Genomic DNA, 50,892 nt, shown 5'->3' with positions numbered 1-50,892 from the left:
CCGCGTGGTGCACCCTGATCGCGGTACTGATCGTGACGATCCCGGGGACCGGCCGCCGGTCGGCTTCTCGACACGAAACCGGAAACGACCGGCGACGCTCAGCGGGTGGCGGCGCGTTCCAGGCGGATGGTGAGCAGGATCGGGACCAGGGTTGCCCAGAAGAGGACTTGGGGCACGAGTCGGCCGGTCCACGGGATCGTCACGATCAGTACCGCGATCAGGGTGCACCACGCGGTCTGGCCCAGGACCAGACGCGCCCAGCCGACCCGCCGGATCAGCGACCACATGCTCAGCCTGACCCCGGTGCGCAACCGCCGGTAGCGGCGCCACGCACCCAGGCCCCACGCGATGCCCATCAGGGTCAGCGCCCAGAGCCGGATGCCGAGCGGAGCGGGCAGCGCGGTGGGGTCGTCCCCGGTCGGGAAGACCCGGCCGGCCAGCGCCGCGATCACCAGGCACGACAAGGCGATCCAGCGGGTGCCGCGCAACATCCGGAAGACGGCCGCGTCCACGTCCGCGCGCAGCCGTTCGGAGGTGGGATCGGCGGCGAGCGCGGTCGCGGCGGCATCGGCGGCGGCCGGCAGTTTGGCCCCGGCGCCGAGCAGGGACGGTTGCGCGGCGGCATACGCGGCCTGGTCGGCGAGTTCGTTCAGGGCCCAGGCGTTGTGCGGGTCGATCCGCAGAACCTCGCGAACCGCCTGCGCGCGTACGTCGTTTCGACCGACCAGCAGGGACGCCTTCCACAGCGCCCGATGCGCCCCGACCGCCTCCGGCCCCAGCCGCACCGCGGTACCGGCCGCCTCGAACGCCTCGGGCCAGCGCGGCTGCCACGAGTTCAGCGCCTCGGACAGCGCCGCGTACGCCTGCCACAGGTCGGGCGCGATGGCGATCGCGGCCCGCGCCGCGGCCTCCGCCTCCTCGCCGCGGCACAACTTGCGCAGACCGTACACGCGCACCAGGAGCGCCTCGTAGTCGTCCGGCGCGACCGCCAACGCGGCGTCGCTCGCGGCCACGACCTCCTCGTCGTGCCCGAGATTGAGGTGTACGTAGGCGAGTCGGACCCAGGCCCGGGCGTCGGCGGGGTCCTCGGCGACACGCCGGGCGAGGAGTTCGCCCGCCTCCTCGTGCCGATCCAACTGCATCAGCGCGTGCGCCCGCGCGGACAACGGATGTTCGCTCACAACTTTCCGGTCTTCCTCAGGTAGGTGAGCAGGTCGTCGTATGTGCCGCCCTCGTTGGCGAACATCGCGACGTTGCGCGCGGTCGCGAACCACGCCTCGGTGGACGGGCGGATCGCCTTCGCCGCCGCCAGCAGATCACGAGTGTCGATCATCCGGACCGAACCGGTGCGCACGGAGTCCAACAGCGCGGCCTCGGCAGCGCTTTCGCACACGTGCGCCAGATCCGCGCCGGAGAACCCGTCGGTGATCCGGACCAGTTTGCCCAGGTCGATCGAGGCGATGGGCCGCTCGCGCAGGTGGTAGCGCAGGATCGCCTCGCGGGCCGGACGGTCCGGCGGCAACACGAGCAGGGTGCGGTCCAGTCGGCCCGGGCGGCGCAGCGCCAGATCCACGTCCCAGGGCACGTTGGTCGCGGCGAGCACGAACACGCCCTCGTTGTCGTCGCCGACCCCGTCCAACTCGGTGAGCAGTTGATTGACGGTGGTACGCATCCCGCCGTGCGCGGTACGGCTGCGCTTGGCGCCGAGTGCGTCCAACTCGTCGAGGAAGACCACGCACGGCGCCCGGCGGCGGGCGGTGGCGAACACCTCGTGCATGTTGCGCTCGGAGTTGCCCAGCCACATGTCCAGCACGTCGTTGACGGACACCGAGACGAAGTCGGCGCCGAGTTCGCCGGCCACGGCGCGGGCGATGAAGGTCTTCCCGCAGCCGGGCGGCCCGTACAGCAGCAGCCCCCCGCGCAGGCTCTTCCCGTACAGCCTGCGCAACTCGGGATTGCGCATCGGGGCCAGGAACGCGGCCTCCAGCCGATCCTTGACCTCCTGCATCCCGCCGACGTCGGCAAGGCGCAGCGACCCCGGCGTCTGCACGTCCCACGCGCCCGCCGCGCCCGGATCGCCGCCGTCGGCCGCCACGGGCGCTTCGGGCCCGTCGCGGCCCTCGTCCGATCGTGCGACGAACCGGGGTGGCAGCACCCCCTCCACCTCGTGCTCGGCCGCGGCCCAGTCGAACCCGCCCGCCCGGGGGCCCGGTTCGGCGACCGGCGGCGACGCGGGGGCGGCCATCGCCCGAGCCATCAGTGCCCGCGCCTGCGGATCGCCCGGCGCCCGCCCGAGGACGGCGGCCACCTCCGCGACGGCGGCGTCCGGGTTGCCGGCCTCGATCAACAACTGCGCGAGGTGCAGGCGCAGCGGCAGTTCGTGCGGCGCCGCCTCGACGGCCGTGCGCAGACTGCGGATCAGCGGAGAGTCCGCCGCCGCCGATGGTTCCGGGGAGTGGGGACGCTCTTCGGGCATGGGCGCAAGATTACGATCACCCGGCGCCCTCCCCGCCGGCGGGTACCGGCGGGGAGCCCGGGGGGACCGGCCCGGGGCCATGCCGCCTTCCGCGCGGTGATGCGGGCATGGCACTCGGCGATCTCGTCGCTCGTCGCGAGCCACCCCCGGGTGGTCGGCGACGTACGCCGGCGCCCGGTCCGGGTACTTGTGCCGGAACGCCCGACCGCTGACGAACGGGTGCTGCGTCGCCTCGCGGTACACCGGGACGGCCGCACGTTGGAGGCGACCGAGCCGGTCGGCACCGGGCGGGGGCGCGGCCGGACGAGGTCCCCCGTCCGCTGACGCGTGCCCGGTGCGCGATCGGCCCGGGTGCGGCCGGGCCGGCGACGCGGGTTCACCCGCGCGGCCCCATGGTCGGGGCCGGGTTCTTCGGCTGTCGGGTGGGCGTGGCGGCGCGCCGGGCCGGTTCCCGGGCATGCGCGAAGTGTTGCCGGCGGTTTTCCTGGTGAAGGCGACGGATCATTTCGGATGGAGCGAACATGCGCAGGACGACAACGGCCGCGAACACGCCGAGTGCCGGCGGGCCGGCCCCGGGCCGCAGACGGCCGGTGCGGCACGGTGCCGAGCCGGACCACGGACTCGACGACATCGGCGAAGGCCGACGGCGGCGTGAGATGTTCTGCCCACGATGCATGGGCGTGACCGAACGCTGCACCCACGCGATCGGCGAACTCTCGGGCGTGGCACCGGACTTGCCGTTCGCGGGTCGACGCTCCGCCCGGCGTGGCGGGCCGCCGCGGGGATGACCGGACCGGGCGATCACGGCCCGATGAGGATTCGCGTCGACGCCGTCGGCCTTCCCGGGCCGAGTTGTCCGCCCGGGAAGGCCGAGCCCGAATACCGCAACGTGCACGTCGCCGTGCGGCGGCGCGGCCGACCCGGCTCACCCGGACGGCGGATAACGCGGAGGATCAGCGTTTGACCGCGACGAAACCCCACTGATCGACCGGTTCGGTGGTGAGCGGCTCGTCAGGGCGCCACAGGCTGATCGAACCGAAGCCCGGTTCGAGCAGTTCCAGGCCGTCGGCGAAGGAGCGCAGCACCTCGGCGGGACGCGAGACGTACGGGAGGGCGCCGCCCTCGGCGTACTCGTCCGACGCGGCGCGGGTCAGCGGCGTTTCGATGGTGTCGCACAGGACCAGGTGGCTGCCTGCGGGGAACGCGTCCAGGTAACCGCGCAACAGGGCGGCGGCCCGGGCGTCGTCGGTGACGTGGCCCAGGGTGGAGAGCAGCATCAGCGCGACCGGTCGATCCAGGTCGAGCGTCCGGGCGGCCTCGCGCAACACGGTCTCGGTGTCGGTGAGGTCGGCCGGCACGTACGCGGTGGCCCCCTCGGGTCGACCGCCCAACAGCGCGCGGGCGTGGGCGAGCACGATCGGGTCGTTGTCCACGTAGACGATGCGTGCCTGCGGAGCGACCTGCTGGGCCACCTCGTGGGTGGCGTCCGCGGTGGGCAACCCCGTGCCCAGGTCCAGGAATTGCCGGATTCCGGCGGTCCCCGCCAGATGGCGCACGGCGCGCGCCTGGAAGCGCCGGGAGGCGCGGGCGATGTCGACGATCTGCGGGAACGATTCCTGTAACTGCCCACCCAGGGCCCGGTCGATCGGGTAGTTGTCCTTGCCGCCGAGCCAGAAGTTCCACATCCGCGCCGAGTGCGGCGTGGTCGTGTCGATCACGAACTCCGGTTCGCCGGACCCCTTCGACCCGCCCGGGCCGGTCGATTCGCTCGGCTCGATCGGCGCAGGCGTGGGCCGGTTCGCGTCCATGTCACTCTCATCCCGTCGCGTCACACGATTCTCACAGAAACATGTGCTGTGCATCCTCGCACCACCCGCTACACGCGACACGATCGGGCACCGCGAGCCGGCTCGGACGGCCGGGAGCGGCGCGAACTCGCCGCGGTGGAGCATGAGCGCGGCAGCGGCGGGGATCTCCGGTTCCCCGTCGGCACGTCGGCGGAACGCGAGATCGAGCGCGATCGGCCCGGAGGGTGGTCGCGAGCCGGGCGCGTCGACGGGACGGCGGTGTCCGCAAGGCTGATTGCCACAACCGTCGGGGAGTGGCCACACAGCCGTCCCGGCGACGGTTCCGCGCTACGGCTCGGACGGGTCGGGCGGGTCGGGTGGCGCCGCGTCGTCGGGGTGCGGGTAGTGACAGGTCGCGGAACAGCGGCAGCGGGGTTCTTCGGGGAAGGCGAGCATCGACGGGGGAGTCCCGTGGTGGACCCGGGAGCCCCGGATCAGCCGGGTGCCGTGCGGGTCGACCCGGTACACGGTCACGGTCAGTCGGGAATCCCGGGTCGCCGGCGGGGCATCGACATCGGGACGGATGGTGTCGGACATGAATCCTCCTTCTCCGACCGGAAAGGCCGTTCCAGAGGTATCACGGGCGCGGGCGGCGAGTCGGCCGGCCGACCGCCGATCACTCGAACGGCGGTGTCGCCCGGGCGCCGCCCACCTCGGGTTTCGCCGGACCCGCAGGGGGTGAACCGCTGCGCGGGGGCTCGGCGATGGAGGCCGCTCAGGGCCGGCACCTGCGGGTTCGCGGTCGGCGGCGGCGTCCCGGCCGACCCGGATCGGTCGCGCTGTGCCAATCGGGTCGAGTTCGGCGACGTCGGGCGCGGCCGTGCCGATTTCAGTAGGTGAGGTGGGCGACCACGGGTGCGTGGTCGGAGCCGGGCTTGTCCCGGCGTTCGCCGGGGTGGTCGGTGACGGAGGGCAGCGGTCGGCCGGTTCCGGTGCCGACGCTGTCGACGCGCGCCAGGAGCGCGTGGCTGACCAGGAGGTGGTCGATGAGCTCGCCCTGGCCCTCGAAGACGCGGGAGAAGCGCTGGTCTTCGGGGATCAGCGGGGCCAGGTTCCACAGTCGGGATGCGTCGCCTTGGTCCGGGTGGTCGAAGCCGCCGGTGCCGATCTGCGATCCGGGCGGGCCGAGGAGGATCTGGGTGGTGGCGGCCTGCGGTTGGTCGTTGAGGTCACCCATCAGGACGACGTCGTGCGTGCGGCCGTCGTCGGCGAGCAGTCGATCGGCGAGGGCGCGCATCGTGACGGCCTCGGCGCCGCGACGCCACAACGCGTAGGCGGCGTAACGGGCGCGCTCTCCCTCGTTGCGCGGCGCGTGCCGTTCGCCGGGATAGGTGAGCAGCTTGGACTTCAGGTGGCAGACGGCGGCGGTGAGGGTGTGGCCGGGTACCGGTTCGAGGGTGACGGCGAGGCCGCCGCGCCCCATGACGCTGATCGGCACGCCGGTGTCCTGGCTCTGGAGGGGTTCGAACTGGGCCGGGAACGCGGTGACGTCGGCGATGGTGGTGAGCGGCTTGCGCGCGAGGAAGCCGACCCGGATGCCGCGCACGTCCGGGTGGGCGGACAGCGCGGTGTGCCACTGGCCGTCGAGCAACGCCACCAGGTCGGCGAGGGCGTCGGGATTGCCGACCTCCTGGATGCCGAGCAGATCGGGCTCCAGTTCGGTGATCGTCGCGGCCAACGCGGCCAACTTCACCCGGTAGGCGGGATCGTCCTTGGGTCCGCCCGGCTCGCCGGGGCGAAAGAGGTTCTCCAGATTCCACGTGCCGATGGTCACCCTCACGAGCTGCTCCTGACGATGTCTGGGAGTGGACCCGTCCAGTGTTTCGGCCCATACCGCATGTGCGTAAGCGCGCGGCGGCATTCGGCCTAAGCCTCGGGGACGTCCGCACCCGTCGGCGCGGTCGGGGACGGGTGGGCGGTGGCCTCGGATGCGGGCCGGGGCAACAGGCCCACCGCCCGGCCGCGTTGCGGGCATCCGCCCGGTCCGGACATCCCCGCCGCGACCCACTGCGTGCGCGCTCCGGAGCGCAGCCGGTGGATCGCGCGCCGCCGGACGCACGCGGGGTGGGGTGTGTCGTTCCCGCCGACAAGTTGTCGGCGGGAACGACACCGAGGGCGGCGCCACGGCCGGGGGCCATGGCCGGCCGCCCGGTCCGGGCCGGCTACTTCACCCACAGTTCGTAGTTCTCGAACTGGCCGCCGCCCGTGCACTGGTAGGCGGACCAGCGGTGGGCGTTGATGCCCTGGTTGCCGGTGTCGTTGCAGGCGCTGGCCCAGTAGTAGTCGGTGATGTAGGTGTAGCCCGGGCTGGCCGGCGGGTGGCACGGATGCGTGCAGGCGACCGTCGCCGGAGCCGCCTGGGCGGGCGCCGCGCCCAGCACGGTGCCGGCCAGGACGGCGCTGCCGGTGGCAAGACCGAGGACGAAGTTGCGGAGGCGCATGATGGAGTCCCTTCGGTGTGCGAAATGCGGACATCCCGTACACGTTCGGTGACGACCTTCGGTATGACACGGATTGTGTGACCCGGGTCACACTCCGTGCCTTCCGGTGCCGGTGCTCCGCCCCCGACCGCGCCCCCGGTCCCGCCCTCGGGTGTCGGCGAGACGGGACTGCGGCGGCGATCCATGCCGAGAGAGCCGATCTATCTTCCGGCGGTATGGCCGCTATCGGCGTATTTCCCGGAGGGCACCCTTGTCACGGGCGCCAGAACCAGGAATATTGATCCTACCTTTCCCGGCTGCTCCGTCCCTGCCCAAGGATTCGCATGTCTGCATCGACCCCCGGTCACGACGATCCCGTTCGCCCGCTCCCCGGTTGGTTCGACGATGCCAAGCTCGGCGTGATGATCACGTGGGGGTTGTACTCGGTGCCGGCGTGGGCGCCGCTGGACGATCGGCTGGTCCGGTTGCTCGCCGAGCACGGCGAGGGGGCGGACCGGGATCGCTCCTACCACGCCGAGGCGGACGCGGACGGGTTCGATCCGATCGTGACCACGAGCTACAGCGAGTGGTACCAGAACTCGGTGTCCGTGCCGGGCAGTCCCACCTGGCACCACCACCGGGAGACCTACGGCGACCGGACCTACGCCGACTTCCGCGACGACTTCGCCGCGGCCGTCGAGCAGTGGTCGCCCGAGCCGTGGGCGCAGTTGTGTGCGGCGGCCGGCGCCCGATACGTCGTCCCGCTCGCCAAGCACCACGACGGTTTCCTGATGTGGCCCAGCCGCACCCCCAACCCGCACCGACCCGACTGGGCCCTGGAGCGGGACGTGCTCGGCGAGTTCCGGGACGCCGCCGAGGCCCGCGGGATGCGCTTCGGGATCTACTACTCCGGCGGCATCGACTGGACCTTCGCCAACCTGCCGATCCTGCGCGCCGACGACGTGGCCCGCGCCGTACCGGACTCGCCGGAGTACGCCGGCTACGCCGACGCGCACTGGCGCGAACTGATCGAGCGCTACCGGCCGGCCGTGTTGTGGAACGACATCGGCTATCCGTCGGCCGCCGAGCCGGAGAAGCTCTTCGCGCACTACCGCGAGGCCGTCCCGGACGGCGTGGTCAACGAGCGCTTCTACGCGGGCACCCCCGACTTCCTGACGCCCGAGTACGCGACCCGCGCCACGTCGGGCGGCGGCAAGTGGGAGACCGTGCGCGGCGTCGGACTGTCCTTCGGCTACAACCGCCAGGAGGACGCGTCGTGGACCACGTCGGGGCCGGACCTGGTCGAACTGTTGATGGACGTGGTGAGCAAGGGCGGAAACCTGCTCCTGGGCATCGGTCCGGACGCGACCGGTCGAATCTCGCCGGAACAGGACGCGGCGCTGCGCGAGTTGGGGGCCTGGCTCGCGGTCAACGGTGACGCGGTGTACGGGAGCCGCTCCTGGCGGGTGGCGGAAGATCGGACGGCTGAGGGTCTGCGGGTGCGCTACACCGAGCGGGACGGCGACCTGTACGCGACCTTCCTGGACCGCCCGAGTGCCGGTGTCTCGGCGCCCCCGCGGCTTGCCGGCGCCACGCACGCCGAGTGTGTGTGGCTCGGTGGGGACGGCACCGTGGGCACCGTGACGGGCCTGGCAGGCTTGCCGGTGCCGCCCGTTCGGCCCGGCGTGCCGGAGCCGACGGTGCTCCGGATCAGCCCGGCGCCCGACCCGCGGTGACCGCGGTCGGAACGGACGAGCGGACCGGCCGGCGGGCGGCGACCCGACCGGCCTGTCTTCTTGTTGGCCGGCCCGTCATACTGGAAGTCATCGGACCTCTGGAAGGATCATCGGCATGGCTGTGACGGACGAGGCCATCGACAGGATCAAGGAGATGATCGTCTCCGGGGAGCTTCGGCCCGGCGACAAGCTTCCCAAAGAGGCGGATCTGGCCACCAAGCTGGGACTTTCGCGCAATTCGCTGCGCGAGGCGGTCAAGGCGTTGTCGCTGATCCAGATCCTGGACGTCCGGCAGGGCGACGGCACCTACGTGACGAGTCTGGAGCCGGGTCTGCTGATGGGCGCGATCGCCTTCGTCGTGGACTTCCACCACGACAAGAGCGTGCTCGACTTCCTCCAGGTGCGACGCATCCTGGAGCCGGCCGCCACCGCGCTGGCCGCGGCCCGGATCGACGCGGCCGGGATCGCCGAGCTGCGCGGCCTTGCGCAGGTCGACGAGCCGCAACCGACGCCCGAGCAGCTCATCGAGCAGGATCTGCGCTTCCATCAGGCGATCGCGGGCTTCAGCGGCAATCTCGTGCTGTGTTCGCTGCTGGACTCGCTCTCCAGTCCCACGATGCGCGCCCGGGTCTGGCGCGGTCTGACCCAGAGCGACTCGTGGGAGCGCACGGTGCGCGAGCACCAGGCGATCGTGGACGCGCTGGAGAGCGGCGACGCGGAGGCCGCGCGGTCGTGGTCGACGGCGCACATCGCGGGTGTCGAGCAGTGGCTGCGCAAGGTGGCCTGACCCGCCGTCGGTCGGGCCGGCCCTCCCGTGCGTCGGACCTCGACCCGGGTGCGCCGGCCGGACCGCCGGACGGGTCAGGCGTCGGCGAAGGTCTGTCGCTGGACGCCGAGCCCGGTGATGGCCAGCTCGACGGTGTCGCCGGCGCGCAGGTACGGCTTGGGATCGGGCTGCCCGAGGGCGACGCCGGCGGGGGTGCCGGTGTTGATCACGTCGCCCGGATACAGCGTCATGAACTGCGACAGGTACGAGACCAGGAACGCCACCGGGAAGATCATCTCGGCCGTGTTGCCGTCCTGGCGGAGCGTGCCGTTGACGCTGAGGGTCAGCGCGAGCGCCTGCGGGTCGGGCACCTCGTCGGCGGTGACCAGCCACGGGCCGAGCGGGTTGAAGGTCGCGCAGTTCTTGCCCTTGTCCCACTGGCCGCCTCGGTGCAACTGGAAGTCGCGCTCGGAGACGTCGTGGCTGATCGTGTACCCGGCCACGTGGTCCAACGGGTTCTGATCGGCGGTCAGATATGCGGCGGTGCGGCCGATCACGATCGCGAGTTCGACCTCCCAGTCGGTGGCCAGCGACGCGCGCGGCACCAGGACCGTGTCGTCGGGGCCGACCACGGTGTCCGGGGCCTTCATGAACACGATCGGCTCGGCGGGTATCGCGGCGTCGGTCTCGCGCGCGTGGTCGTGGTAGTTCAGCCCCACGCACACGATCTTCCCGGGTCGGGCCAGCGGCGGGCCGTAGCGCAGCCCGGTCGCGTCCAGGAGTGGCAGGGTCGCCGGGTCGGGCAGCACGGACAGGTCCGCGAGCAGCGCGGCGTCGATGTCCTCGACCACGCCGGACAGGTCGCGCGGGATCCCGTCGGCATCCAGGACGGCCGGGCGTTCCCGACCGGGCTCGCCTATACGGACCAGCTTCACAACGGTCTCCTCGGGTGATCGGGTCTTGCGTACATCGAATCAGTCATCCGATGTATAGGCCATAATGGAGGGCCGAAACAAGTCGATTGTGCTGACTTCGATCACTGACTGGGATATTGGTCGGACGAATGCTGGACGTATGCGGGGCGGTCACGGTATACATCGGATGTCTGGGGTGCCAGGGCCCCGCCCATCCCGGACATCCCGCCACCGGGAACCCACCCCGTTCGCGGCGGCCGGGCCGCACGGCCGACAACCGAGGAGCCACACGTGACCCCGCAGCATCCGAACGGCGTGAGCCGGCCCGCCCGACCCGAACGGCCCACGACCCCGGCCGCCGTCGTCACCGAACTGGTGACCACGGACATCCGTTTCCCGACCTCCCGGGAACTCGACGGCTCCGACGCGATGAACCCGGACCCGGACTACTCGGCCGCCTACGTCGTGCTGCGCACCGACGACGCCGACGGGCACGAGGGACACGGCTTCGCGTTCACCATCGGGCGCGGCAACGATGTGCAGGTCGCCGCGATCGACGCGCTGCGCGCCCACGTGGTCGGCCGGCCGCTGGACGAACTGCTGGACGACCTGGGCGCGTTCTCCCGATCCCTGGTCGGCGACAGCCAGTTCCGCTGGCTGGGCCCGGAGAAGGGCATCATGCACATGGCCATCGCCGCGGTGGTCAACGCCGCGTGGGATCTGCGGGCCAAACGCGCCGGCAAGCCGCTGTGGCGACTGCTCGCCGAGCTGACGCCGGAGGAGATCGTCGACCTGGTCGACTTCCGCTACCTCGGCGACGCGCTCACCCGCGAGGACGCGCTGGCGATTCTGCGCCGCGCCGAGCCGGGGCGGGCCGAGCGGGCCGAGACGCTGTGCGACGGCGGGTATCCCGCGTACACGACCTCGCCCGGGTGGCTGGGCTACGACGACGAAAAGCTCGCCCGGTTGTGCCGCGAGGCGGTCGCCGAGGGCTTCACCCAGATCAAGCTCAAGGTCGGCGCCGACCGGGCCGACGACGTCCGGCGCTGTCGGATCGCCCGGGAGAGCGTCGGCCCCGACATCCGGATCGCGGTGGACGCCAACCAGCGCTGGGACGTGCCCGAGGCGATCGGATGGATGCGCTCGCTGGCCCCGTTCGACCCGCACTGGATCGAGGAACCCACCAGCCCGGACGAGGTGTTGGGGCACGCGGCGATCCGCCGGGGGATCAGCCCGATCAAGGTCGCCACCGGCGAGCACGTGCAGAACCGGATCGTTTTCAAGCAGTTGCTCCAGGCCGAGGCGATCGACTTCGTCCAGATCGACGCGTGCCGGGTCGGCGGCGTCAACGAGAACATCGCGATCCTGCTGCTGGCCGCCAAGTTCGGTGTCCCGGTGTGCCCGCACGCCGGCGGCGTGGGCCTGTGCGAACTGGTCCAGCATCTGTCCATGTTCGACTACGTCGCGGTCAGCGGCCGGATCGAGGACCGGGTGATCGAGTACGTCGACCACCTGCACGAGCACTTCCTCGACCCGGTCGTGATCACCGACGGGAACTACCGGGCGCCGTCCGCGCCCGGCTTCTCGTCCACCATGCATCCCGCCTCGATCGCCCGATTCCGCTACCCGGACGGCGAGTTCTGGGTGGCCGATCGCGCCGCACAGGCGCCCGTCGTGGAGGTCTCCGCATGAGCATCCCGTCCGCAACCCGCACGCCGGCCGCGGGAGACTTCGCCGGCCTTCGTGCCCTGGTCACCGGCGGCGCGTCCGGCATCGGGCTGGCCACCGCCCGGATGTTGACCGCCCGGGGCGCGACCGTGGCCGTGCTCGACCGGGACCCGGCCGCCCTGGCCGGCGGCCCCGAACTGATCTCGTTCACCGCGGACGTCACCGACGACGCCTCGGTCGGCGCGGCCGTGCGCGACGCGGTCGCGCGGCTCGGCGGCCTGGACATCCTGGTCAACAACGCCGGGATAGGCGCGGCCGGCACGGTGGCCGACAACGCGGACGCCGAGTGGCATCGGGTGTTGGACGTCAACGTGGTCGGCCTGGTCCGCGTCACCCGCGCCGCGCTGCCGCACCTGCGCGCGTCGGCGCACGCGGCGATCGTCAACACCTGCTCGATAGCCGCGACCGCGGGCCTGCCGCAACGCGCGCTCTACTCCGCCTCCAAGGGCGCGGTGCTCGCGCTGACCCTGGCGATGGCGGCCGACCACGTCCGCGAGGGCATCCGGGTGAACTGCGTCAACCCCGGTACCGCCGACACCCCGTGGGTCGGCCGGCTGTTGGATGCCGCCGACGACCCCGCGCGCGAGCGGGCGGCCCTGGACGCCCGCCAGCCGATGGGACGGCTCGTCGCCGCCGACGAGGTCGCCTTCGCGATCTGCTCGCTGGCGAGCCCGCTGGCCGCCTCCACCACCGGCGCCTCGCTCGCCGTCGACGGCGGCATGCAGGGTCTGCGGCTGCGGCCGGAATAACCCGATCGGGACCGGATCCTGGAGTCGAGGGCGGCGCACGCATCGTGCGCGCCCTCGACTCCTCGGTCGTTCTTCAGCAAGGCAAAGGGAGCATCGTTCGTGGACACCAACCGCATCGGCACAACGCACGTGGTCGCCGGCTCGATCGGGCTCGGGGCGGCGGCGTTCGGCAACCTGTACACCGCGACGAGCGACGCCCTGGCGCACGCGACCGTCGAGGCGGCGTGGGCCGCCGGGATCCGCTGCTTCGACGTCGCGCCGCACTACGGGGTGGGCCTGGCCGAGACCCGGCTCGGGGCCGCGCTGCGCGGGCGTCCGCGCGACGCCTACACGATCTCGACCAAGGTCGGCCGGCTGCTCGTCGACGACCCGGGCGCGCCCACCGCCGCGGACGGGTTCGTCGACACGCCGCGCCGGCGACGCGTGCGCGACTACTCCGCGGACGGTGTGCGGCGCAGCCTCGAAGCCAGCCTGGAACGCCTGGGGTTGGACCGGATCGACATCGCGCTTGTGCACGACCCCGACGAACACTGGGAACAGGCCGCGCACGAGGCGGTACCCGCGCTGGTGGCACTGCGCGAGCAGGGCGTCGTGGGTGCGATCGGGGTCGGGATGAACCAGTCCGCGATGCTCGATCGTTTCGTCGCCGAAACCGATGTGGACTGCGTGCTGCTCGCCGGCCGATACACCCTGCTCGATCGCGGCGGCGCGGCGTTGCTCGACCACTGCGCCGAGCGCGGCGTCTCGGTGCTGGCGGGTGGCGTGTACAACAGCGGGTTGCTCGCCGACCCACGCCCGGGCGCGCACTTCGACTACGCACCGGCCGACGCCGACCTGCTCGCGCGGGCCCTGCGGCTGAAGGAGATCTGCGCCGGATACGACGTCCCGCTCCGGGCCGCCGCGATCGGCTTCGCCGCCGCCCACCCCGCGGTCGCCACCGTCCTGGTCGGCGCCCGCACCCCGGCCGAGGCAACCGACGCGGCCGAGATGGGCGAGTGGCACGTCCCGGCGGCCCTGTGGGCCGAACTCGCCGCCGCCGGCTGAGAACCGACTCGCCCCGCACTGGGGCAGGGCGAGCCGACGGGCCCGTTTCCCCACCGGGGAAACGGGCCCTTTTCGGTGTGCCGTACGGCTGTTGTGTCGTCGTCTCGCGTGTGGGGCTACTTGGTGACGTAGGCCGCGTCGAACTGGAGGTAGCTGCCGCCGGTCTTGGTGAGGGTCACGGTGTGCGGGCCCGAGGTGGGGAATCGGGCCGAATAGACCTTCTGGCGGGCCGCGTAGGAGCCGCCGTTGTCGGTGGTGGCGGTGCCGACCGCGACGCCGTCCAGGGCGACGTCGGCGGTTGCGTAGCCGTCGCCCATCGGGGCCAGTACGTCGACGGCGCTGCCGGTGAAGGTGATCGTGACCGAGTCGCCGTTCGTCGAGCTCCACGTGACGTCGTCGCCGTGGTCGCCGGCGCCGCGATTGCCGGAGTGGGTCCAGGCGCCCTGGTAGGCGACGGCCGAATCGGTGTCGTTGAGCGCCGCCGGGCCCTCGACCATCCGGGCGCCGTCGATGGTGAGCCGCACGCCGGACACCTTGACCAGCTTGATCGTGTGCGTGCCCGGTGCGAGGTGGCGCGCCGCGTACAACACGGACTGCGGCTTGGGCCACCACGAGAAGCCGTCCAGCCGCTGGACGAGCGCGCCGTCGAGGTAGACGTCGTACTTGCCGCCCAGCAGGTTGCGCGGGCCCAGCACGTCGGCGGCCGTGCCGGTGAACGTGTAGGTGACCGAACCGCCGTTCGCGGTCGACGCCTGCACGTCGTCGCCGAGATCACCGCTCCACGTGTTGCTCGTGTGTTGCCACGCGCCGTCCCACGCGAAGCCGGCGTCGTCCTGGTTCACCGGCTCGGGGTCGATGCGTTCGGCGTTGCCGCGCAGGGCCTGGCGCACCTCGTTGAGGATCGACAACGACTGCTCGGAGACCTTGCCGTCCTCGTACATCATCAGGTTGAAGCTGAGCGGGACCTTGCGCGAGGCGGCGTCGAGCGCCCAGTCCACGGCCTGCTTGGCGGAGAAGTTCGGGCCACCGATCTTCTGGCCGCGCAGGTGGATGCCCCAGTCGTCCTCCATCCGGAACATCGCGTGCTGGAGCAGGCCCTTTTGCGGTCCGGACCGGAAGATGCCGTTGCCACCGACCGGTGCGCTGCCGTCGACCGCTTCGCCGTGCACCTCTTCGGCGAAGTAGGTGTCCTGGAAGTCGGTGTAACGCGGCAGGATCCACGAGTTCCAGGAGACCATGCGCCGGGGGTTGCCGGTGCGCGCGATCTTCTCCAACTCCTCGAAGGGGGCCGGGTAGTAGATCAGGCCGTCGTCGAAGAAGAAGCCGTCGAGCCTGGTGCCGTAGCGGTTGCCGATGTCCGCGACGACCTGCTTCCAGTTGGTCAGCAGCGTGCTGCGGTCGCCGGTGCCGGTGGTGTAGAAGGTGTCCGGGAACTTCTGCGTGGGCCACCAGGCGGCGTCCTCGGTGCCCAGGTGGTAGTAGAGCGTGAAGCCCAGGCCCTCGGCGTGCAGTGCGTCGGCGATCTCGCCGATCAGGTCGCGCCGGGCGGTCAGGTCGCCGTTGCCGACGATCTTGTCGATCGCCGCGTTGGGGCCGTCGACGTGGTAACCCCACCAGCTGTACGACCAGATCACGTAGGCCGCGCCGGTGCCCTTGACCATCTTGACGAAGGCCGGCACGTCGAAGTCGGCGGCCTGGCGGTCGAGCGACTTGGCCGGCCCGCCGTTCTCCGGGAAGCCCCACGAGCCGTACTGGAACATCAGGCCGTAGCCCGCCGACGCGAAGTCGGAGGTGTTCGCCCGCGCGGCGGCGATCCGCGCCTCGCGCGCCGGGCGGTCCTTCTCCCGGACCAGTTCGAGCGACTTGACCTGCGCGTCGCCGGCGAGCGTCCCGGTGCGGTCGAGCACGATCGTGGACGTGCCGGACGGCAGGGTGAGCTTGCCCGCGTCCACGCGCGCCCAGCCGCCACCCGGCTGCACGAAGCCGGTCGCCGCGGCCGAACCCCGCACGCCGACCCGGAACGTCTGCCCCGGGGCCGCGTTGAGCATCCCGGTGATCCGGTACACGTCACCCTTGGGCACGGTGACCGTCCACGCGAGGTAGTCATCGGAGGTCTTGAAGTTCTCGACCCAGAAGTTCTTTCTGGTGTCGGGGGCGAACACGGACATCGAGGGTGTGCGCTCGGCGGCCGTGCCCATCAGGGTCGTGACGTTGTCCTTGACCGCCTTCTGGTCGACCGGCAGCGGGACCTGTCCCGCCTGCGGAACGGCGCCCGGTGCGGCGGCCGGCGCCGATTCGGCCGGTCGTGGGGCGCTCGCCGCCTGGGCGGTGGGCGCGACGACCACCAGCGGCGCGCACATGGCCGCGGTGGTCGCCAGGATGGTGCACCATCGTCTCAACATCGGTCAAGACTCCTTGCTTGTCGCCGGGAGGGTGCTGATGGATCGGCGCCGCCGCGGCCAGGCGGCGGCGCCGTACACGACTGCCCGGCGGTACGGGTGTACGGCCGGGCAGTCGCGGGTTCGGGGTGGGGCGGCGCGGTCAGCGCAGGGCAACCCCGGACGCGGCGTCGAACAGGTGGATCCGTGCGGGGTCCAGGGCCAGTTCGACCTTCGCGTCGGCCGACACGGTGCTCTCCGCCGGGAAGCGGCAGGCGATCGGCGGACCGGCCGAGGCCGCGTCGCCGCGCGCCGAACCGAGCGTCACATAGACGTTCTTCTCGGCGCCCAGGGCCTCGACGTACTCGACGATCGCCGGGATCCGCACGTGGGTCGCGGTGTCGCCGAGGATCGACGCGTCGAGCAGGTGCTCGGGCCGCACGCCCACGGTGACCGGTCCGTCGGCGTGGCCCCGGACGCTCTCGGGCAGCGGCACGCCCACGCCGCCGAGGGCCACCTCGGCGCCGGTCCCGGCACCGGCCTTCGCGCCGGTCCGCGTACCGCGCAGGTGCGCGTCGACCAGGTTCATCGGCGGCGTGCCCATGAACGACGCGACGAAGGTGTTCGCGGGGGCGCGGTAGATCTCGTCGGGCGTGCCGATCTGCTGGAGTCGGCCCTCCCTGAGCACCGCGACCCGGTGGCCCATGGTCATCGCCTCGACCTGATCGTGCGTCACGTAGACCATCGTGGTGCCGACCCGGCGCTGTAGGCGGGCGATCTCGCCGCGCATCTGCACGCGCAGTTTGGCGTCCAGGTTCGACAGCGGCTCGTCCATCAGGAACAGCGCGGCGTCGCGGATGATGGCTCGGCCCATCGCGACCCGCTGGCGCTGGCCGCCGGAGAGTTGGCCGGGCTTGCGGTCGAGGTAGTCGGTCAGTTCCAGCATCGCCGCGACCTCGCGCACCCGCCGGTCGATCTCGTCCTTGGGCCGCTTGGCCAGGCGCAGCGGGTAGGCGATGTTGCGGGCCACCGTGTAGTGCGGGTAGAGCGCGTAGTTCTGGAACACCATCGCGATGTCGCGGTCGCCCGGGTGCACGTCGTTGACGACCCGCTCGCCGATCCGCAACTCGCCGCCGGTGATCGATTCCAGGCCCGCGATCATCCGCAGCAGGGTGGACTTGCCGCAGCCCGAGGGGCCGACCAGGACCAGGAACTCGCCGTCGGCGATGTCCAGATCCATGCCGTGCACCGCGACGTGCCCGTTCGGGTAGGTCTTGGACACCTGGTCCAACATCACCTGGGCCATGAGTGCTCCAACGTGCAGAAGGGGTGGTGGGCGGTCGAGGCGGGCGCGGTCATTCCTTGACCCCGCCGCTGGTCAGGCCCGCGGTGATGAAGCGCAGACCGAAGACGACGAGCAGCAGCGCGGGCACGGCGAGCAGCACCAGCGAGGCGTTGTACTTGCCGATGTCCGACGGGCTGGTGGCCAGGTACTGCTGGAAGGACTGCACCGCCTTCGCGGCGGTCGTGTACTTCTCGTCGGTGAACAGCAGGCTCGGGAACAGGAAGTCCTGGAGCGACCACATCACGCACAGGATGGAGAGGTTGACCAGCGCGGGCCGGCACAGCGGCAGATACACCGTACGGAACACCTGCCAGTGCCCGGCCCGGTCCATCCGGGCCGCCTCGATCAGCGAATCGGGGATGTTGTCGCCGAAGTTGCGCAGCAGCAGCACCGCGAACGGCAGGGTCAGCGCGGCCTCGGGCAGCGCCACGCCGAGGTAGTTGTCGAACAGACCCGCCTCGCGGATCGTGTAGTACAGCGGCACCAGGATCGCGGTGCCCGGGACGGCCAGGCACAACACGATGCCGTAGTACAGCGCCTCCTTGCCGCGGAAGTGCAGTTTGGAGAAGGCGTATCCGGCGAGCGCGCCGACGCCGACCACGATGGCGGCGTGCAACGCGGCGATGATGAAGGAGTTCAGGTAGGTGTCGTAGATCGTGACGTCGCCGACCGGATCGGTGAACAGCGCGGTGTAGTTGCCCGTGCCGCCGCCTTCGAGCGACCGCTTGATCGCCGCGTAGATCGGGAAGAGCCAGATCGCGCCCATCAGCAGCAGCATGCCCTGGAGGATCCGGCGGTCGCGCTTGCGACCGGTGAGTACGCGCATGGCGTCGCTGGTCTCGGCCACGGTCTACTCCTCGGACTTCTTGCTGAAACGGAGCTGGATCGCGGACAGCAGGAGCGCGAGCAGCAGGACGACCACGGCGGCGGCCGACGCGTAGCCGACTCGGGGACCGGGCGAGGTCGCGTAGTTGTACACGTACGTGCCGGAGATCTCGGTGCCGCCGGCCGGTCCGCCCTTGGTCGAGAAGAAGACGATCTCGAAGGCGCGGAAGGACATCAGCAGGATCGAGATCACCACCGTCTTGTGGGTGGTGCGCATCAGCGGGAACAACATCGTGCGCAACAACTGCGGGAACGACGCGCCGTCCAGGACGGCCGCCTCCAGGAGCGAGGTGTTCAGCGCGCTCAGGTCGGCGGTGTAGTACATGATCGGCAGGCCGACCAGGTAGACGAAGATGCCGATGACCACGGCGTAGGCCAGGCCCGGTTCGGTCAGCCAGTGGCCGGCCAGGAAGTCCAGGTGGGCGCTGCGCAACGTCTCGTTGAGGGTGCCGTAGCGGCTTTCCATCATGCCGCCGAACACCGAGGCGATCAGCGCCACGGGCATCAGCGAGGGCACCAGGAAGACCGCGTAGAAGACCTTGCGCCCGCGGATGCCGGTGCTCAGCACGACGGCCAGGAAGAAGCCGAGGGTCAGGGCGCCGGCGACGGCGGCGGCGGCGAACACGACGTTGTTCAGCAGCGCCCGGATGAAGCGGTCGTCGGTGAACAGCAGCCGGTAGTTCTCCAGGCCGACCGACTCCGGGTCCATGAAGGACAGATCGGTGCGCTGGAGGCTGGTGCGGGCCAGGAACACGAAGCCGAAGACGTAGAACACCAGATAGAAGGCGAGGAGCGGGAGCAGGAACAGCAGCGCCGTGCGCATCATGCCCCGCTGCTGCGGGCCGTCGATCCTCTTGGCTTTGCGTGCGCGACCGGCTTTGCCTGCGCGGCGCAGGCCGGGCAGGCGGCGGGGGGCCGCCGGCCCGGCCCCGGCTGACGCGGTGCCGGCCGGGCCCGGGGCGGTGGTGGTCATGATGGGCGTCCTTGCCGATCGGGGGCGGTGCGGGCGGCTTGCCTGCCGAAGGTGGGGTCGAGGCCACCCGCGGGCATGCGGGCGGCCGTGCCGGTCGGCGCCTACTTGCTGTAGCGACCGCTGGTGAACTCCTCCTGGAGCTTCTTCGCCTCGGAGGAGGGGTCGGAGCCCTGGATGACCTTCTTGACGGTGTCGCCGGCGACCACGGTGAAGTCGCTCATGTTGTTGCGCTCGCCGACGGAGGAGTCCACGAGTTGTTGCAGCGCGGTGTACCCGGCCTTCGCGGTCTCGGTGGACAGGATGTCCGGAGCGAGGGCGAAGTCCTTCTTGCTCGGGAACAGCCCCAGGTCCGCGCCCCACACGGAGACGCCGTCGCCGACGGTCAGGAACTTGAGCAACTCGGCCGCCTCCTTGGGGTGCTTGGAGTTCTTCGGGACGGCCAGGCCGGTCTCGATGAAGCCGCGCAGGGAGGGGGTCGCGGTCGGGTTCACCACGGGCAGGGCGGCGGCGCCGACGTCCTTGATGTCGATCTTGTTGGCGCTGCGGTAGCCCGGGGAGAGCATGCCCGCGTCCCAGGTACCGCCCAGGTAGAAGGCCGACTTGCCGGACGCGAACAGCTCGGTGGCGCGCGTGCCGGTCAGGTCCAGGGTGTCCTTGCCGAGCGTGCCGTCCTTGTACAGGCCCGCGTAGTCGCGCAGGGCACCGACGTACGCCTCGTTGTCCCAGCGACCCTTGCCGTAGCGGATGTCGTTGAACAGCGTGGGTGTGGTCTGCCCGGCCACGGTGAGCGCGACCTCGTCCTGGAACCACGAGTCGCCGGCCATCACGACCGGGATGCTGTCCGGCGCGGTCGCCTTGACCTTGGTGACCGCGTCCTTGAGCTCGGCCATCGTCTTGGGCACGGTGGTCACGCCGGCCCGGTCTAGCAGGTCCTTGTTGTAGAACATGGCGGCCGAGCCGAGTCGGCCCATCGGGATGAAGTAGAGCTTGCCGTCCTTGACCAGCTTGCGGCTCTGGTCGAGGGCCTTGGGCGCGAGTTGATTCAGCACGTCGTCGCCGATGCCCAGGTCGGCGATCGGGGTCAGCTTGGCGTGCAACTGCTCGGCCATCGCCGAGGTCTGCACGCCGACCAGGTCGAGCTTCTGACCGCTGTTCAGGGCCAGCGGAAGCTTCTTCTGGTAGTCGGAGTTGGTGCTGAGCTGGAGGTCGACCTTGATGTTCGGGTTCGCGGTCTCGAACGCGGCGATCGTCTTGCGGAGCGTCGCGTCGGTCGGGAACCACGTCGAGTACTTGAGGGTGACCTTGCCGTCGGTCGAGGAGGACGCACCGTCGTTGCCGCAAGCCGAGGCCACCAACGCGAACGCCGCGACACCCGCCACCGTGCCGGCGAGCCGTCGTATCCCTGAGCTCTTCATGGTTCTCCGTAAGTTGTCGGTCGACTCGCGGCTCGGATCGACCCCGTGATCGAGCCGCGCGGGGGCACCTTTCGGGGCGGCCGTGGAGGGATGTGAGGGTTTGGGTCACCCTCCAGGCGATCCCGTGCCGAGCTGGAGCTTATACATCCGATCTCTGGCCGCACAAGGGTTACGGAGTGCTGCGGCCGACTCGATACCTCGGGTCCCGTTTCGCGAGCAATCTCGGTTCCGATGCGGCTCCTTGATGCGGTATTGGTAGCGAAATAGGTGATTTGGGGTCGTGAGGCGAGTTGTTGTTTCAGTACGGACGGCAACGCATACATCGGCTCTTTGTCTCCGGTGCGTTGCCGTCCGTACGGAGATCACAGACTCCAGATCAGCGGCAGGGTCGCCTCCTTGCCGTCGGCCGAGTAGTCGTGCGACACCTGGGTCAACTCGCCCATGCGGGCCTGCCATCGGATGTTGACCGGCAGGTCGGCGAGGGAGTCGAGCAGGGCGCCGTAGTCGTCGCAGTCGAGCACGTGGAACAGGTCCAGGCCGCTGCGCCAGATGTTCCACTCGTGCACACCGGCCGCTCGGATGGCGGCGGTCAATTCGGCCGGCACCTCGCGGTGGGCCTGTTCGTACTCTTCCTCGCGGCCCGGGGCGAGTCGGGTGTGCAGGGCTACGCGCATGGGATGAACTCCTGGATGGGTGATGGGTGATGGGTGATGGGGGTGGTGCCGAGCCTTGACAGTGGGTCGGCCACCGCGCTTCAGTGATCGGGTCAATTCTTGAGGGTTGTTGCCGTTTCTCCGGCGACTCGCACTCTAGGCAACCCAATGATCCGATGACTATCTCTCAGGTACAGGAGATCCAGGCGTGACCGTTTCGGCGCTTGTGGACGCGCATCATCACCTGTGGGACACGGCGGAGCGCGAGTACGGGTGGATGGACGGCGCCTGGGCGGACCCGCTGCGCGGTCGGTTCGGGCCGGGCGAACTCGCGGCGGCGGTCGGGCACCGCGGGCAGGTGGCCACCATCGCCGTCCAGGCGGTGGCCGACACCGCGGAGAGCGCCGAGCTGCTGGCGATCGCGGCCGATCCGGGCACACCGGTCGCGGCGGTGGTCGGCTGGGTGGACCTGACCGCCCGGGACGCCGCCGATTCGATCGCCGCGCTGCGTGCCGGTCCGGGCGGGGAGCACCTGGTCGGGATCCGGCACCTGGTACAGGACGAGCCCGACCCGGACTGGCTGCTGCGCCCGGACGTGGCCCGCGCGCTGGCCGAGCTGACCCGCGCGGGCCTGGTGTACGACCTCCTGGTCAAGCCGCCGCAACTGGCCGCCGCGGTCCGGGTGGCCCGGGCGCATCCGGAACTGTCCTTCGTGCTCGACCACATCGGCAAGCCCGAGATCGGCACCGGCGACCGGGAGCCGTGGGCCGCGGCGATCCGCGACATCGCCGCGCTGCCCAATGTCACGGTCAAACTGTCCGGTGTCGTCACCGAAGCCGACTGGCGGGAATGGACGGTCGCCGAGGTTCTTCCGTACGCGCGCCACGCGTTGGAGACCTTCGGTCCGCAACGCACGATGTTCGGCTCGGACTGGCCGGTCTGCACCCTCGCCGCGTCCTACGACGAGGTGTTCTCGCTCGCCGCACGCACCTGCGCCGACCTGTCGACGGCCGAGCGTGACCGCGTCTTCGGCGGCACGGCCCGGACGGTGTACGGCTTCTGACCGGGGCAAAGGTGTGCCGGGTGGGCCGTCGGCCGGGGTGACGGCCCGTGGTGGGTCGGGTCAGCAGGCGTTCAGGATGGTGGTGAGGGCGCTCTTCTCGCCGGCGTCGACGGTGAGCGCGTAGTCGTGCTTGACCTGGACCCAGGCTCGGGCGTAGGTGCAGCGGTAGGACGTCTGCGGGAGCCACTCGGCGGGGTCCTTGTCGCCCTTCGAGCGGTTGGACGAGGCCGAGACGGCGATGAGTTGCGGGGCGGTCACGTCGTTGGCGAAGGCGCGCCGTCGGGTCGTGGTCCAGGCCCACGCGCCGGACGCCCAGGCTTCGGACAGCGGTACCACGTGGTCGATGTCGAACGTCGACGGGTTGGTGGTGACCACGTTGTCGTGGGCGCTGGTCCAGGTACCGGAGGTCGCGGTACACGCGCTGTTGGTGGTCACGCCGCTACCGTCGCGCTTGAGGATCCATTCGCGGGTGTCGCAGGTCCCGGAGATGGTGATCCAGGTCGGGAACAGGTCGCGGTCGTAGCTGTCGCCGTGCGTCTCGGCGGTCGCGGTCATGCCGGCCAGGTGGGAGCGGGCGGTCGCCGCGGATATCGGCGTGGGCAGCGCGGCCTGCGCGGGGATGGTCGCGGCGGCGCTCGCGGCGAGGGCAAGTCCGGCTATGCATATGGTGGTTGCGGCACGGCGCAGTGCGGTCGCGGTGGTCATGACGGGGCCTCCCGAGGGTGGTGGCGGCATCCGGCCCGGACCCGGGCGCGGATCGGCGCGCCCAGCGTGCCCGAGCCGCCCGGTCCTCCGGGACCCCGCACGGCGTGAATTCTTGGTGACGCGGGCCCGCCGAGGTCCGTACACGCGTGGGTGTCCGCCGTGAACTCGGCGATCCGACAGGCGGGTTCGCCCCGTCGGGCGGGGCGCGGCCGGCGGGGGCGGGCCGGCCGGGCGGGGAACGGGCGGCGGGTTCGGCGCGTCGGAACCTCGTGGGCTCCGTGCGGAGTCGACCCGCGCACTGCACGAACCGGAGGATGTCCATGCTCTTTGGTCGACGATCGGCCGACCTCGGCCCCAGGAACGGAGGCCGCGCCCTCGCCCGCCGGGCCCGCGAACTGGCCGCCGAGGGCAAGGAGCGCCGCGCCCTGGTCCGCGCGTCCACCGCATACGAGTTGCTCAGCGACGACTGGCCGGTCCTGGACGCGTTCGCCACCGCGACCGCCTTCGAGGACTGCGCCGCGGCCTTCACCGCGTTCGGCAGGCACACGATGGCCTTCCGCTGCCTGAGTGCCGCCGTCGAGGTGCTGAGACGGCTATGCGTGGACGAGCCCGGGAACGGGGCCGCGCACGTGCGATTCGGCGTTCTCGGCTACGCGGCCTACACGTCGGCGGTGGCCGGCGGCCGGGATCCGGCGGCGCTGGTGGACGTGTTGGAGTTCACGGTCTGCGCCCTGGGGACCGCCCTGGAACTGGGCCACGTCGAACCGGACACGCTGATCGAGGTGGCGAAGGCACTGGCCGACCGCTACGAGGAGGCCGGCCGCGTCGACGAGGCGGCGGCCGTGCGGCGATCGGCGGAGGACCTGGCCGAATCGCACTGACCCGGCTCGGCCGGTCGGCGCCGCTCACGGGGCGGGGCGCGGTGCCGACCGGCGATCGACGGGTGGGTTCAGAGGGTGGCCACGTCGGAGTCGGTCACCGCTACCTCGACCGAGCGGGTACCGCCCAGCAGGCCCGGAAGAGTGAAGGCCACGTCGAGGCGTCCGTCGAACCGACGGCCGACGACCACACCCCGGGCACCCGCGGGAATCGACTGGGCGAGCGTCCCGCCGAGGTCCCGGACCGCCTCGACCTTCGTTCCGATCTCCACAACGGGCCTTCCTCGTCGTCGTCGGGCAGGGGTTGCGTGTTGCCGGCCCCGGCCCCCGCCCCGGTGCCGGTCCGCCTGCGGAGCGGGTGGAGGGGTGGAGGGGTGGGCGGCGACGGGTGGCCTGGTTCGTTCACGGTTGCGGGTCCACATCGGTGCCGCGGTCCTGTTGCAGGCGCCACAGCTCGGCGAACAACCCGTCGGCATCGGCGAGGAGTTCCTCGAACGTGCCGCGCTGCACCACCCGGCCCGACTCCATCACCACGATCTCGTCGGCCACCGCCACGTTGGCCAGGCGGTGGGTGACCAGGACCACGGCGCTGCCCCGGGCGATGTCGCGCAGCCCGGCGAAGATGCGATGTTCGGCTCGGGGGTCGAGGGCGGAGGTGGGTTCGTCCAGACAGATCAGGCCCGGTTCCGCGTACAGGGCGCGGGCGATGCCGAAGCGCTGCCACTGCCCCACGGACGGGTCGATGCCGCCCCACCACTCCCGGGCCAGCAACGTGGCGAGGCCGCGCGGGAGGCCGGCGATGACGTCGTCCGCCCCGGAGGCCGCCGCCGCCCGATCGAGCGCGTCGGCGTCGTCGGCGCGAGGTTGTCCGAGGTTGATGTTCAGCCGGGCGGACAGCGGCCAACGGGCGATCTCCTGGGGCACGTAGCCGAGATGGGCCCAGGCGGCGTGCGGGTCCAGCTCCGCGACGTCGGTCCCGTCCCAGCTCACCCGGCCCTCGTGCGACAGGTAGAGGCCGCACAGGAGCCGGGAGAGGGTGGACTTGCCGGAGCCGTTCTCGCCGACCAGGGCCAGGATCCGGCCCCTGCGCACCTCCAGGTCGACGCCGGCCACGGCGGCGGTCGCCTTGCCCGGATAGTGGTAGGTGACGTTCTCCGCGCGTACGACGACCGGCGACTTTGGGGCGAGGGTGCCCCGCTTCATGCCGTGGCCGCCGGCTTCGTCGAGGAAGCGGGCCCAGTCGTCGAGGTAGAGGCCGACGCTGTACAGCCGGCTGCCCGAGATCACCAGGCCGCCCAGTGCGGTGCCGACGGTGCGCAGCGCGATGACGGCGGTGCCGGCGGCGGCCACCGACATCCGGCCGCTGGAGAGCAGGTAGGCCAGGGTGGCCCAGACCAGGCTCGCGGCCAGGCCGCCCATGGCGGCGCCGACCAGACCGATCTTCGCGGTGGTCCAGGCACCGGCCTGGGTGACGCGTTGCACGCGCTCGGCGGCGATCGAGTATCGGTTCAGCAGGTACGGCGCCATCGTGCAGGCGCGCACCTGGTCGGCCCAGCGTTGGTCGGAGATGTGCCAGCGCAGCATGTTGAGCAGCCGGCGCTCGTCCTGGGTGCGCAGGGTGGTCAGGTACTCGACCCTGGCCCCGCGTACCGCGGCGACTCCGCGCGGGAGCGCGCCGAGCAGGAGCAACGGGAGCAGTACCGGATGCAGGATGGTGAGCACGGACGCGGCGGCGATCAGGGACGCGCAGGCGGCGAGCACGTCCTGGGACTGCGGCATCAGGCCGCGCATCGACTGTAGACCGCGATCCGCCGCGTCCCACCGGTCCTGGTAGCCGGGATGGTTGTAGGCGGCCAACTCGGCGCGGGAGGCGGCCTGGAGGAGCAGCCATTCGGATTCGCGGGCCAGGCGAGGGGTGACCCGCGCGGACAGGCCGACGACGGCGATGCCCAGTACGGCGCGCAGGCCGACCGCCGAGGCGAGCAGGACGATCGAGGGCAGCGCCTCGCGCAGGCGGTCGGCCACGTCGCCGGCGGAGATCAGGGCGGTGATCGTGCCCGTCGTCGCGAGCAGGCCGCCGGCCTCCAGGAGTCCGGCGAGGACCTGGCACACCAGCAGCGCGACCAGCGCGCCCGGATCGGCCCGCCAGGCCAGGCGCATCGCGCGCCTGATCAGTCGGGGCAGGCGGGCCGCCATCGCCCGGGTGGTGATCCTGGTCAGCGCCTCCTCGGTGTCGCGTCCGGGTGGCGCGAATCGCGGTTCCTGGTCCGCGGGTTCGGCGGTGGCCGGGTCGGTCGCGCGCTGTTCGGCGGCGGTCGGACCGGTCGGTCGATCGCTGCCGACCTGGTGGGGGATGCCGGCGGAGTCGGGTTTCGACCGGGGCGAGGAGGGGTCTCCTCCGGTGGCTTTCGTGGTCATCGCGGTGCCTCCTGGCGGTGCGGGCGAGGTCGCCTGCGGGAGTGTCCGCTCATGCTTCTGGCGTGTGTCCGGACCCGGCAGAGCGCACGGATGTGCGACCGAGGCGCGGGGGCGAGGAGGGCGCCCGGACCGGACGCTCGACCAAACGTGTCGCTGCCGGGCGTGCTCGGAACGGTCTCCGGGAAGGACCGTGCCGGGTCCGGGATTTCGTCGGTGACCGCACTGTGCGCCGGGCGTACGCGGTGGGGCACGGCATCGTCGCGAACCGCGACGACACACCGGCGCCGGGCCGCCGCGGCCGGTCGCCGGCGGCCGGTTCAGTCGGTCGTGCCGCCGGTGGGGACGGTGCGTTCGAAGAAGGTTTCCAGCACGATGGTCGCCTGGGTGCTGCTCACCCCGTCGATCGCGTGGATGCGGCGCAGCACGTCCTGCATCGCCTCGGTCGAGGCGGTGCGGACCTTGAGCAGCACCGAGGCCGTTCCGGCGATCACATGCGCCTCCTGGATCTCGGCGACGGCGGCGAAGGCCGGCCCGGAGTCGCCCATCCAGGCCACCGAGTCGACGGTGACGAAGGCCAGTACGTCCAGCCCCACCGCCGCCGGGTCCACGTCGACGGCGGTACGGCGGATGACGCCGCTCGCCCGCAGCTTGCGCACCCGTTCGTGTGCGGCGCCGGCGGACAGTCCCACCTCCCGGCCGAGTTCGGCGTAGGTGCGGCCGGCGTCGTGCTGGAGCAGGGCGAGCAGGTCCCGATCGATGTCGTCCATGGGGTGTGCCCTGCTCCTCCGTAGTCGCGCCGAGCGTGCCGATCGCGGCGGCTCGATGGTAGCGAGCCACCTTGCGCGAGTTGCATCGGGCCTTGACGTCACCGAATCATATTCTGTATTCATGCAGACAACCAAGATGCTGTTCGGTGACTGCAAGGAGTTGCGAGACGATGTCCGACACCCGCATCCCGATCTACGACGTGATCGACGAACGTTTCCGGACGCAGCGCTGCGTCTTCGGCGACGATCGGCTGGAGACCCTGCACGCCGGCGGTCGTTGGTCGGAGGGACCGCTCTACTTCCCGGCGGGCCGCTTCCTGATCTGGAGCGACATCCCCAACGACCGCATGTTGCGCTGGGACGAGAGCACCGGCGTCGTCGGCGTCTTCCGCTCGCCGGCCGGGCATCCCAACGGCAACACCCTCGACGGGCAGGGCCGCCTGGTCACCTGCGAACAGGGCAACCGCCGGGTCACCCGCACCGAACACGACGGCTCCGTAACGGTGTTGGCCGATCGCTTCGGTGGCAAGCGGCTGAACAGTCCCAACGACGCCGTCGTGCACTCGGACGGCTCGATCTACTTCTCCGACCCCGACTTCGGCATCACCAGCGACTACGAGGGGTACCGCGCGAAGAGCGAGATCGGAGCGACCAACGTCTATCGCATCGACCCGGTGAGCGCCGAAGTGCGCCTGGTGGCCGACGGGTTCGCCGGGCCGAACGGGCTGGTGTTGTCCCCGGACGAGCAGCGGCTCTACGTCTCGGACACCCGGGCCAACCACGTCCGGGTCTTCGACGTGCGCGCGGACGGGACCCTGTCCGAGGGCGCCGTCTTCGTCGAATGTCGGCCGGGCGAAGGCCGGTTCGACAACATCCGCTTCGACGACGGGGGCCGCCTGTGGGTCGCCGCGATGGCCGACGGTGTGCACTGCTACGACCCCGACGGCACCCTCATCGGCCGCATCCGCACCCCCGAACCGGTCGCCAACATCACCTTCGGCGGCCCCAAGCTCAACCGCATGTTCCTCGCCGCCAACACCACGCTGTACTCGCTGGTCATGTCCGTCACGGGCACCTCCCGACTTCCCGGACGCGGGCACCCGCGCATGGACTGACCACCCGCGCCTGCCCCGCGACGTGGCGGCGATTACTCGGCTCCGGCAGTCGCTTCCGGCAAACCGCACAGGCCGAGCGCGACTTGGAGCGCACCCGGGTCGCCCGGTTGCGGGCTGCGGCGAATCGGTTCCCGGCCGACCGTCGGCCGGTCACCGAACTGTGCGCGAACAGTGTCCGGTTCGCCGAGCCGTGGGACTCCGCGGGCAGTGGCCCGGCCGGAGGCAGCGCGCAAGACCGTCGACCATCCGCGGATGGGCGAACCGACGCCGGCCCGCGACCTGCGCATTCCGGTCTACACAGCCGACCCCGCACCCGGGACGCCGAACGACTCGCGCTGCTCGGTGTCCCGGGTACCCGGACGCCCGTGGGATGAGCTCCCCGGGGCCGGACAGGGCCTAGCGGACGGCCAGCATCGGCAGTCGGGAGCGGGCGGAGTGGGCGGCGATGGTGGCCCAGATGGTGACCAGGTCGATCACGCCGTTCGGGTCGGGCGCCTCGCAGCGGACGGTGAGCTGGTCCACCCGCTCGGCGCCCGGCGTGGCCGCGGCGAGCTCGGCGGCCAGCGGGATCTGGAAGCCGACCTCGAAGACGAACTTCTCCGGCAGCTCCAACGGCTCCACGGTCGCCGCCTTCTCCACGGCCGCCGCCGCGCCGGCCCGGATCAGGTCCTGGGCGGTGGACGGATGCACGCTGTTCGCCGCGTGCACGCCCTCGGCGGTCTTGACCGGGACGGTGAGCACGCCCGGGAACGCCGCGGCTGTTGCCGCACAGACCTCGTTGTCGCCGGTCACCAGGCCGATCGGCACGCCGTGCTGGGCCGCGAGCAGGCCGTTGACCTCGGCCTCGGTCACGGGTCGGTTGTTCAGTCGCACCGCGCCGAAGTCGGACGAGAAGGTGTGCGCGAGCACGCCCGGTGCGCCGGCCGCCGCGTGGTAGCCGATGAACAGCGCCACCCCGTGGTTCGTGCCGAGGCCGCTCGCCATGCACTGGGCCTTGGGGCTGCCCTGGATCACCCGGGCCCGCGGGTCCAGGTCGCGCGCGAGCAGGTTGTCCATCGTGCCGTGACTGTCGTTGATCAGGACATGCTCCGCACCCGCCGCGAACGCTCCCTCGATGGCCGCGTTCGCCTCGCCGGTCATCATCTCCTGTGCGTTGCGATAGCCGCCGCCCCCGCGCACGATCTGGTCGATGGTGGCGATGCCCGCGATGCCTTCCATGTCGATCGAGATGTATACGTCCATCGGGTTCTCCCGTTCGTTGCCCTGCTCGGCCGGTTCGCGGGGGCGCGGGACGCCCCGCCGAGCATCACCCGGATCACCCCGTTTCGGCGTTGGCGATTCGCACAGGTTCGCCGTCGGTTCTTCGTCGTCGGCGACGAGCCGGGGTTTGCGCGCGCTGCCTACCGTGAGCGCTCACCGCGGCGCTCCCGCCGCCCATCCAGGAGGTGCTCGCCCATGGCACGATCCGCCACGCCCCCGGCCGCCACGCCGTCGTCCGGTCGCCCGGATCTGTCGCGGACGACGGCGTCCCTGCCGACGCCCGAATACCTCGGGGCCCGGCTGGCCGAGCTGGCCGAGAAGGCGGGCATACCCGGCGCGAGCATCGCGGTTCGGGTGGGCGATCGCACCGTGGCCGCGGCGGTGGGCGTGCTCGACGTCGAGACCGGCTACCCCGCGACGACCGACTCGCTGTTCCAGGTCGGCTCGATCACCAAGGTGTGGACCACGACCCTGGTCATGCAGCTCGTGGACGAGGGCCTGATCGACCTGGATGTGCCGATCCGCACCTACCTCCCCGACTTCCGGCTCGTCGACGAGGACGCGGCCGCTCGGGTGACGGTACGTCACCTGCTGTGTCACACCGGAGGCTTCGAGGGCGAGCTGTACGACGACCACGGGCCCGGGCACGACGCGTTGGCGCGCCTGGAGGCGAGCCTGGCGACCGCCGGCACGCACCTCTTCGCACCGGGCGAGACGTTCTCCTACTGCAACAGCGGATTCGATCTGCTCGGCCGCCTGGTCGAGGTGTTGACCGGGCGCACCTGGGAAGCGGCCCTGCGCGAACGGGTGTTCACGCCGCTCGGCATCACCGAGGTGGCCAACGACGCGAGCGAGTCGATTCTGCACCGCACGGCCATCGGCCACCTGGGCGGACCGGACGGCACGCCGGTCAAGGCGCCCGTCCACCACATGTCCCGCGCCGGCGGCCCCTCGGGGGGCATGTTGGCGACGAGCGCGCGGGAACTGCTGGTGTTCGCCGACGCACACATCCGCCGGGGGCTGCTGCCGAACGGCACGCGCCTGTTGTCGGAGGAGTCCGCGCGAGCGATGTGCGAACCGCAGGTCGAGATCATCGGGGACGGCCGGCTCGGCAGGTCGTGGGGCCTGGGCTGGAACCTGTACGACTGGCCCGGCGAGCCCGTCATCGGCCACGACGGCGGCACGATCGGTCACGGCGCGATGTTGCGCGTGGTGCCCTCGCGCGAGTTCTCGGTCGCGGTGCTGACCAACGGCGGTGCCCTGTACGGCGTCTTCGACCTGGTCCGCGAACTGCTCACCACCCTCGGCGGCGTCGAGGTCCGGGAACTGCCCACGCCGCCCGCCGAACCGGTGGCGATCGACGCCGACTACGTGGTCGGCCGCTATGCGTCGGCGTCCGCGCAGATCGACGTCGCCGACACCGAGGACGGTCTGACCTTCACCACGCGCTGCATCGGGCCGATCGCCGAACTGGTCGGCGACGAGGCGGTCACCAGCCGTGTCGTGCCGCTGGACGCGCGGACCCTGATCGCCGCCGAACCCCAGGGCGGCCGACACCCGTCGTACGTCTTCCTCGGCGCGGGCAAGCAGGCCGAATTCCTGCACATGGGCCGAGCCCTGCGCCGAGTCGGCTGAACCGGCCGACGGCGACGGAGGGTTGAGGCCAGGCGAGGCGCCCCGGCCCGCTCGCCTGCGGCACACCTCGCGGCGGGCTACGACATCGCGTCGCGCAGGGCGACGATCACCGTTTCGGGTGGGTGTACCTCGGTGGCCGCGTGTTCGACCGCCGCCAGGACGTCGGCGAACCGGTCCGGTTCCGCCGCGTCCAGCACGTCCCGAGCCCAGTGCGCGAGCCGGCTGGGGTCGGGTGGGACGTCCGGCAACACCAGGTCCGATATCGCTGCGGCGGGCCGTGCCGGCGGACGCCGCTCGGCGGGGCGCGACTTCGGCACCCTGGGGCGTGAGTCGTGGAGCAGGCGCCGTACCCGCGCGCCCTGCGACGGCTCGGCCGGGCCGAGGGCGGCCGGATCGGGTGCGGCCGGCGGGGCGGGTTCGGGGGCCCGCCACGCGGTCAGGTCGGGGAGTCGGCCTTCGGAGCCCCAGCGGCCGATCGGCAACCGGACCTTGTCCGGATGCACGCACACCCCGACGCCGGACTCCGCGTCGACTCGGCGTCCTTCGCCCGGTTTCCACGGCCAGGCCCGGTCCGGCCGCGCGGCCACGTCGAACTCGCCCGGACCGAACCGGAGCGACGGGCAGTAGCCGCACACATCCCCTTCGATCCACGGCGGCAGGACCGGCTCCGGCGGGGACGACATGACGGCAGCGTACCGACCCCGGCCGGGTCCGCCGCCGGCGCACGCGACCACCGGTCGATCCCACCCGTCCCCTCCGTATCGCGCAACCCCACGGCCGGTTCGCCGGGTCGGCGACCGGGCCGGCGCGGCGGTGGAGGTTTTCGCGATTCGGGCGTCGGTAGGGGCTGTTCAGGCGCGGCGACGCGGGGTTCACTCGGAGGTACGGCATGTCCCGCCGCGGCGCCCGCATCGAACGGACAGGAGGAATCCCATGGTCCGACCGTTGATCCTCACCCGCAGGGCCCCCTCTCCCGACCCGGCCCGAGCAGCCCACTCCCCGCTGCCCGAGCACCACTTCGACGCCGCCCTCGGCCTCAACGTCACGGCCGACGGCACACCGCTGATCCACGCGGACGGCCACGACGCGATCGGCGAGTACACCGGGACCCAGGAAGCCGGTCGGTGGAAGAAGGACGACTGACGTCCGCACGTCGCATGGGCCGCCGCCGGGCGCAACCGCACCACCGCCCGGCGGCGTTCCGCGTCGTCCGACGGCCCCGCCGCCGGTCCGCGCGGACCACGAGGAGGTGACGATGGACCCGCTGCTCGCCGCCGCCCTGGACGGCCTGGGCATCGCCGAGGCCCCCCGCCCGCTGACCCTGGACCACACCGCCGCCTGGCGCACCCGGCACTGGAAGATCAGAACCGCGGCCGACCCCGCCGGCGTCGCGGCGCTGCTGCACGAGGCCCGCGTCGTTGCGCTGCTGCACGAATTGGGCCTGCATCCGGCGGGGGCCGCGAGCGCACGGGTCGGCGACGGTGCGTGGATCGCGATCGGCTGGCGACCGGGCACCACGCTGTGGGACTGGTGCGTCGCGGCCCGCCGTACCGGCACCCCCGGCACCCGGGCGAGCCTGCGCCGGATCGCCCATCGGGCCTTCACCCGACTCGCCGCACTGCACGCGGCCGGTTGGCGGCACGGCGACATCCAACCCGCCAACATCCTGATCACCCCGGGCAACGCGGTCGAGTTCATCGACCACGACCTCGCCCACCATCGCGACCTGCCGCTGCCGCACCCCTATCGAGGCGGCATGGACCAGTCGACCGCGCCCGAGATCGCCCGCGCACTCCTGGACGGAAAGCCCGACGCCGCCGTCCCCCTCACCGAAGCCGCCGAGGTCTACAGCATGGGCGCGTCGCTGCGCTGGGCCTGGACCGGGCACGCGCCCGCGACCACGCGTCTGCTCGGCCCCGGCGTGACCGCCGAGGACATCCTCCGGGACATCGCCACCGGGCGACACCGGGCCGCACTGGTCGACCACCGCCCGTGGGCCGACGCCGAACTGGAGGCCCTGATCGAGGCGACCACCGTCCGGAACCCGGCCCACCGCGCCGGGAACCCCGCCCGCCTGCGCACGACGAACGGGGTGTTGGGGTCGACGGCCGAACCGAGGTCTCCTGGGCGAGGTCGTCGGTGATCGCCGCCGAGTCGACCGTGCCGCGCAGATACCGCCACAGCGGCCCGTGCCATGCCTCCACCAGTTCGGTGAGCGCCTCCCGCTCCCCGAGTAGGCAGCGCACCACCAACAGTTCGCTTCCGTCCCGACCACCGCACCCCCTCCGTCGCACCGTATGTGCCGGGTAAGTCGGCACGCGCCCCGGAAAGGTTCACGACCCCCGACCCGAGGTCGAGGCGGGCGCGGGGTGCCGGGCAAGATCGACAAACAAATGTTTTCCGTCGTTTGTGTGAATCTCGTGAGAGTTTGCTTGGATAAGCGTCGGCCGGATATGAGCGGCTTGTTATAGGCGTTTTTGATCTGTGATCCACGTCACATTGACGTGCCTTTGGGTGCGGCGATTCACTTTCCAGGCGACGAGAATCGGAAAGTCGGATTCTGTAGCGATGTTTTATCGCACCGACCGCCCGAGTCACGCAGGGCTCGGCCGGTTCACAGTCACCTGGAGGTTGTCGTGACCAAGATCGTCAACTCTTTCTCCAAGAGGTTCAGGACCGAGAAGTCCATCAAGTCCGCCACCTGGTACATCTGGTATAGCTGATCGATACCGGCGGAGAACCGGCCGATCATCGAACCGACGCGGGTCGTGCCCGCTCCCGCCGCACGATCGGAACTCCTGCGGTAGCGCCACCTCGACCCGACGATGCGTCGGTTCGCCGTCCGGGCCCGCGTCCGGTGCCGCCGTTCGTCGGCGGCACCGGGCGCGGGACTCTCGCCCCCGTGGAGCAGCGATGAGTCGTGCGAGTCGTTCCGGACCCTCCGATACGGCCGGGCGCGCCCGGGTCACGATCTTTTCGCCGAAGATCGAGGAAGTCCTCCGGGAACGTCGCGGTGTGAAGTTCTTTCGGGTGGACGCCGACACCGTCGGAGTCGCCGACCCGGACTTGATCGAGAAACTGCTCGGGAGCAGATCGGCGCATGAATTCGAGCGGCCGACTTTCAAACCGCTGCAGGGAAGATCAATTGCCCGCGCGGAGGCGGCCGAGGTGATGCAGGCGCTCTCGCGGGACGTCCGGGATGCTTTGCAAGGGCCGGATGTGGATTCCGTGGATCTTTCCGGAAACTGGCCGCACGCGGGCCACGCCTATCTTCGTGATCTGCTTTTCCGTCCCGATCCGTGGCGGCTGCGCGTGCTCACGGATCGCCGACTGGAGGCGGTGCCCGTACTGGCTCGCGCGGCGGTCCGAACGAGCGCCGCACTGCCCGGCGTGCCCGACCCGGACGCGCCGATGTCGCAACTCGCGGCGCTGACCGCCGCGGCGGCCGCCGATCCGGAGCAGCGGCACTACGCGTTGGGCCTGTATCGACGGGTTGCGGCCCCGGTGTGCCTGGGCGTGTCCGCGCTGGTCGCCAACGCGCTCTGGCTCGGCTCGCCGTTCGACGCCGACGCGTCGAACCGGCACATCGTGCTGGAGTCCCTGCGCCTGTTGCCCCCGTCGTGGAACATCCTGCGGGTGGCGTCCCCGGAGTTCCCCGCCCTGGACTCCCGGATCGGCCCGGACGACGATGTGCTGCTGCTCCCGCTGCTCAGCCACCGCGACCCCGAACTGTGGGTCGACCCGGACGATTTCCGCCCGGAACGCTGGGTCGACGCGGACGCCGACGAGCACCCGGGATACTTCCCCTTCGGCCATGCCTCGGACCGTTGCCGCGGCCGACACCTGATCATGCCGCTGGCCGAACACCTCCTCGAACGCATCCGCGCCCAGGGCCTCACGGTGAGCCCGCAGCAGACCACGGCCAACGTGCCCCTGGCCGGCCTGCTCGGCGTCACACGCGTGAAGATGACCCGAACTCCGCGCGCCGGCAGGTGAGTTCAGCCGGCAGTCGAGCGTGGACCGGTACCGAGTGGCGGTCGAAAGGGTCCCGTTCGTCGGCGTCGGCGCGCGGTAGACGGCCGGGTGGGGCTTTCGTTCGTGAGCTCGGCCGGGACCGGTTTCGGGTGTGGGCATAGCGCCGGGGGGATGGAAGATTGCTATTACCCGGGGCCGGCGGCCTTGGGGATCCTGGTACCTCCTGGACACCACACGCGAGATACCGCGTGTCTTCGGAAACGAGGAACATTGCGAACAACCAGGATCGTCCCCGCTGTCTTGGCCGCATTGCTCATGGTGCTCACCCTCGGTGCCACGGCCTCCGCCACCGCCGCCCCCGCGAACGCCGCGGTCTCGGACGGGAGTCCGGCGGCCGTGGGTCCCCAGCCGATCATCGGCGGCGGCTACGCGCAGAACGCCCCCTGGGCGGCCCGCCTGTTCTCCGCCGGCCGGCAGACCTGTACCTCGACCATCATCGCGCCCACCTGGATCCTCACCGCGAAACACTGCGTCAGCGGCGGGCAGTTGACGTTCCGCATCGGCAGCCTCGACCAGACCTCGGGCGGCACTGTCGCCAACGGCGCCCAGACCTACACCAGTCCGTCGTCGGACCTCGCCCTGGTCCGGCTGGATCGTTCGGTCTCGGCCACCTACTCCCGGTTGGGCCAGCCCGGTTCGGTGACGGTGGGGCAGAGCGTCCAGGTCTACGGATGGGGCGCGACGTCGCGGTGCGGCCAGGAGATCAACTGCCAGTCGCAGTTCCTCAAGGTCGCGAACGTGACCGTGACCGGCGGTTGCCGCGACGCGTACAACGGTTCCGCGATCTGTGCCCAGCGCGGTAACGGGATCACCGCCGGCGGCGACTCGGGCGGTCCGATGCTGGCGAACGGTGTCCAGGTCGGCGTCGCCTCCACCAGCGACCGTCAGACCACCACCGCGTACACGAACGTGACCGCCTACCGCTCCTGGATCCAATCGATCGCGGGCGTCTGACCCCACGCACCATGCACCACCCGGTCCGAAGCAATCCCGACCGCACCCGACTGCGCCCGATCGTCGTCCTCTCGCCCCCGAGCGAGCGGCCGGCGGTCGGGCGCGCACGTACTTCCATCCGAAAGGGCGCGTACTGCCCGCCTCGGTCGACGGTGTGCCGTTCCACGACCCGAGGCGCGTGTCTTGGCTTCAACACTCTGTTCAAGGGTTGGGCGGTTGGGCTACGGTCCCGGGCACAGGCATCGGTGCGCGCCGGGGATACGGGTGGGTCGGCGTGCGGATGGAGGCGTCCCATGTCCGGTGTTCGGCCTCACCTGCACGGCGGCGGCGGTCGCCGCCCTCGTTGCGGTCACGGTCGTCCGCCGCTCCGCACTCCCCGGCCCCGGGCCCACCACGGGCGTGCTGCCCGGACCGACCGCGAGTGAGCCCCCGCCCGCAGGACACCCGTCGGCGCCGGGCCGCGAGCCCACCCCCGAGCCCACGTCGGCCTCGGGCACCTGACGGGCATCGGCGATCGGGCCCACGAACCCGCCGGGCGCGAATCCCGCCGACCGCATCGCCCGCCCACCGGCTGCCCGCCATCGGGCCACGCCCTCCCGCCCGGGCCACGCCCTCCCGCCCGGGCCACGCCCTCGCCGGGCCGCGGCCCGGCCGCGCCCCTGCGCCTCCCGCTTGCCGGGTGCCGCCGACTGCCGTGGCCCCGTCGTGGGTGGGCTCAGGGGGATCGGCGGTGGAGGAGGGACATGGCCGCGTTGTGGCCGGGGATGCCGCTCACCCCGCCGCCGCGGCGCGCGCCGGCTCCGCAGAGCAGGATTCGCTCGTGGGCCGTCTCGACACCCCACGCGCCGGGCGGCTCGGTATCCCGTGCGTACGGCCAGGACAGGTCGCGGTGGAAGATGTGCCCGGCGGGCAGTCCGAGTTCGTGCTCCAGGTCCGCCGGCGTGTGCACCTCCAGACACGGGTTGCCGTCGCCGTCGCGCAACAGGCAGTCCTCGATCGGCTCGGCGAGCACGCTGTCGACGGAGTCGAGCATCGCGCGCAGCGCCTTCGCCCGGACGCCGTCGTCGTCCTCGGCGAACAACCGCGCCGGCATGTGCAGTCCGAACAACGTCAACGTGTGCACCCCCGCCGCCCGGGCCTGCGGACCGAGGATGGAGGGGTCGGTCAGCGTATGGCAGTACATCTCGCCCGGTGGCAGTGCCGGCAACTCCCGGTTCGCGGCCCGCTGGTACGCCGCCGCGAGCTGCGCATAGCCCTCGTTGACATGGAACGTGCCCGCGAAGGCCCGCCGCGGCTCCGCGAGCGGATCGCGTAGGCGCGGCAGTCGAGCCAGGACCATGTTGACCTTGAGCTGGGACCCCTCCGGCGCGGGCCCGTCGGGAGTCGCGCCCAGGAGCCGGTCCAGGGTGTCGGGCGCGACGGCGGCGAGCACGTGCCCGCCCGTCGCCCGGTACTCCCGGTCGCCGATCGTGTACCGCACCTCGCCGTCGGGATCCACCGAGCCGACCGCCGCCCCGGTGCGCAGGTGCGCACCCGCCGCGCGGGCCGCGTCGGCAAGGGCCGAGGTGACGGCGCCCATGCCACCCACCGGTACGTCCCAGTCGCCCGTTCCGCCGCCGACGACGTGGTAGAGGAAACAGCGGTTCTGCCGCAGCGCGGGGTCGTCCATCGGCGCGAAGGTGCCGATCAGCGCGTCCGTCGCGACCACGCCGCGCACCGTGTCGTCGGCGAACTCCGCCTCGATCAGGCCGGACAGGGGCTGCGCGAACACCGCGTCCCACACCCGGTCGTCGTCCACCAGTCGGCGGAACTCGGCTGCGGAACGCAGCGGTTCGGTCAGGGTGGGAAACACCCGCCCGGCCAGTCGCGCCGTGTCCGCGCCGAGTCGCTCCCACGCGTCGGCCTCGCGGGAGCCCGCGAAGCGGGTCAGTTCGGCGCGGGTGCGTTCGGGGTCGGCGGCGTCGACCAGGAAGCCGCCGGTGCCTACCGGGGTGTACGAGCCGACCCGGCGCCGGCGCAGTTCCAGGGGCAACCCCAGGTCGTTCACGATCTTCTGCGGCAACAGGCTGACCAGGTACGAATACCGGGACAACCGCACGTCGACCCCGGGGAACGGCCGGCAGGACACCGCCGCGCCGCCCACTTCGTCCAGCCGTTCCAATACCAGCACCGACCGGCCCGCCCGGGCCAGATACGCGGCCGCGACCAGGCCGTTGTGGCCGCCCCCGACCACGACGACGTCGAATCTTCCACCGTCACGCACCACATCCGCCTCCGGAATCGGCGACCACGGACCATCGGACAACCACGCACCGGCAGCGTATGCACTCGGCGACACGGCCGATACACCCGACGGTTCAGACCCCGAATCGTTCACCGAACGCCACCCGGTCGATCGCGTCGGGTGCACGATCCGGGACCGCGAAGACCACTCTCTCGAACGCGCCGGCCAACGCGCCGCCCGTACCGAGCCGCTCGTGGAACGCCGCCGCGACGTCGCGTGGGTCGTTGCGGAACACCCCACATCCCCAGCCCCCGGTACCAACTGCCGCGCGCCATGCAGGCGGGCCACGCTCGGCACCCGCCCCGCGCGCCGACCCAACGTCTCCCGGATGCGCCGCCGCGCGCCCGGGTCGCGGCGCAGGACCTCGCCCGCGTTGGGCGCGGCGCAGGTGAGGAAGGACACCCGAGCCGGCTCGCCGAGCAACCGACCCCACTCGTCGCGATGCACGGGGACGTCGGGGGAGCACAGGACTCGGTCGCTGTAGAACGGGTCGGCGGCGCGGTGGGCGGCGTGGAAGTCGGGGGCTGCGAGGAGGCAGGGATACAACAGGGCGTTGTGGCAGAGGTCCTCCTCCTGCGCCCGGGCTCCGCGCAGGTAGCCGCCGCCCGGGTTGCGCGCGGACGCGAAGTTCAACACCGCGACCGGTCCGCCTCCCGCCGAGAACAGGCGCCGCGCGGCCTGGAGGCTGTTCTCGACGGTGACCTCGAAGGACGTCGCATGCCCGACGCCCGCAGGATGCGACTCGATCGGGCCGTCCGGCGGATGGCCCACCGTGCCCGAGATCGCCGCCCGCAGCGCGGGTCCCACCACGACCGTGCCCTCGGGTGTCGAATACTCGCCCACCGCGACGATGCGCGTGTTGGCCTCCGTGATCTCTCGCAATGCGTTGCTCACACGTCCGTACGGTATGAGCGGTCCGCTCCGCGCTCAAGCGCATATGCGCCGTCGGCAGCCGGCGTTGCGGGCGACGGTCTTCGTGCGGATGCACACATCTTCGAGGTGTCGCTCGTGCCGGCGGCCATGATCCGGCCGTGCGGTCGCGGCAATACTGAGGGGCACCCGGGAAGTCGGCTCACTCGTTACCCGAAGAGGCTCCGTATGCAGGTCGATCTCGTTGTCCGTGCAGGTTCCCTCGTCGACGGGAGCGGATCGCCCGCGTTCGACGGCGATCTCGCCGTCGACGCCGGACGGGTGGTCGCGGTCGGGGACGTCGGCGACGCCCGGGGCCGGGACGAGATCGACGCGCGGGGCTGCGTGGTCTGCCCCGGCTTCGTCAACGTGCTGAGCCACGCCTACTTCTCCCTCCAGCACGATCCCCGCGGCCTGTCCGATCTCCATCAGGGGGTCACCACGCAGATCTTCGGTGAAGGCGTCTCGCTCGGCCCGGTGACCGGCGCGATGACCGAGGGCATGATCGAACTCGGCCCGTCGGCCGAGGGCACCCGCCGTTCCTGGCCGCGACTGCGCGCGTTCCTGGAGCAGCTCGAAGCCCGCGGCGTCGGTCAGAACGTGGCCAGCTTCGTGGGGGCGGACAACCTCCGGATGTCGGTCGCCGGACTCGACGACCGCCGGCTGGACGCCGACGACCTGGCCGGTGCCTGTGCCCTGCTCGAACAGGAACTGGCGGACGGTGCCCTGGGCGTGGGCTCGGCCCTGATCTACCCGCCCGGCAGCTACGCCGATACGGACGAACTCATCGCCTACGCCCACGTGTTGGCCCGCCACGACGCGCTGTACATCTCGCACCTGCGGAACGAGGGCGACCGCCTCCTGGAGGGCGTCGAGGAACTGCTCGACATCGCCCGGGCCACCGGCGCGCGCGCCGAGATCTACCACCTCAAGACCGCCGGCCGGGAAAACTGGCACAAGATGCCCGCGGTCCTGGACCGGATCGAGGCCGCCCGGGCCGCCGGCGTCGAGGTGACCGCCGACATCTACCCCTATATCGCCGGTAGCACCCTGCTGTCGGCCGCGATCCCGCCGCCCTTCCACCTCGGCGGCCCGAAGGCGCTCCGGCAGCGCCTCGGCGACCCCGAGAGCCGGGCGCGGATCGTGGACGCGGTGCGCGAGGGTGGTGACTGGGAGAGCCTGTGGCGGATGAGCGGCGGCGCCGAGGGCATCGTGATCCTGTCGAATCACCCGGACATCGGCGTTCCCACCGGCTCGACGATCGCGGACGTCGCCAAGGCCCGGGGCGACGCCGACCCGATCACCACGATGCTGGACATCGTGCTCGCGGAGCCGCACGCCGACGCCGCGTACTTCATCGGCAACGAGGACAACATCCGACTCGCCTTCGCCCGGGAGTGGGTGTCGGTGGGCTCGGACTCGGACGCGCCGGCGGTCGACGAGCGCTTCGCCGACCACCCGGTGCACCCCCGGGCCTACGGCACCTTCGCCCGGGTGCTGGGCCGCTATGCGCGCGCCGAGGGGATCGTCTCCCTGGAGGAGGCGGTACGCCGGATGACCGGCCTGCCGGCGACCACGCTGCGGCTGCGCGATCGAGGCGTGTTGCGGGTCGGCGCGCACGCCGACGTGGCGATCTTCGCGCCCGACGACTTCGTGGACACGGCGACCTACGCGAACCCGGCGAGCTACGCCGTCGGCATGCGGCACGTCCTGGTCAACGGCACCCCCGCGCTGCGCGACGGCCGGCCCACCGGCGCCCTGGCCGGTCGAGCCCTGCGCCGCGACGTGTCCTGACGAGGCCGTCGCGACCAGGATCCGGCCCGCTCAACGCGGCAGGCGGATGGCGAACACCGAACCCACACCGGGCGTGCTGCGCACCGTGACCGAACCGCCGTGCGCCCGCGCCAGCCGATGCACGATCGCCAGGCCGAGCCCGCTGCCGCCGGTGCGCCGGTTGCGCGACTTGTCCGCCCGCCAGAACCGGTCGAAGACGTGCGGCAGGTCCGCCGCCGCGATGCCGGTGCCGGTGTCGCTCACCTCGAACACGATCTCCGACCCGTCCCGGTAGGCGTGCACGGTCACCGTCCCGCCGTCCGGGGTGTGCCGCACCGCGTTGGACACCAGGTTGCCCACCATCTGGCGCAGCCGGACCGGATCGGCCGACATCCGCAGGTCGGTGTCGGCGCGCAGGACCAGTTCCACGCCCTGCGTGCCGGCCCGGGCCAGATGCGCCGCCACCACCTGCTCGGCGACCTCGTGCGGCGACACCGACTCCGGCCGCAGACCGAGCCGACCCGCGTCGGCCTCGGCGAGGTCCTGGAGATCGTCGATCACGTGTTGCAGCAACAACGCCTCCTCCAACAGCGAGGAGGTCAACGCCCGGTCCGGCACCGCGACCCCGTCCTCGACCGCCTCCAGCCAGCCGCGGATGTTGCTCAGCGGCGTGCGCAACTCGTGCGCCACGTCGCCGACCATCTCCTTGCGCTGCTCCTCCAGCCGGAGCCGATGCTCGGACATGTCGTTGAACGCCTCCGCGAGCCGGCCGATCTCGTGGTTCGCGGGCAGGTCCACCCGCGTCGCGTCGTCACCGTCGCGCATCCGCAGGGCCGCGTCGGTGAGTGCGGTCAACGGCCGGATCAGCCGGGCGGCGACCACGCCGGTAACCGCCGCGGTGAGCAGCAGGATCAACGCGGCGACGCCGGCGATGCGTACGGTGTCGGCTCGGCTCAGGTCGAACACCGGGGCGGTGGAGCCGTCGTGGTCGCCCACGAACAGCAGCGTCGCGGGCACCACGTAGGGGGTGAGCTGCTCGCGGCGGGCGGTGTCCACGCACGCGGCGACGTCCCGGGCGACCACGGGCGAGGCGTCCTTGTCCCAGGTCAGGTCGATGCCGAGGGTGAGCGGCGCGATGCGCTTGCGGGTCAGGCAGGCCGCGAACAGGCCGTTGAGTTCGTCCAGCGCCTTGTGCTCGGTCGCGGTCGGCACGGTCGGTCGGTCGAGACCGCACGACTGGGCGACGGCGTTGTTCGAGGCCCGGCCGGCGCCGCCCGGACGATCGCCGGCGGCATCGGACGTCACGCTCGGGGACTGCGGGCCGGCCGAGCCCGCCGCGCTCGCGGGCATGGGGAGCGGACCCGGCTCCGTCGGGAGCACGCCGGGGCCGGTGGCGTCGCCGGCCGTGTCGGGCTCGCCCACGATCGTGACGACCGAGCGCCCGTTCGGCCGCTGGGTGAGGTCGCCGGAGCGGCCCGCCGTACGCAGGCACCGCAGCGCCGTGTCGGCCTCCCGGCGCGACTGCGCCCGTTCGGCGTCGGTGAGCCGGAAGGGCCCCACCGCCTCCGGGTCGATCCGGTCGGATCCGGTGGTGGGCACCAGGGTCGCGTCGACCGCGAGCGGGTCCACGACGGCCGACGGGCGGCGGAACGCCGGTGGCGACCCCCGTCCCGCGTCCGAGTCGGCGATCGGCGCGCCCTCGCGGGTGGTCAGCGCGATCCGGCGGCCGGTGTCCCGGGACAACTCGCGCAGGATCGGGTCGATACCGGTCCACTGCGCGTGGGTCGCCGCGTAGGTCGACAAGGTGCGGTAGATCCGGGTGTCGTCGGCCAGGACCCGGCTCTGGCCCTCGCGGATGGCCCCCTCGGTGGTCTGCGCGGCCAGCCACGCGGTGGCCGCCACCGCGCACGCCGCGACCAGGATCGAGGAGGCGAGCAGCCGGACGAGCAGACTCCGGTGCAGCGGGACCCTACGCGCCACCGTCGTGCTCCCTGCGGGCGGGCACGCTCGGCTCGCCGATCTTGTAGCCGACGCCGAACACCGTCACCAGATACACCGGGCGTCGCGGGTCGGTCTCGATCTTGCGGCGCAGGTTCATGACGTGCACGTCGACCGTGCGGGTGGTCACGTACCGGTCGAACCCGTGCGCCTGTTCGAGCAACTGTTGCCGGCTGTACACCCGACCGGGCTCGGTGACCAGCGCCTCCAGGATCCGGAACTCGCCGGGCGTGCAGTCCACCCGGCGCCCGTCCACGGTCACCTCGTGGCGCACCGGGTCCACCGAGAGCGCGCCGACCCGCAGGACCGGGTCGGGCGGACCGGTCGGGCGCCCGCTGCGGCGCAGCAGCGTGCGCACCCGGGCCATCAGCTCGCGCGGGCTGTACGGCTTGGTCAGGTAGTCGTCCGCCCCCAGGTCCAGACCGAGCAGCAGGTCGTCCTCGGTCGAGCGCGCGGTGAGCATCAGGATCGGCAGCTCGCTCTCCCGGCGCAGGATGCGCGTGACGTCCAGACCGTCGACGCGCGGCATCATCACGTCCAGGATCAGCAGGTCGGGCCGCTTCGTGCGGGCCGCGTCCAGCGCGTCCCGTCCGTCGTGCACGACGGTGACCAGGTGCCCCTCACGCTCCAGGTAGAGGCGGATCAGTCCGGCCTGCTTCTCGTCGTCCTCGGCCACCAACACGTGCGCGCACATGACGCCGATGCTAGGTGCCCCGACCTGGTCGGATCGCCATCGGGCCCAGGTCGTCCCGGTTCCGATGCGGTCCTGACCGCGACCTGACAGGTTCCTGACATCCGGGCGGCAACATCACGGCCATGCCTCGAATGCATCCGTTCCTCCCGTCCGCCCGCCGCAGCCGTTCGGCCGGCCTGTCCGGCGTCGCGCTGGCCGCTCTGCTCGTGCTGACGGCATGCGGCGCCGACGACTCCGGGAAGTCCTCGTCCCAGGTCGCCTCGCTGCCCACGGCCGACGCGGCGGCCAAGGACCGGCCGGCCGCGCCCGGTACGCCCGGCGGCCGGGCCGCCGCGCCGCCCGCCACGAAAGCCGACGCGTCCCAGCCGTCGACCGCCGGCCGACCGAAGCGCCGGCTGGACATGTCGGAGGAGGAGGAGAAGCGCATGTGGAACACCTACGAGGCGTGTCTGGTCGACAAGGGCGTGGACATCCGGCAGACCGGCTCGGTGGAGGGCGAGATCGCGCGCACCAAGAGGTTCGCGCGCGAGTTCAAGGAGTGCGAGATCAAGTTGCCGGAGATGGTCCCGGAGATGGACCCCAAGCAGAACCCGAAGTACGACGACGACATGCGCGAGTGGGTCAAGTGCATGAACGCGAGGGGTCTGAAGGTCAAGGTCGTCTCCGACGGATGGACCTACACGGGCGATTCCACGTTGAGCTTCGAGCAGCAGCGCAAGGTCGAACGGGACTGCAAGATGGAGGCGTTCGGTGGCAAGCGCTGACCGGGACGGCGCCGGCACCGTCGAATTGCGCGAGCCGCGGCGCGCGCGGGGGCGGGGGCGGCGGATCGTCCCGGTCGTCGTCGTGGTGCTGGTCCTGGGCGCGGGCGCCGCGTTCGCCGTCACCGCTCGCGGCGGCGGATCGTCGGATGCCGCGAAGCAGTCGGCGGGCGTCGCGACGGCCGCGGTGACCAGGACCGACCTGTCGGATGCCCGCGATCTGCCGGGCACGCTGGGCTTCGGGACCGAACAGCCGCTCAAGGCCGGCCGCAAGGGCATCGTGACGTGGCTGCCCAAGAGCGGGGAAACGATCACCCGCGGCAAGGCGCTGTATCGCCTCGACGATCGACCGGTCTCACTCTTCTACGGGGCGACCCCGATGTTCCGCGTGCTGGGCAGGGCGGCCGGGGACACGGCGAGTGGCGGCACGGACGGCAAGTCGGATGCCGGGAAGTCGGATGCCGGGAAGGCCGATACCGGGCAGACGGACCCCAAGCAGTCCGATCCCAAGCAGTCCGCCTCCGGACAGGGCGGCGCCAAGCAGGACACCGGCAGGACGGACACCGGCAAGAAGGACGTCGCCAAGCCCCCGCAGGGCCGCGACGTGCGGATGGTCGCGGACAACCTCAAGGCTCTCGGCTACGACGTCGGCAGCCAACCCGCCGGCCTGCCGGCGGGCGAGGCGACCTGGACGCCCGCGCTGTCCGCGGCGGTCAAGAAGTGGCAGAAGGCACTCGGGGCCGCGCAGACCGGGGTCCTGGAGGTCGGCGATGTCACCGTGCTGTCCGGCGAGATCCGGGTGGGCGCGCTGTCCGCCGGGCTCGGTGACGACCCGTCCGGCGCGCCGGTGATGACCGTAACGCCGACCGCCAAGGCGGTCGGTGTGCCCGTTGCCGCCACCGACATCGGCTCGATCGCGGTGGACACCTCGGTGACGGTCGTACTCCCGGACAACACCGAGGCCGCCGGCACCGTGTCCGCGATCGGCCGCAGCACCGAGCGCAAGGACGCCGTCGAGGGCGCGACGGATGTCGGCGGGGCGAAGATGATGGTGACCGTCACCCTCGACGATTCCGCCGCGGTGAAGAACCTCGACGCCGCCGCCGTCCGGGTGCGCTTCGTCTCCGAGACCCGCAAGGGTGTCCTGACGGTGCCGATCGGCGCGTTGCTCGCCCTGCGCGAGGGCGGGTACGCCGTACAACTGCCCGCCGGCCGGCTGATCGCGGTCAGGACCGGCCTGTTCGTCAAGGGCATGGTCGAGGTCGAGGGCAGCGGCCTGGAGCCCGGCACGCGGGTGGTGACCACGTCGTGAGCCCCGTCCTGGAGGTCGTGCACGCGAGCAAGGCGTATCCGGGCGGCGTCAAGGCCCTGGACGACGTATCGCTCGCCATCGCCGCCGGCGAACTCGTGGGCATCGTCGGCCCGTCCGGCTCGGGCAAGTCCACCCTGCTCAACCTGATGGGCACGTTGGACACCCCGACCGGGGGCACGGTGTCGATCCTGGGTCACGACGTCGGCGCGCTGTCGGATCGCCGGCTCTCCGCACTGCGCGGACGCCTGCTCGGCTTCGTGTTCCAACAGTTCCACCTCACCGACGGCCTCACCGCCGCGGAGAACGTGGCAACCGGGCTGCTGTACGGGGGAGTTCCGCGTCGCCGTCGGCTGCCGCTCGCGATGGAGGCACTCGGCCGGGTCGGACTGGCCGGCCGGGCCGGACATCGGCCCCACGAACTCTCCGGCGGCGAGCGCCAACGCGTCGCGATCGCACGGGCGTTGGTCAACGCACCCGCCCTGGTCCTGGCCGACGAGCCGACCGGCGCCCTGGACACGGCCAACGGGCAGGCGGTGCTGGAGTTGTTGCATCGATTGAACGACGAGGGAGCCACCATCGCGATCATCACGCACGACCGGGACATCGCCGCGGGGCTGCCGCGCCGAGTGGAGATCCGCGACGGCCGCCTGGTCGCCGACAGCGGGCGCCCGGCGACCGAAGTGCCGCAGGAGCGGGGGACGTCCGCGGGATTCGCGGCGTACGAGGGGGCCGACTACGCGGCCGCCACGACACCCGTGCCGGTCGCGGGTCTCGGCGGTTGCCCGTGAGCCGCCGGGCCCGCTCGGCGCGGGCCGCCGACGCGAGCGACCCGACCCGACCCGTGCGGCTGGCTCCGGCCGACATCCTGTGGCTCGGCCTGCTCGGCATCCGCACACGCAGGATGCGCGCGGCGCTGTCCGCCCTGGGCATCTCGATCGGCATCGCGACGATGATCATCGTGATCGGGATCCCGGCGTCGAGCCAGAAGGCGTTGATGAACGAACTCGCCGCGCTGGGCACGGACACCCTGCGCGCCGAACCGCAACCGGACCAGAAGCCCCCGGTGCTGCTGCCCGAGGCCGCCGACGCGATGGCCGCCCGGATCGGCCCGGTCACCCTTACCAGCGCGGTCGCGAACACCCATGCGTTGGTGCGCCGTTCGGACCGGGTCGACCCGAACGACAGCTCGGGTCTCGCGGTGTTGGCGAGCCGACCCAATCTCCTGGACGCCATCCACGGCAAGGTGCGGTCCGGGCGCTTCCTCGACGCGGTCACCGAACGTTTCCCGACCGTCGTACTCGGCCACGAGGCCGGTCTCCGGCTCGGCTTCGACACGTTGACGCCGGGTCAGGCGCCACCCCAGGTGATCATCGGCAACCGCTGGTTCACCGTCGTCGGCGTGCTCGCACCCGCCCCGCTGGCCCCCGACATCGATCGTGCGGTCCTGGTCGGCTGGGAATCCGCGCGCACGAACCTGGGCTTCGACGGCCATCCCACCGTCGTCTACGTACGCACCGCCGAATCGGCCGTCGAGTCGGTCCGCGCGGTGCTGGCGCAGACCGTCCACCCCGCGCTGCCCGGTCTGGTCCAGGTCAGCCGCCCGTCCGACGTGCTGGCCGCCAAGCGCGCGACCGAGGACACCTTCTCCGCGCTGTTCCTGGGGCTGGCCGGCGTCGCCCTGCTGGTCGGTGGCATCGGAGTGGCCAACACGATGTTCATCTCGGTCCTGGAACGCCGAAAGGAGATCGGCCTGCGCCGCGCCCTGGGCGCCAATCGTGGCCAGATCCGCGGCCAGTTCCTCACCGAGTCCATCGCCCTGTCCACCCTCGGCGGCCTGGCCGGCACCGCCCTGGGCGTGGCCGCGACCCTCGGCTACGCCTGGTTCCGACACTGGCCCGCGGTGGTCTCGCCGGCCTCCGTCGTCGCGGGCTTCGGCGGCGCGATCCTGGTGGGCATGGTCGCCGGTGTGCACCCCTCGATCCGCGCGTCCCGGCTGACCCCGACGCAGGCGCTGGCCGGCACCTGAGCGGCCGCACCCGGCAGCCGGGACCGTGCCCCGCCTTCGGAAGTCGGGCGCGGCCCCGGCCGATCGGCGAGGCCGGCGCCCTCACGGGGTGACCGGCACGCCCGGATCGACCAGGCCGTTGCCTCCCGTGACCGCGTTGTCGGCGGTGACCGTGATCGGGCAACCGGCGCCGTACGCCGGGGCGTGGATCGCGAGCCGGTCGAGGCCGGTCGCACCGGTCAGGTCGGCGTGGTTCGCGTGGAAGACGGTGCCACAACCCCAGCCCGGGGCCTGGGTGTGCACCTCGAAGCCGTTGTTGGTGGTGTTTCGGCCGGTGTTGTGCTCGATCAGGTAGCCGTTGCCCTTCACGTCGACCCACGAGTCGTCGTAGTTGTTGCCGGTCAGGCCGGTGCCGTCGAACGTGTTGTCGGCGACCCGGCCGCCGGTGGTGCCCTCCTTCAGGTCCACCCCCTCGCCGCGCACCCCGGGGCCGATCACGTTGCGCAGGATCTGTACCCGGTCGCTGTGGTCGGAAAGATTGTTGGCGGTGCCGACGTACACCCCCTCGCCCATCCCGCGGTTGTCCCGGCCGGTGTCCAGGATGCGCGAGTCGACGATCGCGCCGTCGCTGCTGGAGTTGCGGAAGTGCACGCCCTCCATCGTGAGTTCGTGCACCGTGACGGAGTCGACCAGCACCCCGCGGGCGGCGTCGATCATGATGCCCTTCTGGGCGTGGGTGAGGGTGATGCCGCGCACGGTCCAGTAGGAGGCGCCGTTGAGGTACAGCGCGTTGCCGCCGCCGGTGTTGGTGCGCAGCACCGCGTTCGCCGAGCCGGTCAGGGTGATCCGGGCATCGGCGCGACCGGCCCGTGTCGTTTGGAAGTTGCCCGTGTAGGTGCCGTCGGCGAGGCGAATGGTGTCGCCGGGGACGGCCGCGCCCAGTGCGGCCTTGAGTTGCGCCGACGTGGAGACGAGCACGACCGACGCGGACGCGGGTGAGGGGCCTGCCTCGGCTCGGGCGAACGGGGCGCAGGCGAGCGCGGCGGCCACGGTGGTCACCAGGGCGAGTGACAGGGTGCGGATGCGCATGGGAGAGCCTTCCGTCGACGCGGGGTCGGGACGGGCACGTGGCATCCAGCCTGCGGCATGGGGGCACAAAGGTCTAGACCAACAATCTCCCTATCCGTCACCTGTGCCCGCCGGTTCGACGCCGCACCGGATTCCGCTGCGGGCGGACAAGGGGGAAAGCGGGAGGGGGGCGGCCTACCATGAGGCATGGCCGAGACCGCCCCACCGCTTTCGCCCCGTACCGACGACGACCGGCACGCCGCGCCGACCTCCGCGTCCGCACCGGCCCCGGCGCCCGTGCCCGCAGTGGCGCCGACCCCCGTACCGACCCGCGATCCCGCGCTCGCGCCCGGATCGCGCCGGTCGACCGCGCCGAGTCGATCGGCCGCACCGAGCCGGTCGGCCGCGCCGAGTCGCGAGCCGTTGTGGCGGGATCTGCTCGGCGAGAGCCTGCGCTCGCTTCGCCACGCCCGCGGCGAGACGCTCGTCGAGACGGCGGGCCGCGCCGGCGTTTCGCCGCAATACCTCTCCGAGGTGGAGCGCGGTATCAAGGAACCGTCGAGCGAGATGATCGCGGCGATGGCCGGCGCCCTCGGCGTCACCCTGGTCGATCTGACCCTCGCGGTCAGCGAGAACCTGAAGAGCCGCCGCCCGGAGGCTCGTTCGACTGCGGTCGGCCGCACCGTGTTCGCCCTGGCGGCCTGACCGCCCGATCGCAGGCGGTGGTGGCGCGCCGATCCGGGCGCGTCACCGCTCTTCGAGCACGACGTCGACGAGTCCGTACTCCTGCGCCCCCGTCGCGGTGAAGACCCGGTCGTGATCGGTGTCCGCCCGCAGGGTGGTCGTGCTCTGGCCGGTGTGCCGGGAGAGGATCCGTTCGATGTCCGAGCGCACCCGCACCACCTCGTCCGCCTGCAGGATCAGGTCCGGGATGGTGCCGCGTCCCTGCGCGGCGGGCTGGTGCAGCACGACCCGGGCGTGGGGCAGCGCGGCGCGCTTGCCGGGGGCGCCCGCGGCGAGCAGCACGGCCCCCACCGCGACGGCCTGCCCGACACACGTGGTGGCGATCTCCGAACGCACGTAGCGCATCGTGTCGTACACCGCCAGCATGGCGCTGGGGTCGCCGCCCTCGCAGTTGATGTAGAACTGGATCTCCTGCTCGTGGTTGTCCGCCTCCAGGAACAACAACTGGGCCACGAGCGCGTTGGCGACACCCGCGTCGATGGCCGTGCCCAGGTAGACGACGCGCTCCGCGAGCAGGTGCGAATACACGTCCATGATGCGTTCGCCGCGGGAGTCGCGGGTGATGACGTTCGGAATGGCGTAGGTACTCATCACAGGGCTCCCCGGAATCCGGCACTCTTGGCGGTTCGGCGAGCACCGCGCGGGGCGATCTCGTCGAACTCCTGGACGATCGCATCGATGAAGCCGTAGTCGAGGGCCTCCTGCGCGGTGTACCAGCGGTCGTGCAGGGAGTCCTCGAAGATGCGTTCGATGGGTTGGCCGGTGTCCTCCGCGATCAGACCGAGCACCGTGTCCCGGGTGTGCCGAAGGTCGTTGGCCTGCAACTCGATGTCGACGGCGGTCCCGCCAATGCCGGCCGAGCCCTGGTGCATGAGCACTCGCGAGTGCGGCAGCGCCCGGCGCTTTCCCGGTGCGCCCGAGGAGAGCAGGAACTGGCCCGCGCTGTAGGCGATGCCGAAGACGAGGGTGGACACGTCGCACGGGACGAGCCGCATGACGTCGCGGATCGCGAGCATCGCGGGCACCGAACCGCCGGGCGAGTGGATCCACAACGCGATGTCCGCGGCGGGGTCCTCGGTCGCCAGGGCGAGCAGTTGGGTGGTGAGCATCGTGCCGTTGTCGTCGTCCAACGGACCGTCGAGGAGCAGAACGCGCTGCCCGTACAGCTCGCGCCGCATGTGTTCC

General features: G+C 71.7%; 44 protein-coding genes and 1 pseudogene (1 of these 45 cut by a window edge). 19 read left to right on the top strand and 26 right to left on the bottom strand.

Features of this window, described 5'->3' with window-relative positions; all coding sequences use genetic code 11:
* Nucleotides 1–98: 98 nt before the first annotated feature.
* From ABZ374_RS16975 to ABZ374_RS16950, 6 genes are all read right to left on the bottom strand, one after another.
* Nucleotides 99–1,181 carry a translation initiation factor IF-2 gene (locus ABZ374_RS16975; protein ID WP_360311596.1) on the bottom strand — a complete coding sequence of 361 codons (1,083 nt, stop codon included), beginning with the start codon at nucleotides 1,179–1,181 and terminating at the stop codon, nucleotides 99–101.
* Nucleotides 1,178–2,476 (bottom strand): ATP-binding protein, encoded by a 1,299-nt coding sequence (locus ABZ374_RS16970; RefSeq protein WP_360311594.1) that lies wholly within the window; start codon nucleotides 2,474–2,476, stop codon nucleotides 1,178–1,180. The genes ABZ374_RS16975 and ABZ374_RS16970 overlap by 4 nt, the downstream gene beginning before the upstream one ends.
* Before the next feature lie 953 nt (nucleotides 2,477–3,429).
* The gene (locus ABZ374_RS16965; RefSeq protein ID WP_360311592.1) at nucleotides 3,430–4,284 is read right to left on the bottom strand and encodes an SAM-dependent methyltransferase; all 855 of its coding nucleotides are present in this window, start codon (nucleotides 4,282–4,284) and stop codon (nucleotides 3,430–3,432) included.
* A 327-nt stretch (nucleotides 4,285–4,611) separates the two neighbouring features.
* Nucleotides 4,612–4,860, bottom strand: coding sequence for a hypothetical protein (locus tag ABZ374_RS16960; RefSeq protein ID WP_360311590.1), 249 nt, complete (start codon nucleotides 4,858–4,860; stop codon nucleotides 4,612–4,614).
* Between the two features lie 292 nt (nucleotides 4,861–5,152).
* A complete protein-coding gene (locus ABZ374_RS16955; RefSeq protein ID WP_360311610.1) occupies nucleotides 5,153–6,097 on the bottom strand; it encodes an endonuclease/exonuclease/phosphatase family protein in 945 nt (314 codons plus the stop codon).
* Between the two features lie 388 nt (nucleotides 6,098–6,485).
* Nucleotides 6,486–6,764 (bottom strand): hypothetical protein, encoded by a 279-nt coding sequence (locus ABZ374_RS16950; protein ID WP_360311588.1) that lies wholly within the window; start codon nucleotides 6,762–6,764, stop codon nucleotides 6,486–6,488.
* Between the two features lie 323 nt (nucleotides 6,765–7,087).
* Here ABZ374_RS16950 and ABZ374_RS16945 point away from each other — a divergent pair, with 323 nt between their 5' ends.
* Together ABZ374_RS16945 and ABZ374_RS16940 are read left to right on the top strand one after the other, a co-directional pair.
* Nucleotides 7,088–8,479, top strand: a complete 1,392-nt coding sequence (locus tag ABZ374_RS16945) for an alpha-L-fucosidase (RefSeq protein WP_360311586.1) — start codon at nucleotides 7,088–7,090, stop codon at nucleotides 8,477–8,479.
* A 115-nt stretch (nucleotides 8,480–8,594) separates the two neighbouring features.
* A complete protein-coding gene (locus ABZ374_RS16940; RefSeq protein WP_360311584.1) occupies nucleotides 8,595–9,266 on the top strand; it encodes an FCD domain-containing protein in 672 nt (223 codons plus the stop codon).
* Nucleotides 9,267–9,340: 74 nt separating this feature from the next.
* Here ABZ374_RS16940 and ABZ374_RS16935 read toward each other — a convergent pair whose 3' ends face one another.
* Nucleotides 9,341–10,180, bottom strand: coding sequence for a fumarylacetoacetate hydrolase family protein (locus ABZ374_RS16935; RefSeq protein ID WP_360311582.1), 840 nt, complete (start codon nucleotides 10,178–10,180; stop codon nucleotides 9,341–9,343).
* A gap of 270 nt (nucleotides 10,181–10,450) precedes the next feature.
* Here ABZ374_RS16935 and ABZ374_RS16930 point away from each other — a divergent pair, with 270 nt between their 5' ends.
* From ABZ374_RS16930 to ABZ374_RS16920, 3 genes are all read left to right on the top strand, one after another.
* Nucleotides 10,451–11,851: an L-fuconate dehydratase gene (locus tag ABZ374_RS16930; protein ID WP_360311580.1), complete on the top strand. Its 1,401-nt coding sequence runs from the start codon at nucleotides 10,451–10,453 to the stop codon at nucleotides 11,849–11,851.
* On the top strand, nucleotides 11,848–12,636 hold the full coding sequence (locus ABZ374_RS16925) for an SDR family oxidoreductase (protein ID WP_360311578.1): 789 nt from the start codon (nucleotides 11,848–11,850) through the stop codon (nucleotides 12,634–12,636). The genes ABZ374_RS16930 and ABZ374_RS16925 overlap by 4 nt, the downstream gene beginning before the upstream one ends.
* Nucleotides 12,637–12,735: 99 nt before the next feature.
* A complete protein-coding gene (locus ABZ374_RS16920) occupies nucleotides 12,736–13,680 on the top strand; it encodes an aldo/keto reductase (protein WP_360311576.1) in 945 nt (314 codons plus the stop codon).
* A 116-nt stretch (nucleotides 13,681–13,796) separates the two neighbouring features.
* Here ABZ374_RS16920 and ABZ374_RS16915 read toward each other — a convergent pair whose 3' ends face one another.
* The 6 genes from ABZ374_RS16915 to ABZ374_RS16890 all read right to left on the bottom strand — a co-directional run bounded on the left by ABZ374_RS16915 (nucleotide 13,797) and on the right by ABZ374_RS16890 (nucleotide 21,350).
* A complete protein-coding gene (locus ABZ374_RS16915) occupies nucleotides 13,797–16,082 on the bottom strand; it encodes an alpha-L-fucosidase (protein WP_360311574.1) in 2,286 nt (761 codons plus the stop codon).
* A gap of 139 nt (nucleotides 16,083–16,221) precedes the next feature.
* Nucleotides 16,222–17,364 (bottom strand): sn-glycerol-3-phosphate ABC transporter ATP-binding protein UgpC, encoded by a 1,143-nt coding sequence (ugpC, locus tag ABZ374_RS16910; protein ID WP_360311572.1) that lies wholly within the window; start codon nucleotides 17,362–17,364, stop codon nucleotides 16,222–16,224.
* Between the two features lie 49 nt (nucleotides 17,365–17,413).
* Nucleotides 17,414–18,250, bottom strand: a complete 837-nt coding sequence (locus tag ABZ374_RS16905; RefSeq protein WP_360311570.1) for a carbohydrate ABC transporter permease — start codon at nucleotides 18,248–18,250, stop codon at nucleotides 17,414–17,416.
* Between the two features lie 3 nt (nucleotides 18,251–18,253).
* Nucleotides 18,254–19,261, bottom strand: coding sequence for a sugar ABC transporter permease (locus ABZ374_RS16900; RefSeq protein WP_360311568.1), 1,008 nt, complete (start codon nucleotides 19,259–19,261; stop codon nucleotides 18,254–18,256).
* 101 nt (nucleotides 19,262–19,362) lie between these two features.
* Entirely contained in the window at nucleotides 19,363–20,676 is a 1,314-nt protein-coding gene (locus ABZ374_RS16895) for an extracellular solute-binding protein (protein WP_360311566.1), read from the bottom strand.
* A gap of 362 nt (nucleotides 20,677–21,038) precedes the next feature.
* The gene (locus tag ABZ374_RS16890) at nucleotides 21,039–21,350 is read right to left on the bottom strand and encodes an L-rhamnose mutarotase (protein WP_360311564.1); all 312 of its coding nucleotides are present in this window, start codon (nucleotides 21,348–21,350) and stop codon (nucleotides 21,039–21,041) included.
* Nucleotides 21,351–21,537: 187 nt separating this feature from the next.
* Here ABZ374_RS16890 and ABZ374_RS16885 point away from each other — a divergent pair, with 187 nt between their 5' ends.
* Nucleotides 21,538–22,392: an amidohydrolase family protein gene (locus tag ABZ374_RS16885; RefSeq protein WP_360311562.1), complete on the top strand. Its 855-nt coding sequence runs from the start codon at nucleotides 21,538–21,540 to the stop codon at nucleotides 22,390–22,392.
* A 60-nt stretch (nucleotides 22,393–22,452) separates the two neighbouring features.
* On the opposite strand, the gene ABZ374_RS16880 is transcribed toward ABZ374_RS16885, so the two are convergent.
* Entirely contained in the window at nucleotides 22,453–22,947 is a 495-nt protein-coding gene (locus tag ABZ374_RS16880; RefSeq protein ID WP_360311608.1) for an HNH endonuclease family protein, read from the bottom strand.
* 470 nt (nucleotides 22,948–23,417) lie between these two features.
* On the opposite strand from ABZ374_RS16880, the gene ABZ374_RS16875 reads away from it, so the two are divergent.
* Complete coding sequence (locus ABZ374_RS16875; protein ID WP_360311560.1) at nucleotides 23,418–23,978, top strand: hypothetical protein; 561 nt, start codon at nucleotides 23,418–23,420, stop codon at nucleotides 23,976–23,978.
* A 68-nt stretch (nucleotides 23,979–24,046) separates the two neighbouring features.
* On the opposite strand, the gene ABZ374_RS16870 is transcribed toward ABZ374_RS16875, so the two are convergent.
* The 3 genes from ABZ374_RS16870 to ABZ374_RS16860 form a co-directional block, all read right to left on the bottom strand.
* The gene (locus ABZ374_RS16870) at nucleotides 24,047–24,247 is read right to left on the bottom strand and encodes a hypothetical protein (protein WP_360311558.1); all 201 of its coding nucleotides are present in this window, start codon (nucleotides 24,245–24,247) and stop codon (nucleotides 24,047–24,049) included.
* Between the two features lie 130 nt (nucleotides 24,248–24,377).
* Nucleotides 24,378–26,393, bottom strand: a complete 2,016-nt coding sequence (locus ABZ374_RS16865; protein ID WP_360311556.1) for an ABC transporter ATP-binding protein — start codon at nucleotides 26,391–26,393, stop codon at nucleotides 24,378–24,380.
* Between the two features lie 317 nt (nucleotides 26,394–26,710).
* Nucleotides 26,711–27,160: an Lrp/AsnC family transcriptional regulator gene (locus ABZ374_RS16860; protein ID WP_360311554.1), complete on the bottom strand. Its 450-nt coding sequence runs from the start codon at nucleotides 27,158–27,160 to the stop codon at nucleotides 26,711–26,713.
* A 170-nt stretch (nucleotides 27,161–27,330) separates the two neighbouring features.
* On the opposite strand from ABZ374_RS16860, the gene ABZ374_RS16855 reads away from it, so the two are divergent.
* A complete protein-coding gene (locus tag ABZ374_RS16855) occupies nucleotides 27,331–28,275 on the top strand; it encodes an SMP-30/gluconolactonase/LRE family protein (protein WP_360311552.1) in 945 nt (314 codons plus the stop codon).
* Between the two features lie 396 nt (nucleotides 28,276–28,671).
* Here ABZ374_RS16855 and ABZ374_RS16850 read toward each other — a convergent pair whose 3' ends face one another.
* Complete coding sequence (locus tag ABZ374_RS16850) at nucleotides 28,672–29,517, bottom strand: M55 family metallopeptidase (RefSeq protein WP_360311550.1); 846 nt, start codon at nucleotides 29,515–29,517, stop codon at nucleotides 28,672–28,674.
* A 213-nt stretch (nucleotides 29,518–29,730) separates the two neighbouring features.
* On the opposite strand from ABZ374_RS16850, the gene ABZ374_RS16845 reads away from it, so the two are divergent.
* Nucleotides 29,731–31,170 carry a serine hydrolase domain-containing protein gene (locus tag ABZ374_RS16845; RefSeq protein ID WP_360311548.1) on the top strand — a complete coding sequence of 480 codons (1,440 nt, stop codon included), beginning with the start codon at nucleotides 29,731–29,733 and terminating at the stop codon, nucleotides 31,168–31,170.
* 77 nt (nucleotides 31,171–31,247) lie between these two features.
* Here the strand turns inward: ABZ374_RS16845 and ABZ374_RS16840 are convergent, their stop codons facing one another.
* A complete protein-coding gene (locus tag ABZ374_RS16840) occupies nucleotides 31,248–31,853 on the bottom strand; it encodes a hypothetical protein (protein WP_360311546.1) in 606 nt (201 codons plus the stop codon).
* A 250-nt stretch (nucleotides 31,854–32,103) separates the two neighbouring features.
* Between ABZ374_RS16840 and ABZ374_RS16835 the strand changes: the two genes are divergently transcribed.
* The 4 genes from ABZ374_RS16835 (at nucleotide 32,104) to ABZ374_RS16820 (ending at nucleotide 36,159) form a co-directional block, all read left to right on the top strand.
* Nucleotides 32,104–32,313, top strand: a complete 210-nt coding sequence (locus tag ABZ374_RS16835; RefSeq protein ID WP_360311544.1) for a hypothetical protein — start codon at nucleotides 32,104–32,106, stop codon at nucleotides 32,311–32,313.
* A gap of 112 nt (nucleotides 32,314–32,425) precedes the next feature.
* Entirely contained in the window at nucleotides 32,426–33,313 is an 888-nt protein-coding gene (locus ABZ374_RS16830) for a hypothetical protein (protein ID WP_360311542.1), read from the top strand.
* A gap of 770 nt (nucleotides 33,314–34,083) precedes the next feature.
* A complete protein-coding gene (locus ABZ374_RS16825) occupies nucleotides 34,084–35,166 on the top strand; it encodes a cytochrome P450 (RefSeq protein ID WP_360311540.1) in 1,083 nt (360 codons plus the stop codon).
* Nucleotides 35,167–35,415: 249 nt separating this feature from the next.
* On the top strand, nucleotides 35,416–36,159 hold the full coding sequence (locus ABZ374_RS16820; RefSeq protein WP_360311538.1) for a trypsin-like serine protease: 744 nt from the start codon (nucleotides 35,416–35,418) through the stop codon (nucleotides 36,157–36,159).
* A 715-nt stretch (nucleotides 36,160–36,874) separates the two neighbouring features.
* On the opposite strand, the gene ABZ374_RS16815 is transcribed toward ABZ374_RS16820, so the two are convergent.
* Together ABZ374_RS16815 and ABZ374_RS16810 are read right to left on the bottom strand one after the other, a co-directional pair.
* Nucleotides 36,875–38,425, bottom strand: a complete 1,551-nt coding sequence (locus ABZ374_RS16815; protein WP_360311606.1) for an NAD(P)/FAD-dependent oxidoreductase — start codon at nucleotides 38,423–38,425, stop codon at nucleotides 36,875–36,877.
* A gap of 309 nt (nucleotides 38,426–38,734) precedes the next feature.
* Nucleotides 38,735–39,286, bottom strand: a pseudogene (locus ABZ374_RS16810) (TIGR02452 family protein); the annotation flags it as partial.
* 255 nt (nucleotides 39,287–39,541) lie between these two features.
* Here ABZ374_RS16810 and ABZ374_RS16805 point away from each other — a divergent pair.
* Nucleotides 39,542–41,146 carry an amidohydrolase family protein gene (locus ABZ374_RS16805; protein ID WP_360311536.1) on the top strand — a complete coding sequence of 535 codons (1,605 nt, stop codon included), beginning with the start codon at nucleotides 39,542–39,544 and terminating at the stop codon, nucleotides 41,144–41,146.
* 30 nt (nucleotides 41,147–41,176) lie between these two features.
* On the opposite strand, the gene ABZ374_RS16800 is transcribed toward ABZ374_RS16805, so the two are convergent.
* The gene (locus ABZ374_RS16800) at nucleotides 41,177–43,105 is read right to left on the bottom strand and encodes an ATP-binding protein (RefSeq protein WP_360311534.1); all 1,929 of its coding nucleotides are present in this window, start codon (nucleotides 43,103–43,105) and stop codon (nucleotides 41,177–41,179) included.
* A complete protein-coding gene (locus tag ABZ374_RS16795) occupies nucleotides 43,095–43,817 on the bottom strand; it encodes a response regulator transcription factor (RefSeq protein WP_360311532.1) in 723 nt (240 codons plus the stop codon). The genes ABZ374_RS16800 and ABZ374_RS16795 overlap by 11 nt, the downstream gene beginning before the upstream one ends.
* A 122-nt stretch (nucleotides 43,818–43,939) precedes the next feature.
* Here ABZ374_RS16795 and ABZ374_RS16790 point away from each other — a divergent pair, with 122 nt between their 5' ends.
* From ABZ374_RS16790 to ABZ374_RS16775, 4 genes are read left to right on the top strand one after another with little or no spacing between them, the layout of a single operon-like run.
* Nucleotides 43,940–44,581, top strand: coding sequence for a hypothetical protein (locus ABZ374_RS16790; protein WP_360311530.1), 642 nt, complete (start codon nucleotides 43,940–43,942; stop codon nucleotides 44,579–44,581).
* Nucleotides 44,568–45,890: a hypothetical protein gene (locus tag ABZ374_RS16785; protein ID WP_360311528.1), complete on the top strand. Its 1,323-nt coding sequence runs from the start codon at nucleotides 44,568–44,570 to the stop codon at nucleotides 45,888–45,890. The genes ABZ374_RS16790 and ABZ374_RS16785 overlap by 14 nt, the downstream gene beginning before the upstream one ends.
* Entirely contained in the window at nucleotides 45,887–46,678 is a 792-nt protein-coding gene (locus tag ABZ374_RS16780; protein WP_360311526.1) for an ABC transporter ATP-binding protein, read from the top strand. The genes ABZ374_RS16785 and ABZ374_RS16780 overlap by 4 nt, the downstream gene beginning before the upstream one ends.
* On the top strand, nucleotides 46,675–47,916 hold the full coding sequence (locus ABZ374_RS16775) for an ABC transporter permease (protein ID WP_360311524.1): 1,242 nt from the start codon (nucleotides 46,675–46,677) through the stop codon (nucleotides 47,914–47,916). The genes ABZ374_RS16780 and ABZ374_RS16775 overlap by 4 nt, the downstream gene beginning before the upstream one ends.
* Before the next feature lie 81 nt (nucleotides 47,917–47,997).
* On the opposite strand, the gene ABZ374_RS16770 is transcribed toward ABZ374_RS16775, so the two are convergent.
* Complete coding sequence (locus ABZ374_RS16770) at nucleotides 47,998–48,984, bottom strand: right-handed parallel beta-helix repeat-containing protein (protein WP_360311522.1); 987 nt, start codon at nucleotides 48,982–48,984, stop codon at nucleotides 47,998–48,000.
* Between the two features lie 186 nt (nucleotides 48,985–49,170).
* Between ABZ374_RS16770 and ABZ374_RS16765 the strand changes: the two genes are divergently transcribed.
* The gene (locus ABZ374_RS16765; RefSeq protein WP_360311520.1) at nucleotides 49,171–49,668 is read left to right on the top strand and encodes a helix-turn-helix transcriptional regulator; all 498 of its coding nucleotides are present in this window, start codon (nucleotides 49,171–49,173) and stop codon (nucleotides 49,666–49,668) included.
* 42 nt (nucleotides 49,669–49,710) lie between these two features.
* On the opposite strand, the gene ABZ374_RS16760 is transcribed toward ABZ374_RS16765, so the two are convergent.
* Both ABZ374_RS16760 and ABZ374_RS16755 read right to left on the bottom strand, forming a co-directional pair.
* Nucleotides 49,711–50,298, bottom strand: coding sequence for an ATP-dependent Clp protease proteolytic subunit (locus tag ABZ374_RS16760; RefSeq protein ID WP_360311518.1), 588 nt, complete (start codon nucleotides 50,296–50,298; stop codon nucleotides 49,711–49,713).
* Nucleotides 50,298–50,892, bottom strand: the 3' portion of a protein-coding gene (locus ABZ374_RS16755; RefSeq protein WP_360311516.1) for an ATP-dependent Clp protease proteolytic subunit. Its footprint extends 32 nt past the window's final position; only the last 595 of its 627 coding nucleotides appear in the window; its start codon lies beyond the right edge, outside the window; it ends in the stop codon at nucleotides 50,298–50,300. Before ABZ374_RS16755 ends, ABZ374_RS16760 begins: the two co-directional genes overlap by 1 nt.

The sequence above is a fragment of the Embleya sp. NPDC005971 genome, assembly GCF_040629175.1.
In the GTDB taxonomy this organism is placed as follows: domain Bacteria; phylum Actinomycetota; class Actinomycetes; order Streptomycetales; family Streptomycetaceae; genus Embleya.
This window is presented reverse-complemented; position numbering and strand designations above follow the sequence as displayed.

Coding starts and splice junctions, on each gene's coding strand:
- ABZ374_RS16970 (WP_360311594.1), bottom strand. CDS start 2,476: ATGCCCGAAGAGCGTCCCCACTCCCCGGAACCATCGGCGGCGGCGGAC.
- ABZ374_RS16965 (WP_360311592.1), bottom strand. CDS start 4,284: ATGGACGCGAACCGGCCCACGCCTGCGCCGATCGAGCCGAGCGAATCG.
- ABZ374_RS16960 (WP_360311590.1), bottom strand. CDS start 4,860: ATGTCCGACACCATCCGTCCCGATGTCGATGCCCCGCCGGCGACCCGG.
- ABZ374_RS16950 (WP_360311588.1), bottom strand. CDS start 6,764: ATGCGCCTCCGCAACTTCGTCCTCGGTCTTGCCACCGGCAGCGCCGTC.
- ABZ374_RS16945 (WP_360311586.1), top strand. CDS start 7,088: ATGTCTGCATCGACCCCCGGTCACGACGATCCCGTTCGCCCGCTCCCC.
- ABZ374_RS16940 (WP_360311584.1), top strand. CDS start 8,595: ATGGCTGTGACGGACGAGGCCATCGACAGGATCAAGGAGATGATCGTC.
- ABZ374_RS16925 (WP_360311578.1), top strand. CDS start 11,848: ATGAGCATCCCGTCCGCAACCCGCACGCCGGCCGCGGGAGACTTCGCC.
- ABZ374_RS16915 (WP_360311574.1), bottom strand. CDS start 16,082: ATGTTGAGACGATGGTGCACCATCCTGGCGACCACCGCGGCCATGTGC.
- ugpC (WP_360311572.1), bottom strand. CDS start 17,364: ATGGCCCAGGTGATGTTGGACCAGGTGTCCAAGACCTACCCGAACGGG.
- ABZ374_RS16900 (WP_360311568.1), bottom strand. CDS start 19,261: ATGACCACCACCGCCCCGGGCCCGGCCGGCACCGCGTCAGCCGGGGCC.
- ABZ374_RS16895 (WP_360311566.1), bottom strand. CDS start 20,676: ATGAAGAGCTCAGGGATACGACGGCTCGCCGGCACGGTGGCGGGTGTC.
- ABZ374_RS16890 (WP_360311564.1), bottom strand. CDS start 21,350: ATGCGCGTAGCCCTGCACACCCGACTCGCCCCGGGCCGCGAGGAAGAG.
- ABZ374_RS16880 (WP_360311608.1), bottom strand. CDS start 22,947: ATGACCGCGACCGCCGAGACGCACGGCGACAGCTACGACCGCGACCTG.
- ABZ374_RS16875 (WP_360311560.1), top strand. CDS start 23,418: ATGCTCTTTGGTCGACGATCGGCCGACCTCGGCCCCAGGAACGGAGGC.
- ABZ374_RS16865 (WP_360311556.1), bottom strand. CDS start 26,393: ATGACCACGAAAGCCACCGGAGGAGACCCCTCCTCGCCCCGGTCGAAA.
- ABZ374_RS16860 (WP_360311554.1), bottom strand. CDS start 27,160: ATGGACGACATCGATCGGGACCTGCTCGCCCTGCTCCAGCACGACGCC.
- ABZ374_RS16855 (WP_360311552.1), top strand. CDS start 27,331: ATGTCCGACACCCGCATCCCGATCTACGACGTGATCGACGAACGTTTC.
- ABZ374_RS16850 (WP_360311550.1), bottom strand. CDS start 29,517: ATGGACGTATACATCTCGATCGACATGGAAGGCATCGCGGGCATCGCC.
- ABZ374_RS16845 (WP_360311548.1), top strand. CDS start 29,731: ATGGCACGATCCGCCACGCCCCCGGCCGCCACGCCGTCGTCCGGTCGC.
- ABZ374_RS16840 (WP_360311546.1), bottom strand. CDS start 31,853: ATGTCGTCCCCGCCGGAGCCGGTCCTGCCGCCGTGGATCGAAGGGGAT.
- ABZ374_RS16835 (WP_360311544.1), top strand. CDS start 32,104: ATGGTCCGACCGTTGATCCTCACCCGCAGGGCCCCCTCTCCCGACCCG.
- ABZ374_RS16830 (WP_360311542.1), top strand. CDS start 32,426: ATGGACCCGCTGCTCGCCGCCGCCCTGGACGGCCTGGGCATCGCCGAG.
- ABZ374_RS16825 (WP_360311540.1), top strand. CDS start 34,084: ATGAGTCGTGCGAGTCGTTCCGGACCCTCCGATACGGCCGGGCGCGCC.
- ABZ374_RS16805 (WP_360311536.1), top strand. CDS start 39,542: ATGCAGGTCGATCTCGTTGTCCGTGCAGGTTCCCTCGTCGACGGGAGC.
- ABZ374_RS16795 (WP_360311532.1), bottom strand. CDS start 43,817: ATGTGCGCGCACGTGTTGGTGGCCGAGGACGACGAGAAGCAGGCCGGA.
- ABZ374_RS16790 (WP_360311530.1), top strand. CDS start 43,940: ATGCCTCGAATGCATCCGTTCCTCCCGTCCGCCCGCCGCAGCCGTTCG.
- ABZ374_RS16770 (WP_360311522.1), bottom strand. CDS start 48,984: ATGCGCATCCGCACCCTGTCACTCGCCCTGGTGACCACCGTGGCCGCC.
- ABZ374_RS16765 (WP_360311520.1), top strand. CDS start 49,171: ATGGCCGAGACCGCCCCACCGCTTTCGCCCCGTACCGACGACGACCGG.
- ABZ374_RS16760 (WP_360311518.1), bottom strand. CDS start 50,298: ATGAGTACCTACGCCATTCCGAACGTCATCACCCGCGACTCCCGCGGC.